Source organism: Prevotella merdae, from assembly GCF_900290275.1.
Taxonomy (GTDB): domain Bacteria; phylum Bacteroidota; class Bacteroidia; order Bacteroidales; family Bacteroidaceae; genus Prevotella; species Prevotella merdae.
The window spans coordinates 230,685-288,355 of record NZ_LT985323.1; the positions used below are offsets into that span (position 1 = coordinate 230,685).

Genomic DNA, 57,671 nt, shown 5'->3' on the forward strand with positions numbered 1-57,671 from the left:
CAGAGACCATGGACAATCGGTTGGAGGTTGTCGGTGGTTTCAACGCTGTCCACGAACTACTGCAGGAGGATGTCAATACTCACCGCATCGTCACCTTCAACGACTATCTTTGCATGGAGCGTCGCTATCAGCGGTTCATGCAGTCGCGCAATGAGGAGGATATTGACAACCTTGCTGCTCTTCTCTACCGCAAGCCCGACGGCTCGGTTCCGGATGAAATCAGCCTCACGCCTGGTGAGCGTCTTGCCACTCTCGCCTGGTATGGCCACATCAAGTTCGTCATGTCCAGGGCGTTTACTCACTTTTTCCGCAAGGTGTCTGCCGATGCCGACATGTCAGATCTCTCGATACTTGAGAGCATCAACGTCCAGCTTCGCGCCCTTACGGATGGCGATGTCACCAAGGAGCAGTCAGTCAAGCAGATTGACTGTTGGCGCGCCCTTACCGAACTCAACGCCAAGGCCAAGGAGGCCGAAGAGTTCCGCCGTAAATTCCCCAAATCCTAACATTCAACACTCCACATTCAACATTCCACATTATGAACTCCCTCTTTCCCGCACTAGACTACTTCACGCAGCTTGCCAAGTCCAACCGTCTTGCCAAGGAGTATGGCTTCCATCCCTGCCTGTGCAGCGGACCGGATTCCATCGATGGCATAATACAGGGCTTCCGAAAGTACCAGAATTTTGTCATGGTCGACGATACTACCTCGCAACAGACCTTCGGCAATGGTGTCGGCTTCTTCCGTCGCGATGTCTACACGGTGTTCATCTTGGCACATTACAGTCAGGACGATATGGCAGACCGTGAGCTTAAGCTTAACCTCTGCCGACAGATATTCCGACAGTTCCACTCGCGATTGCTCCACGACCGTGACACGCTCGGCGACGACCGTCTCACCTTCCTTAACCTTAACAACATATATTCCACCGAGCTGCCTCGCTATTCCTACAGCGGAACCACGGGTCTATATTTTATGATTCAGAATGAGCAGCCTATTGATATAAGCTATGAGCAATCAGAATGGACTTAAGCCCGGCATGACCGATGCCGAGCATCAGAAATGGATTCAAGGCTGGAGCGACTTCATGATCAAGATGTGGCGCGAGCGCATGATGCAGTTCGCTCCGCCTGTCTACCGTACTGGTGCTCTCGCCAGTTCGGTGCAGGGTATTGTGCATCCCGGACCCGTCACCACCATCGAGCACCATTTCCTTGAGTATGGCATCTATGTGGCGCGTGGCGTGGGCAATGGCTACAGCCGTGGCAATGGTGGCGACCTCAAGTTCCTCAAGGACTGGAAGACCAATCCCCACCACCGTCAGCCTCGCGACTGGTTCTCTAAGAAGTATCTCTATTCTATACATCGACTTAATGAGTTTGAGGCAAGCTTCTACGGCACAACCTACAATGGTCTTGTCTCCTCGTTCCTTTATCAGCTCTTTGGCGGCGGTTCCAACACCATCGACCGCACGGTCTCGCAGCTTTAGTCTGTATTTTCAATCTTCGTCACATATCTCTATCTTTGCCCTATGACTTTTGCACAAGAAATATCAGCCCTACGTGAGATGTTCACCACAATACGTGATGAGCGTCGCACCCATGCCAACACAGCTACGCGTGTAGGCTCGGCTTTCCTTGCCCTGCTCGACTATCTTGCCGACGCTCCGTTCATCCGCAAGGATATGGAGGATACCGACGGCTTTCTGCTCAAGCTCCTCAAGGGTGCTGTCATAGGCGAGAATGGCGACATCAAGCTCAATCCTGACGGCTCCATCACCTGCGGTTCTATCCGTGTCAATGGTTCGGCCATATTCGATGAGCTGGTTATCAACCATCAGAATGTGCTTGAGGGCGACACCTATTTCACCGACCGTGGCATCGTCGAGAGTGTTGAGCATACCGACATCAATCAGTACAGACTCACCTTCCGCAAGGAGTATGATGACGATCATGTCACTTTCCATGCTAACGACATCCTCCTCGGCAAGGTCAACAACCTCGACCAGGCCAAGACCTACCGCTCGTTCTGGCTCCGAGTGGAGTCTCTCGATACCGACTCCAACTCAGCTCTTTGCACCATGTATCCTGGTGCCGACTGTCCGGGTGGCATTAACTCGGCTCCCGTGTCTGCTGCTCGTGTCATCCGTTGGGGCAATACCGTCGACGAAACACGCCAGTCTGTGTGGTTCGTATCATCCAACGATGGACGCTGGCTCTTCCTGCAGGGTGTCAACAAGCCTATTGTTGAGGATAATGAGCATGGTTCCAACTATGCGGGATTCATCGGTCTGCCTCCCGACATCGAGGCGACTCGCGACCTCATCAATCGTGGTGTGTTATCCAAGTCTCAGCCTTACCTCTACTTCAAGGGTGTCCTTGCGCAGGACTTCATTCAGGTTGACTATCTCGGCAACCCAGTCTATCAGTTCCGCGACTGTGGCCAATGGTCAGCTTCACGCAAGTATATCAAGGGCTACGACGAGCTTAACAAGGGCTATTATGTCGACCGTGTCTGGTGGGGTGGCTGCTATTGGGAATGTGCCGTGCCGGAGTGTTCAGGTTCTGAGCCTCGCTTCAACAATACCGACTGGGTCTGCATCATCGGTGGAGGCAACATGTGGATTAGTCTTGTTTCCTCGGCTGGAAACTTCTTCAGGGCAGGTGAGGAGTGGACCACCGACCTTATCGCTACCGTCTACAATGCTGAGATGCAGCTGCGTGAGTCTGAGATAGGTCTTGCGTCCATCACCTGGCTACGTGAGAGTAATGATAAGGATGGAGATATGGCTTGGAACCTCACTCATCCCACGGGTTCCGTAGGTCTCACTCTTACCGTCTCTTCCACTACCGACCTGCCGTCAACTTGGCAGTCTGGTTCTAAGGTTGGTTTCCGTGTTATCGTCACCTTCCCCGACGGCGCGCAGTATGCCGCACAGTACTCAATATCCAATTAATAATAAATGATTTGAAATGAGAATCAATTCAACAGGCGGTAATGTGGTACATGAGCCGCTATCATTCAGTTTTACGATGCTTGAGCTTGGAGGTAGCAGCGTGCAGAAGTTCAATGCTGTTAGCGGTTCCTACGTTCCCAACCGCCAGCTCACGCCTTACATGCTTAAACCGCAGCTCATCATCGATGATCCTGAGCATCTTATTGCCAAGGGCGACTATGCGAGCAGCATGGTCAATGTCGTGTGGACTGTCTACTCTGCCAACAAGCTTGTCAAACGCAGGCTCACGGCTGGCACAGACTACACGGTTGGCTCGGACAACTCGCTCACGTTCTCGCGCAATGTCGCTTCAAACGAGGTTGTTGAAATCAATTTTAGCGCGGATTATCTTGACAAGACGCGTGGCAAGGTGCAGAATTTCAAATGGTCGAAAACTCTCACCACTCTTGAGGAGACCTCGCTAAGTCTCTCACTTGAGCTTAGGTCTACTTCCAAGGTGTATTTCTCGCCGTTCAAGCGTTACGGTCAGTTCCCCATCGAGGCTGTTCTTACTAACGGCTCTCTGCCGGTTAGTGCTGATAAGTGTGTCTACAAATGGCAACGCTTTGACTACGATGCCCGCAATTGGGTTGACATTGTTGATGCTACAGATGTGTGGTATGTCAAAGGCAAGGATTCTGGCACAATTGTCGTTGATGTCGATTTTGTGCAGAAGGTGCTGCTGCGTGTCACGGCGTACCCTAAGTCTAAAGTTGATATGCAGCTGTCTGAAGCTGTGGCTCTGCGTCGTTGGTACGGACAATGGGAGGATAAGCCTGAGTTTGCCTTCGCCCGATTTATAACCAAGGACTTGCGCAAGGCTAAAGTGGAGGTCAATGTCGCTAACCGACAGGGCATCATCTCGCAGCCTCAGAGATATTTCGATATTGAGTTGTATTATCGGCCGTCTGCTAAAGCTGCTTGGGAGTCGCTTGGCAACGGCACGGAGGCTGTTATAAGCCGTGACCAGATGACCGACAATCATGAGGTGGGCGACATCTGCCGTGAGCTGTCTGCCTTTGTCCCCATCACCATGCCTAACGGCGATTACATTGTGTCTCCCGATGGCACGCCCATTTGTGGCCAGTTCCCCACCTCCGACAAGGAGGGTGTCTAATTAATTTAATATTGATATATGAAATATTATCTCTTGCCATATCTGCTTGCCGTGCGTCTCGGTATTACCGATTTCCGTCATGGCAATTCCACCATCGGCTACATCGCCACAAGTGGCGACCTGGCTGCCGTGGGAATCGAGTCGGCATTGACTGAAGGAGCGCGTGAGCTTACCGAAGCCGAAGCAATGAACATTATGAATAAACTTAAAAATCACTAAGCACAATGAGTAGTACATTTACCGCGATTGACCACCTCTATGCCTTTGAGGATGGAGATGTGCTCACACCGGCTATGGGTGTCTCTTGGGTTAAACCGGAGGATGTTGGCTATGGTCTGCAGCAATACTGGAACCCTACCATCAACGCAGTTATTGAGACAGATTTTAAACAACATCCTGTCTTCCTCTTTCCGCAGCCTTATTCTTCGAAGATGGGTAGTATTGTTGTCCCAGAGTCTGAGGGTCAGCAATGGTACTATGGCAATATATCCGATGAGGGTGGCATCCTTCAGAATGGCAAGGTCAAAGAAAAATTCGTAGAGCTGTTCGAGGTTACTACTATAGAACTCAACAAAAAGGTGTTCCCTGCTCTCAAAATCAAGGGTAATCTCGCCACGGCTGCTGACCATACGGACAAGTATATATATTACAAGTCTTCTTGGCAGGGCAAGCAGTTCACATGTCAGCAGCTCATCCCGATTATGGAGGCTGTTGGCGAGTCATACAAGGTCAACATCAGCTATGTTGGTCAGGATGGCTCGGGTGACAATGTCCTCTCCAACAACAACGACTGGTGTAAAATGGTCCCCACTCTTCAGCGGTCTGGTGATCCTGTTAAGAGTGACGCCACTTACAAGTGGCAGCGTATTGTAAACAATGTGTGGCAGGACATTACTGCAGTAGCAAAGGTTTATGAATTCGAGGGCAACAATCTCAAGGTCTACAATGCCGCTGTTGAGGGTGTCGAAGTCTTCCGATGTGAGGTTACTTACTCGGGCAAGAAATACTATGGCGTTGCCGAGGTCACAGATGAACATGACCCGTACTACATCATCCACGGGCGTTCTCAGGCTTCTAATGCTGTTGCCGTGGGTTCTACTGTCACCTACAACCCACGTGTCATTGAACGTGCTACGGGCAATGTCGTTACTGGCTTTACCTTCTCCTTTACCTTCACCAATGAGCAGGGCGAGGTGCTCAAAGACGTTACCGAGCGCAATCTTACTTACGATGTCATCAGCAAGTATGGTGGTATCGCTGTCCGTATCGAGGCTAAAAAATCTTAGCTTATGGGTGGTATAGTTGCTTATGACCATCTCATCACAGCTCCTAAGGACGGGGCTGATGGTGAGCCTGCTGTGGGCTATTATTTTGTTGCAGAACCTTCCGTCGTGCATTTCAATTCCGAAGGTGAGCCGACTGTCAAGTCGGTCAAGGTGACGGCTTACAAGGCCGTCGGTGGTAAGGTGTCTCCTTATGGTGGCGCGTCAGTCATGATTTACTATGATACAGGAGGTTCTGTTGTCAAGAGTGTTCCAGTCCTCAATCCTGCCACACTCACGCCTTCAGCCGGCGACGCTGCCAAGTATTCGCGTGTTGATTTCCGTCTCATCATCAGTGGCAATGTGGTTGCCACCATCTCCATCCCTTATGTCAGCAATGGCTCTAATGGTACCAATGGCAAGGATGGCACTTCGTTCGTTGTCAAGGGCACAGCTAATGGGCATGCAGCTTCTGAAGAGGATGTGCCTGCCGGAGCTAAAGGTCTGTGGCTTCTTGATAGTGTTATTGCTGGTGGCCTGGCACTGTGGTATCCTGAAGAATTAGGTGGCTCTTCTGCTGCTGTAGGTGATGCCTATATCATTAATGGGGATATTTGGGTGGCTGGTGATAAGGCTTGGAATCCTCTCGGTCAGTTCCGTGGTCCTGAGGGTGCGCAAGGTCCACGGGGTGCGCAAGGCTCGCCAGGTCCTATGTCTTATCTTGCGGGTGAGTGGCAGAGTGGGGTCACCTACACACGTACTGAAGATTTAATTCCAGTTGTCTCACACAAAGGGTTCTATTGGCGACCTGATGGAGATATTAGTATTCTCAACATCGAGCCGTCGGCGGACAACGATGATTGGGAACTTGTTTCCAAGGATGACATGGTGTTCGCCCGGATTGTTATGTCTGACTTCGGCAAATTCGGTTCGGCCATTATGGTTGGTGACTATCTTTTCTCGCAGTTCGGCAAACTCAACGGCGAAACCATCGACGAGAATTCCTCAAAGAAGGATACCGCTTATACCCAGTTTAATGCCGACAATCCTGAGGATTCTACAAGGTTTGTTCCGTCGCTTTGGCTTAATTTTCGTACTGGTGAGCTGCATTGCAAGCAGGGCTTCTTCCATGGCGAGGTGAATGCCGAGTCTGGCACGTTCAACGGTACAGTCAATGCCAACGATGGCATCTTCAAAGGTATCTGCCGACAGCCGTTTGTCCTCTACGAGGGCACGGTTTTAAATGCAGACGGTTCTTCTTATTCTGCTCTTGATAAGTTTGACAACGTGTCGCTGCCTATGAGTTCGTCGGGGTGGAATATTGCGCTCGAGCTTCCTTGGGCTATGAGCTGCATCGGCCGTAAGTTGACTATAGCCAACTTCGAATGGTTGGGAGTGAGAGGTAGCGACAATTATGTGGCGACGGCTCCTCTGGGTTGTCAGTTCTATGAGGGTGGCCGTATATATAAAGATCTCTACATAAATCGTGAGATAGTGGAGTTGCTTGGCTATGGCGATACCAATCGTTTCTATGGCTGGATCGTCATTAATAGGGTGCCAATAAACAAGTATAAATACTCTAAACCGTCAATGGTCTTTTGCATGGGTTCTGTCACAGCAGTTCGTACAGGCAAGACTACTGGTACTGTTACTCTCTCTCGATGGAGTAGTAGCAACGGCGTTTCCAAGGATGATGTCACGGTTACAAGGGTTGAGACTGGTAAATACACCATTAAGTTCCCGGTGACGGCTGTGCCTAATGATGATTACATCCCTATAGTCACTGGCTCCATCGCCGGCACTACTACCGATGCTAAGGCAGTCTATGCTTGCGTAGCTGCCAAGTCCAAAGGCTCGTTCACCGTGCTCACAGCCGATGATGACTCTCTCAATGAGGGTGGATTCAACTTCGTTCTTCTCGACCCCAATGGCTGGGATCTATAATCCCCATTCAATTAATAATTACCAATTAATAATTAAATATTTCTCATGGGAAAGAAAATCTCTGAAATCGAGGAGTTCTCCAACCAGAACTCTTCCATCCGTCTTATTGGCTACGATCCGTCGTCCAACAAGGTTGGCGCTTTGCCACTCGGCGCTATCACTTCCAAGACTGCCTACTGTGGTTGCCGATGGAAGAAGGCTGAGTCTAAGCCCGAAGGTGAGCCGTTTGGCGACCTTACTATGTTGGCCAACCTACCCTCTATCCTTGGATTGGGCGGTTATCTTGTGCGCAATGACCATTCGCGACGCAAGCTCTCACCAAACAACCACAAGCAGTTTGCAAGTGGTGGGGTGGCTGCTCTTGATGGCTCTATGGGCCACTATCAGTGGGGTTGGAACATCCCCTGGTACTACGCGCATTGGGAGGATGACATCTATGAGTACGAAGCTATTTCCACGGCTCCTATCTCTGGACATTGGAACTGTAAGATTCCTGTCGCATCCATGTCTTGCTCAGGCGCAGCTGCTCTCGACCGTACTAACCTCATCCTCGTATCTTACTGCAAGCGCACAGCTCAGTATCGTGGTGGCGACAACAAGCCTGACAACGATGCAAAGTGGAACACTCTCCTTGGCAAGCCAGTCGTGAGTGTAGCTGAGGACAAGCTGCAGCAGTATGCCGAGAAGAATGGTGCGCGTTGGGGCGCGTCTATGTATATGATGATATTCGCGCTTGGTGCTCTCACTCGCATTATCTTCCACAACCGCAATATACAGGCTCCATACAAGGCTGCTCTTACTGCAGAGGGTCTGCGCCAAGGCGGTCTTGGTAATGGAATTGATTATGTCATTGACGATTTCGGTAAACAGTATGCTACTCTCGACATCGATGCTCTTGCAGAGCGTGGCGATGCTACGGGAGTATTCTCTGTTACTATCCCCAAAGGAGATGGCACTAACAAGACCATTAACAACATACCTATGTTCTTCGGTCTCAAGAACTGGTATCAGTATATCTATATGATGATGCACGGTTGTGCTGTGCAAGCAACATCAAGTAAGACTCTCGATGTGTACGCGCTTAAAAAATGGACTTCCTCTCCAGTCGACACGACTGGAGTCAGCAAGTTCACCAAGATTGGTTCTATACCGGCAACTTCAGCGTCGGAGGCTTCTTGGCTGTATAGCAAGCGTATGAATCTCGACAACATGATTGCATATCCGCTTGAGTTCGGAGGCTCGGGTTCTACTTACTATTGCGATGGTTTCTTTCATCCTGCTATCACGTCTGGCGTTCGTGGTCTCGCTGCGTTCTGCCATGCGAGCTATGGTTCCACTGCTGGCTCTTGTGCGCTCAATGCTAACAACGGTCTCACGGTTTCCAATGTGAACTACGGCGCGTTCCTCAACAATTTTGCGTAGGAGTGAGCCTCTCCCATCGGAGAAAAATATCGCATGATGTCGGCGAGTCTCGTAGCCTTAGGCGAGCGACATACCCGACGGTCTATAATTGCAGACCACTACCCACCGAAAGGCCCTTGCCTTTCCCTTACAGATCCCGACCATAATCCCGCAATATATAATTAATAACTGATAATTAATAATTTAAGCAGTGCATAGAATACGAGATTGTGGCGAAGCCGAACACCTTCCCAACATTCAGGCCGCTTTTTATAATTTCTCGCATGGCAAGCATAAGCGCATGATGATTCAGGAGTATGAGTCCAATCTTCAGCGCAACCTTCAGCGTGTTCTCCAGGAGCTTACAGACGAGGCTTGGTTTCCTTCTCCTTACCGTCCCAAGACGGTCATGGAGCGCAAGCGTCGTGAGTTAGCACGCGCACCCATTCATGACCATGTCCTTGAGGCAGCTGCCATCTTGCCCTACGAGACAACTCTGTATGATTACATTGCGTGGCAATGTCCTGCTGTTCGCCCTAACATGGGGCAGCACGCTCTTATGCGACACCTGCGCAACGAGTTGTATAGCTGCAGTCAGCAAGAGGTTGCCTACAATCTGTCAATGGATATTCATCATTACTTCCCTTTGATGGATCATGCTATACTCAAGCGTCAGATTCTGCGCAAGGTCAAGCCGGGTAAGTTGCAGCGTCTCCTGTTTAAGGTAGTTGATTCTTATCTTCAAGGTGCTCCCCTTGGTATCAAGGTATCTCAGATTTTTGGAATGCTATATCTTGCCGATTTCGACCGCCTTGCAATGCGGTTCTTCGACATTGGCCAAGACCCCGAAAAACTTGCTTACTGGACCCGCAAATATGTCGAGGGGCGCATCATCACGGCTCGCACGCCCGACGATTTTGCCGACCTCTGCCGTGGCCCTACTTATCTCGCAGACAAGTTCCGTGCTTATGTGGCAGCGGGTCTGCCACATTACTCGCGCTTTGTCGACAACATCATCTTTCGTCATGCCGACAAGACTGTGCTCGGCATTGTGCGCACTCTTGCGGTTGCTATCCTTTCGCGTGACTATCACGCTCAGATCAACCGCGATTATAATATTAGACCTACACACATGGGCATCCGCATCTGTGGCTATGTGTTTTACCATGACCGTGTCTTGCTTGGCAAACACAACAAGCAGGAGCTTGCGCGACATGTGACAAAGCTCAAGAAAAAAGGTCTCAGCGAAGAAGAAATACGTATTAGACAGTCGTCTCGCTTCGGTTACGCTAAGCATGCCGACTGCATAAATTTGATTAAAAAATTAGGAATGGAAAAATCGTTAGGTAAGATTATCAAGTCTCACCGCATTAAGTCACCTTTCGAAAACATGCGTGGCTCCCAGAAAATCAGCTTTTCAATGATATGCGATAACTTAACAAATGTTAACGGGGGGGGGTGAACCAGATACCTGGAATAAAAAGATTTTGTTAGAGGATTATAAAATAGAGGATTCAAAGATTGATAGGCGCAAGGTCACCGTTTCGGTGCCTGACTCGTCCGGTAATTATCAGGAGATTACTAAGGTGGTGACATCCAAGGTGCTTGCCATCAAGTTCAAGAAGATAGTGGATACGATTCGCATCGAGGCTCCAGACGGTTCTATGCAAGAATCTTATGTGTTTGAGAAGGCTCGTGACCGCGATGGCAATCCTACTCTGCTCGATGCTGAGTACTATGCCTATACAGGGTCTAAGGTGCTTATCGATCAGGCTCAAAAGGATTTCTCTCGCGAGGATCTTCCTGCACCTACGGTGATTAAACAATTCGAGGGCAAAAAAGGACAAACATTTTTCAAATTTACGTAATATGAATAAAATGTATTATACAGTTGCTTATACTGAACCGCGCACCTTCCTGCGCTATGACTCCAATCGTGTCATCATCTATCCTAACGAGAATGTTGTTGACAACTATCAGCCTACCCAGAAGAATGCTGATGAACCTACTCCTTCTCCATACAAGGCTTACGTCTACACTGGTGAGGAGGTCGATGGTGGTTTCATCGTCGAGTGTGCTGACCCTACCGATTATCATGAGCTTGCCAATGCCATCATCCGCACCAAGTATACAGTGTCTGATGAGCTTGCTCTACAGCGTCATCACCAGACTGACCATGATGCTTATGAGGCGGAATGGCAGTCTTATTGTGAGTTTGCCGATGCTGCTACAACTAAGGCAAAACAATGGCTCAGAGTGCCTCTATAATTTTATTTGTTATTAATGTTTTCAATACGGCATGCAGTTGCGTGCCGTATTTTATTTTTCGCCTATCCATATATATCTTTGCCACGTAATTAATAATTAATAACTGAAAAAATGATTGAACACATTCGTCACCTCTTAGCAGGCATCGCTATAGCATTGCTTGCCTTTCTTCGCCCAATCGGAGATGAGCTGCTCTCTCTCATTATTGTCTTCGTTCTTAACTTCTTCGTTGGTTTCATGGCTGGCATGATAGCTAATCATGAGGATTTCGATCTCAAGAAGGCGTTCAGATGTATAGCGGAAGCTACAGTTTTCTTCGTGCTCTGTTGTGCTATCTACGCGGTCGGCAACCTCAAGCAACAGCATGATGGTGCTCTCCAGTGTGTCAGCTGCATCACCTGGTTGGTGATATATTGCTATTCGCTCAACATCCTCAAAAATCTCAAGAAGGTATTCCGTCGAGACACTGCACCCTATATGATTGTCTCGTTCCTCTACTACGTTCTTAAGTTCAAGTTCGTTGAGCGCATTCCGTTTATGTCTGATTATCTTAATTTTACAAAACATGAAAGCGTCTGATACTCTTATCCGTTACATCAAGCAGTGCGAGAGTTACCGTTCTCGCGCTTACGTCTGTCCTGCAGGTAAGCTAACCTGTGGCTATGGCCATACACAAGGTGTTACCGCTAAGACCGTTTGCAACAAGGCTACAGCCGAAGCCTGGCTTCGTCAGGATCTCGCACCGTGCGAAACCTTCTGTTCTTCCATCAAGCAGCTCGACACTCAAGGCAAGTTCGATGCTTGCGTCGATTTTTGCTTTAATTGTGGCATCACCAATTTCCGCAAATCTACCTTGTACCGTCTAATCCTTGCGAAAGCCTCTCTCAAGCAAATCCAAGCAGAGTTCAAAAAATGGAAGTACAGCAACGGCAAGCCTCTCAAAGGTCTCCTTAATCGCCGTATCTGGGAAGCTAACCGCTTCGCCCAATAATTAATAACATATAATTAATAATTGTTCAAAGTGAAATCAACATTCTATTCTCGCGCCCTCGCGCTCCTCCTCTTTCTCTTCCTGCTGTTTGTCATGACATTAGTCTCTGCGTGTTCGTCGTCACGTCATACGTCGGTCGTCACATCATCTGCTATACCGACTATTCAGCACACCTCGACTATCAATCAGCATTCTGTGTCCATCGATACAGCGTCTGTCTCTCGATCTATCGCGTCCATCATACGTAACTTCCAGCGCAGCGTCTCCTCAGTTGTCGACTCAACCACTACGGTAGTCGACACCTCTGGCCGTGTAGTACGCACAGACCACAATCGCACAGTACACACAGCCACATCCTCAGACAGAGAGTCAGTTCTTCGTGACTCCATCCGCGACCTGCGTCTTCAATACCAGGCTCTTCTCGAACAGAAGGTCAAGCAGTCTGAGGTTCCGGTCCTCGTCGAGCGCAAGCAGGAAAAATGGGAGCAGTTCTTCATCCGCATCGGTATAATGTCTTCTATCCTCGTTGTTGTTGCAGTCATCGTAACTGTTGTTTGGCTCATCTATCGTCGACGCGATAGACACTCTTATATTTAACATTTAAAATTTCATAATCAGCAGATAATTTTATATCTTTGCGGTATAATAATTAAAATCGTCTGCTATATGATATACTTTATAATTTTCTGGTATTTAGTCTTTGTGGTTGCCATTGCCGTTACAAAAACCTTTAGTGGAGGTCCTTCACGTGGTAGTAAGTCTAAAGAGCAATTGCAAAGGGAATTCGATGAAATGCAAGAGAGGTATTTACGCAAGTTTGAGAAACTCATGGAAGAGCGTGAGAAGTTGAATAAAATTAAATAAGTTTTTCAATCGCTTATCTTGTTTTTTATACTAATGATATAAAGTGCTACTTTTGGTCTCATCAACCAAAAGTAGCATTTTTTTATGGCAACAACCCAAACGTTCGAGACCGTTGTAACCCTCAATGCCCAACAGGCAAAGAACGAGTTGACGGCTCTACAGAAAACTCTCGAAGATCTTAAGAAGAAAAAGGCTGATGCCTTGAGCGATTCTAAATCAACTGTCAAGGACATTAGAGAGATTAACAAGGAAATTAAGTCAGCGGAGGCTAATGTCAATGCCTACCGCTCTAATGTCAGTGATACAATAAAGACTCTCAATGATCTCTCTAACGCTTCAATCGGTGATATCGAGCGAGTGCAGCGTGCTTTAAGGCGCGAGATGAAGGCAGTAACGTCTCAAGAGGAATATAAGAATCTTGAGAAACATCTTGCTGATTGTACTGCTCGTCTTGACGAACTCAAACGCTCTGCTCATGCGACCTTGTCTCAGTATAACCGTGCCATTGAGGAAGCCAAACAGCGCACTGTAGATTGGGAACAAGAGAACAAACTTGTTAACGCCACTCTCAATAATATCAGCGGTTCTTCGCTTCGTCAATTAGAGACCTCGCTTAAGCTCGTTAACGAGCAACTTAAAGATACCGACCATAATTCTGAAGCATTCAAGAATCTTAGTCAGAAGGCTAAACTACTGAAGAAGGAGATAGCTGCTATCAGCCAGGAGCAGGATATTTCGTATAGTAAATGGAATAAGTTTGTCAATTTCTTCAACACGAATTGGGGCGCTATTACACAAGGATTAGCTTCGTTATCTGGTGTCTCTTTTGCAATACGTAAGTGTTCTGCAGATTTCGCAAAGATGGACGAAGAGATGGTCGATGTAATTAAATATACAGGTCTTACCAAAACTCAAGTTGAGGAGCTGAATGAGACTTTTAAACGGATGGAAACTCGTACATCGCGTGAGAAACTCAATCAACTTGCTGGCGATGCAGGTCGTCTTGGTATTACTTCTCAGGAGATGGCAGTTGAATTTGTCGATGCCGCTGATAAAATTAATGTGGCGCTTGGCGACGATCTCGGCGATGATGCTGTAAAGAACATTGGCAAATTGGCTCAGATGTTCGGTGACGACAAAACCAAGGGCTTGCGTGGTGCAATGCTTGCAACTGGTTCCGTTGTTAATGAGTTGGCTCAGAGCAGCAGCGCATCGGCTGGTTATCTTGTCGACTTCACAGCTCGCCTTGCTGGTGTAGGCAAACAGGCGGGTCTCACTCAACAGCAGATTATGGGCTTTGCTTCTGTCCTCGATCAGAATATGCAGCAGGATGAAGCTGCAGCTACAGCTATGCAGAATCTCATTGCTAAGATGTTCCAGGATCCTGCCAAGTTCGCTGCGCTTGCCGGTAAAAGCGTCAAGGAGTTCTCCTCTCTTATTAAAAATGATGCCAATGAGGCTCTGCTTCAGTTCTTTGGTGCTATGAAGCAGCGTGGTGGCTTTGATTCGCTTGCTCCTATGTTCGACCAGATGGGTATGGATGGCTCACGTTGTGCGGCTGTTTTTTCAGTAATGGCTGACAAGCTCGCTGACATCAAGACTGCGCAGGATATTGCTAATGACGCTTACGCTAAGGGTACTTCTGTCATCAATGAGTTTAATACTCAGATGACTTCAGAACAGGCTCAACTTGATATGGCTAAGAAGAAATTTAAAGATCTAAGCATAGAGCTTGGCAAAGAACTGCAACCTGTCGTAAAATATACTATTAGTAGTACGGCTCTTCTTGTGAAGACGCTATATCAGTTGATAGTCTTTACTAAAGGTCATGTTGGTACACTTGCAGCAGTCGCAGCTTCCATAGCTGCTGTCTCTCTTGTGTATGCTGCTAATACTGTTCAGATAAAAATTAATGCTGCAGCTATGAGTATGGCCAATTCTGTTATTAGTATAGGTAATAAACTAAAATTGGCAAGAATTGGTATTATGAAATCACTAAGTGCTGTGTATTATCTTCTTACTTTTCAAGTAAAGAAAGCTAAGATTGCCATGGACGAGATGAGAGCTGCATCGATATCAAATCCGTATGCTGTCTTATTGACAGTTGTTCTGGCTCTCGGTGCTGGCATCTATACTCTTATTAAGGCTGTTCGACAGCATAACAAGGCTGCTTATGAGAATTTGCTTGCAGTGAAGAAAATGCGCGCAGCACACAAGGATATGGTGGAAGTGCAGCAAGAGGCGAATCAGAGTATAGCTGAGGAGAAGACCCGTCTTATTCAGCTTACCAATATCGTCAATTCTAACGCCTACAGCTACGACGAGAAGAAGCGTGCCATGATTGCTCTTGAGAAGCTTGTTCCTGGTTATCATCGCAATCTGGCCAATGAGGCAGGGCTTATGGAATCCAACAACAAGGCTATCAAGCAATATATTGATAACCTCAACAATGCGGCCATGGCACAAGCTCTCTATAACAAAATGGTGGAACTGCAGGGCAAGAAGTTTGATCTCGACCAGGAGATTGCTCGCCATAAGCATTCTGCTAAAGCCGTGCAGGCTGAGATTGACCGCCATCCTGATTATTACAATGGCACTCAACAGCAGACTGTTTACACAAGTTTCGGCACAATGATGCCTACAGGGCAAAGGGTGGCGACACAGGCTAACATTGCCAAGCACAAGGAGCTTGACCAGTGGAACGCTGCTGTCAAGGAGTCTGAGCAGAGTGCCTCCATTGTGGAGGCACGTATCAAGAATATCAATAGGTATCTCAAGCAGAATGTAGGTGTGGCCAAGCAGTTTAATGCTATCGTCGCTAAGGGTGGTTCTGACTCTTCCACCGTCTCTCCCGACTGGAATCCTAACACTTCCAAAGTCGGCAATTATGTCGACTCCAAGGTGGCAAAGAAGCGTGAAGCTGCTGCCAAGAAAAAAGAGCGTGAGATGAAGGCTGCAACTAAGGCTGCATACCAGGCTGAGATTAAGGCTGCTAAGGATAAGACTGACCAAGAGCAAGCGTATAATATTATCGCTTATCGAGACCAAAAGAAATCTTACAAAGAGTTCCTTGATGCCCAGCATGACATCGCTATTCGTGGCTACGAGGCTCTTGAGTCTATCTACAAGAAATATGGTACGGAGTATGGGCAGTGGCAGGAGAAGATTGCTGATGAGCAACTACAACGAAGCAAGGATCATTCAAAGGGTCTGCTTAGCGACATCGAGCAGGAGCGTCAGCGTCATATTAATGCAGCATACAATGATTTTCATAATGTAGGCTCTGAAATATACCACAACGAAGATGCTCTCAATGAGCGTCTATACGAGATTGATATGACTGCGCTTGCTGACCGTGTAGCAGCCCTTCAGGAAGGCTCAGAAGAGTGGCTCGATACCCGTGCTGAGATGACTCAACGCGAAACTGAACATGATTTGTATCTTCGTCAGCATTACGATGAGCTTCTATCCCAGTACAAGGAGCAATGGGCTGCTAAGGATATTGCCGAGCAGCAGCGCATAACTCTCGCAGGTCTCGACCTTTTGCACTCCAAGGGCCTGCTGAAGGAGAAGGAGTACCAGGAAATGTTGCAGCAGATAAAGCTCCATTATGCCGAACAACAGTCTGCCGAGAATCTCCGTAATTCCAAGGGCGAGCAGTTCAATAGTAATGCTGCCTCTGCTTATAACACGGCTCATAACAATGCTAAAGCGTCTTGGTCCAACGATCATCCTGAAGGTTCTGGTGTCATGGACTTTATCACCTCAGATGTTGACATATACAAGTCAACTCTCGACAACATCAAGTCTATGGAGCAGGATGGTCTTGTCTCTCATCAGGAAGCTATGGCTGCCATGGGCGAGGCTACCGCTGATATGTGCAACGGTCTTGTCGCCAAGTTTCAGGCTGCTATGGATGCCATCTCACCGCTGATGAGCGCGATGTCCTCATACTACTCAGCCCAGTCTGACTACGAGGTGACCGTTACTGAGAAGAAGTATGAGAAGCTTATCAACGCTGCCGGCAACAACTCGGCTAAGACCAAGAAGCTTGAGGAACAGAAGGAGAAAGAGGTCGCCAAGATAAAGTCTAAATATGCTCGCAAGCAAGCTGCCATGCAGGTTGCCCAGGCTATTGCTCAGACTGCTCTATCTGCCATTGCTGCCTACAGCTCTGCCATGAAGGGAGTCCCTTACCCTGCTAACATGGTGCTTGCACCTATCGCTGCTGGCATTGCTGCAGCTGCGGGTGCCATCCAAATTGCCACAATCAAGAAGCAGCAGCAAGCTCAAGAGGCTGGCTACTACGAGGGTGGTTTTACTGGTGGCTCTCGCTATCGTCGTGAAGCTGGTGTTGTCCATGAGGGTGAGTTCGTCGCCAACCACAAGGCTGTCAACAATCCCCAGGTACTTCCTGCTCTACGTCTCATCGACGAGGCACAGCGCAACAATACAGTCTCTTCACTTACGGCTGCGGACATTTCTCGCTCTCTTGGCCAAGCAAACGCTACGGTGGTCTCAGCTCCCTCGGTTACTGTCAATACTGACAACTCTGAGCTTAGTGCTGCTCTCGGCGAGGCTCGCGATGTCATTGGCCGTCTGTCGGCTATTCTTGCCGATGGCATTCATGCAGATGTGTATATCGATGGTGATCGAGGTGTGGCCAAGAATCTCGACCGCTACAATCAACTTAATTCCCGTACTTAAATGATACAGTGCTCTATCAATGCTCAGGTGGCGTATCCGTCCACTGCCGATAAGATTAAGGTCACCTATGCCAATCAATTCATCGAGGATTCTGGTACTTATACCTATGAGATTTCCTTCCCGATGTCATTACATGCCAATCAAGTAGTGTTCGCTAATCTCAACCGATTTGACGTGCACAAGCGCACCGAAGCTTACGAGGATTGTAAGCTCTATGCCGACAACCGTCTCATCATCAGTGGCAAGGGTACTGTTACCGCTGTCTCTGAGTCAACTGTCAAGCTGCAGATTGTTGGAGGTAAGTCAAGGATTAAATATAATTCTCGTTTTGAGTCACATTATATCGATGAGATTGACTATCCGCCAGTGCAGATAGTCAGCGGCATCGATGCCAAACGATATGCACAATTGAGCATGTCTTATGTCGATGCGAGCAAAAATCCGTCTCTGCTGATGGTTGATCTCAGCAATAGTGTGCGAGTCGGTCAGCCAGGTGTGGCTTTGTTCTATCCGATATACGATGAGACTAACGATTGCGTGTCTAATTACTTGCAGGTCTCCACATGGTCCAAACTTAAGGTTGATGGTGTTGTCTATCCTAAGGGTACTATGGCATACATGCAGTGGTTGGCCGTGCAGCCTAATCTGCTATATGTTCTGGAGCGTGTATTGCTATCTGAGGGCTACAGCATCAAGCGCAACGACTTTGACGTTGAGCCGTGGTCGCGGCTCTATATCGCGTCAGCTCGGCGCTCATGCAGTATCAAGGATGCCTTGCCTCATTGGTCTGTCTATACCTTCATTGAGGAGTTCCGCAAGCTGTTCAACGCATCCTTTGTCTTCGACGAAGTGTCAAAGACAGTGAGTATTATAGCAACAAGCGAGCTTACAAGCAACGAGGCAGTCTCTTATGACTGCCTCGATGAGTACTCGAGTGAGTACGATGAGGATGGCTTGGCCAACCTTGCTACATCTAACGTGGAGTTTCAGTTCGACGATTCAACTGGCCGTGACTGGCGTGAGTGCATCCCTCTTTCTGTTCTCAAGAACTTCCCGGTCAAATCCTATGACAGAGTCGACTCTATGGCTACTGCAGCTCAATCTATGACCGCCAAGGAGCGTCGTACCACCATCTTCAAAGTTGACAATACTTATTATATATGGTATGTCAACGATGATGGCGGTTCTGAGCAGCGCACACTATGTGGTTTGTTCAATCCAATTGTGCGTGATAAAGAGAGTGACAATGTTGTTGACCTCAAGATGATTCCGGTGGCTATGGTGCAGCGTAAACGCTACACCGACAAGAGTGCTTTCCATTTCGCAGACAGCATGGACAACGCTGTTGTCATCATGCCATCTATGTCAAACACTAAGGACGCATCGCTTGATGCCATGACAAAGGACGACGACGGCAATTATTACATTTCCGTGCAGGATGCTATGCAAGGTTCTGAGCTTACATCTGATGAGGAGTCGGCTAACGAGACCATGCGTCTCTTCTTCAGCGGCAATTATGTGCGCAATGTAAATAGCAATATTACTATTGTTCGCACGTCTATGGGCAATGAGGATCCACTTTATCGCTATCCTATATGTCTGACAGACTACCGCATGTATCCTGCGTTTACAGGAGTGGGGGAGTCTGTGTCGCTATCGCTTGACAGTCTTCCACACAATAGAGGTGTGACTGTCGATATCGACTCTCACAACCTCTATTGCATCAAGTTCTTGACTGATGAGATACCTGACCCTACCAATATATTCATCTTCCGCAACCGTCGTTTCATCTGTCAAAAGTTGGAACTTAACGTTTCCGATAATGGCATAAGCCGTCTGAAGACAGGCTATTTCTTTGAGATTCTATAGCTCTCCCGTGAAATGTTTCGTCTTTTCGTTGACGACGTTGGTATGCTTAAGGTAATTGTTTGTGACTGATATGTCGCTGTGTCTTGCCTGGTCGCGTGCGGCAACAATGCCCTCTGCGTTAGCAAGGTCTCTGATTCCAGAGTCCTTCAGGCTGTAGAACTGATAAGAGTTAGGGAAGCTTAAGGCTTTCCTGACTTTTACCCACTCTTGTCTGAATCTGTTGATTGCTATCTGCTGACCGCCTGGTTTGAGGTCCTTGCCGAATAGATAGTCTTGTGATGTGTACTTGAATACATCCTGCTCTATCATCGTCTTGAGGATGGTGTCGTTAAGCGCAACCGTTTGCTGTCGTCGGTTTTTGGCTACTTCGGCTGGTATGGTGACAGTCTGGTCCTTGATGGATATGTAGCCTATTTTAATGTGCCGGAGCTCTTCAGGTCGGATAAATGTGTAGTACTCCATAAGGCAAGCAAGGTGGAATTCCGGGCAATTCTCCTTCGTGTACTCTCCCAGTGCTCTAAGGTGTTCGGGTGTCATCGGGTCTCTGAACTTCTCGTTCTCCTTAATCATCTTAATATTCTCCACAAAGTTCTCTTTGATGTACTGTCTGTCAACAAGCCATGCGGCGAATGTTGACAGCCAAGTCCTGTAGTTATTTCGCGTTTTGGGCGACCTTTCCTTATCGAGCAGAATATAGTCCAAAAAATCCACCACTAATATCTTGTCAAATTGGTTCACATACTTGATTCGGACATTTGCCTCTTCGATGTAGGATAACAGACCAGACATTCTGCTGCGGTAATCTACAGCAGTCTTGTTCTTGAGGATGCCTTTTTTCTCTGCGGCCTTGGTGTAATCGTTGTATCTCTCGACAACAACTTCCCATTCGGTGAAGCTACGTGATGTCTCGTTGTTTGCGAACGGGTTCCATCCGGCCATTAGCAGGTTGGAAATCTTGGTTATAAGTACTGTGGCAATCTTTTCTCGTTCACCTTTTTTGAGGTGATCGAGCATGAATTTTTTCCTCTTGAGTCCTTCTGTGAGAGGATCGTAGGCCCAGAAATCTACATAGCAACTTTTACCCTTATGTAATCTCGGAAGGGTATAACCTACTATTTCTCTTGTAGATAAAAGTTTTTTTGTTGAAGTGTACATTTTTTTACATTGTTCGCTTTTTAGGCAACCAATGTTATTAAACAACATGCGTCCGAGCTACTGTCCGAGTGAGTCTCCGCAACGCTATATAACTGATAATGGTCGAAATCCCTTTGTGTAAAGGAAATTCGACCATTCTTTGTTGCGGAGGCAAGACTCGAACATGCGACCTCCAGGTTATGAGCCTGGCGAGCTACCAACTGCTCCACTCCGCGATATTAACCATAAAATTTAATCTTTGTTGCGGAGGCAGGACTCGAACATGCGACCTCCAGGTTATGAGCCTGGCGAGCTACCAACTGCTCCACTCCGCGATATTAACCATAAAAACATACTCAGATTTACAAGACAAACGCCCTATCTCTGAATTGCGACTGCAAAGGTACGACTTTTTATTGAAACTACCAAACATTTCGTCTACCATTTAATAAATATTGATATTTTATTGGTATTTACTATAGATTTTAGCTACATTTAACTGAATTTGCTGTTTGTACCAGTTGGATTTAGCGGTATTTTGCTATCGTATGCAACAGTATATGAAATGCAGGATGACACATCGCCCCATGGTCATGACCGTCTATCTTGTATATAGATGTAGCAGTGTGTCCACACAGCTTCATCATACGCCACATATAAAGATTCTCCTCATAACGCCCTAAGAGCTCGGTCTCTGCATCACCTGTTATGAGGACAAGTGGTGGACAGTTTGGACGCACATGAAAGAGAGGGGCAAATTTGTCGACAAGTGGTTGCAGATTACCAATACCATTCATATCACGGTAAGCGAAATGACTTATCATCTGTCCGCTAAACGGAACAAGAGCCTTTATACTGTCGGCGTCAACCCCATACCGTGCAAGTAATGTCTTGTCAAGACCAAGCATCGCCGTTATATACCCACCGGCAGAATGACCAGACAAGTATATGCTACGTTTATTACCACCAAAACGCAAAACATTACCAAACACCCATGCTACAGCTGCTGCACAATCGTCAAGACACTCATCAATATTAACACGAGGCAACAGACGATAATTAACAGCAACAACCACTATACCCTTGTCTTTCAACTCATCGGGTATGTATTTAGAGCCACTTGTCAAACCTCCGCCGTGAAACCACACCACAACTGGAACATTCTTTAAGGTATCGCATGAGTAGACATCAAGCTTACAACGCTCTGATATATACGAGCTGGATAAGTTGTCGTTTTTGTAGCTAATATTTTCTACAACAGTATAGGCAGCACACTTACTCTGCGCCGTACAATTAACAGAGATAACAATGATTAATAGAACAAGCCCTGCAATTCGAGCAGACACTTTTGAGGAGAACAACGACATTTGCATAGTTAAATATTTATATTATTATTGTTTTTAGAGTTATGATTTTGTACATATACAAAAGTACGCAATATAGTTATAAGAACTATTATCATTATCAATATATTTATTGTAGTATCGAGCCATTTTGATATTTAATTGGTTCAATACTACAAAATAGCGCTTATTTAGTTCATTATTTCTATTTATATACCCATATCTTTCATTTCTATAAAAATGTAACATTTAACTTTGTAGCAGGAATTTAAAGGAAACCTATTAATTAAAACCAAAATACGTATGAATAAAGAGACAAAAATGTGGAAGGCACTTTTGTTGTCTGGTCTCATTTCGGTTCCGTTGTCGGCATCGGCACAGAGCGTTAAGGGCCAGGTAAAAGATGCCACTACGGGTGAACCTCTTATTGGAGTTACCATTCGTTCGCTTGGAAGCAAGAAAATGGCAGTAACCGACATCGACGGCAATTACACCATTGAGGCGTCAGGCAAGGAGCGTCTGCGTTTCTCTTATGTCGGATACGACGATACCGACATTACTGTTGACGGACGCAAAGTTGTCAACATCGGGATGAAAACAATGGAGAACGACCTTGGCGAAGTGGTTGTCATTGGTTATGGTACACAACGCAAAGCCGACCTAACTGGCGCTGTAGGTGTTGTTGACATGAAGGAGGCTAAGAAAACTGCAGCTACCAATATATATGAAATACTGCAAGGTCAGGTTCCTGTGTTTCGGTTTCAACAACAAGTCAGCCGATTGTCGCCATGGGACACCTCGGACAAAGCGGCAACACATGGCAGACCAACCGCAGCCAAGTGTGCATAGGCGACAATACCGGCCACAACTTCAAGTATCGCACCATGCCCTTCTCGTCGCTGCCTTACGGCGAAGGCGCCTACTACAGCTCTTTCTTCCTCAAGGATACCGACACTATATGGCTCGCCATATCGCACAGCTACTACTCGGGCAACGACTGTAAGAAGAATGTCGTTGAGTATATAGAAGGCAAGATTGTTGAAGACTGAATAATAACACGTCTCTAAACCTATAGAGACACAAAGCATACAGAATAATGAATAAATTTTTGATTAAGAGTTTGTTAGTCTCTACTCTGCTGTCATTGGCTGGTGTTGTAGCCGCCAATGCACAGTGGAGTGCGCAAGGCAACAAAATCAAGACACAATGGGCAGCCCAAGTGTCGCCCAACAATATATCAACCGAATATCCCCGTCCTATCATGCAGCGCAACCGCTGGCAGAGCTTGGACGGTCTGTGGAACTACTCTATACGCCAACGTGGAGCTGCCAACATGGGCAATGCTGACGGCAAGATACTTGTTCCGTTTGCTGTCGAGTCGAGTTTGTCTGGCGTTATGAAGACCGTTGGCAAAGACCAGGAGCTATGGTATAGCCGCACCTTCGACATCCCTGCCGACTGGCTGTCGGACCACATCCTGCTTCACTTTGGTGCTGTCGACTGGCAAGCCGATGTCTACATCAACGACATACGCATTGGTTCGCACCGCGGAGGCTACGCCCCGTTCAGTCTCGACATAACCCCATATATAGACAATGCCAAGCAACTACAGAACATAACCATACGTGTGTTCGACCCAACTACCGACGGCTATCAGCCCGTTGGCAAGCAGAAGTCTAAGCCTGAAGGTATATGGTACACACCTGTTACGGGCATCTGGCAAACCGTGTGGATTGAGCCGGTAGCCGCCAGCCACATCACAGCCCTTAACACTGTAAGCGATATCGACAACAACCGCCTTTGCATTACACCTCTTACCAGTACGCACGAGGGCATTGTGGAGGTTACAATATCAGACGGCAAGAAGATTATAGCCACTGGCAAGGCTGCCGCCGGACAGCCTGTCGACCTTACTATCGACAATCCGCACCTATGGAGTCCTGACGATCCGTACCTGTATACGGCTAATATAAGTCTGTTCAAGGACGGCAAGCAGGTGGACAAAGTGGAGAGCTATGCCGCTATGCGCAAGATTTCGACACGACGCGACGCCAACGGCATTATGCGCATACAGCTCAACAACCGCGACATCTTCCAGATGGGTCCGCTTGACCAGGGCTATTGGCCCGACGGACTGTACACCGCTCCCAACGACGAAGCCCTGCGCTACGACATCCAACTGGCAAAGCGTCTTGGCTTCAACATGATACGCAAGCACATGAAGACGGAGCCTGCCCGTTGGTACACATGGTGCGACCGTCTTGGCGTACTGGTATGGCAGGATATGCCGTGCGGCGACTCTTGGCCCGAGTGGCAGATGTACAACTTCTACAACGGAGCCGAGGTAAAGCACAGCGCCGAGTCGGAGAACAACTTCCGCAACGAATGGAAAGAGATTATCGACGCCTTGCAGCCTTATCCCTGCATCGTTACATGGACTCCCTTCAACGAGCGTTGGGGACAGTTCAAGACACAAGAAATTGTGGAATGGACTAAAGCCTACGACCCTACACGTCTTGTCAACCCCGCAAGCGGTGGCAACCACTATGCCGTGGGCGACATGCTCGACATACATCACTACCCCGACCCGTCCATTATGCTATACGATGCCAACCGCCCTACCGTTCTTGGCGAATACGGCGGACTCGGACTTCCCGTCAAGGGACATCTATGGCAAGACGACAAGAACTGGGGCTATGCCGAATTCAAGAACATTAAGGAGGTTACAAACCGATACGTCGAGTATACCGACAAGCTGCAACAGCTTGTCAAGACTGGTTTCTCGGCTGCCGTATATACCCAAACCACCGACGTGGAGGGCGAGGTCAACGGACTCGTAACCTACGACCGCAAGGTGCTTAAGGTCGACGCCAAACGTGTGGCTAAAGCCAACAATGCACTTTGCCATGCCTTAGACAACAACAACTAAAAACATATGCGTTCGCCCAAGGAGGCTCCCTCGTTTGCTACAAGCAGCAGCTGAAACTTCAGGGACGACCGTCTCTCCACCCCTCTTACCAGCGTGTACAGCACCACTACGGGCAGCGGCTGGAGCGTGCTGCGTGTAGAGAAGGACGCTGCCGACGTTCAGACCCAGCTAACGCAGGGCGAGATTATACTCCCCAGCAACACCACTATAGGCTACCTTGGCTTCGACAACGAGATGGGCAAGGCCAAGCTCACCTTTGGCTATCCCTATGTGGAGACACCTCGACGCTACATACGCAAGCTCACCCTCGCTCCGTCGGTTACGTCGTTTGTCAAGCTTAAAGCCGGCGAAGAGAAGACGTTGACGTGGCGCATACGCCAAACCAAGGCAGCATCGTATGGCGACTTTGTAAGCAGCATGTGGCAGTACAGCTTCGACAAGATGCAGCCAGAGCCTCTCAAGCAGCAGATGTCTGCCGAGGAGGTCAAGGCACAGTTGTGCAACTACTTCCGCGAGTCGTACGTTGCCGATTTTCCCCTGAAGTACAACTCTAGTCTTACGCTCCTTACCAACGACTGCAAACCGGCACGAGAGATGCAGATTGGTTTCTGCGGCAGAGTGTTGCTCAATGCCTTCAACGAGATAGAATGGGGCGAGGCTCACGGCGACAACAACCTCAAGCAGATGGGCGAGAGCATTATCGAGAGCTTCAAGCAGAACGGATTTACACCGGCTGGCTACTTCTACGACTTTGTCAACTTCAACGAGGGCATGCCCAAAAACGTTGTCCACTCTATCCGACAGCAGAGCGAAGCTGTATATGCCATACTGCATTATCTCAAGTACGAGCGCCAGCACGGACGCCAGCATAAGGATTGGGAGAAGAAGATGCGCACCCTGCTCGACAACCTTATAGCTATACAGAAGCCCGACGGCAGCTTTGCCCGCAAGTACAGCGACGACGGTACCGACATCGACGCCTCTGGCGGCAGCACACCATCGGCTACATCTACCCTTGTTATGGGTTGGAAGTACTTTGGCGACAAGCGCTACCTTGCAGCCGCAAAGCGCACTGTCGACTATGTGGAGAAGAACATCATTTCCAATAGCGACTACTTCTCGTCTACCCTCGACGCCAACTGTGAGGACAAGGAGGCTGCCATAGCTGCCGTTACCTCAACCTATTATTTGGCTATGGTGACCAAAGGTAAGGAGCGCGCCCACTACATCGACCTCTGCCGTCAGGCTGCCTACTTTGCCATGTCGTGGTACTATACATGGGACGTGCCGTTTGCCAAGGGTCAGATGCTCGGCGACGTTGGGTTCCGTTTGCGCGGTTGGAGCAACGTGTCGGTAGAGAACAACCATATCGACGTCTTTGTCTTCGAGCTGCCGCACATCGTCAAGTGGCTGTCAACCGTAACCGGCGAGAAGCGCTTTGCCAAGATGTACGACGTTATCTACTCGTCGCTGTGCCAGTTGATGCCTACCAACGAGCACCACTTCGACATTGCCAAGCCTGGCTACTATCCCGAGGTTGTGCAGCACACCACATGGGACTACGGCCGCAACGGCAAGGGCTTCTACAACAACCTCTTCGCTCCGGGCTGGACAGTGGCATCGCTTTGGGAGCTCTACACGCCCGAGCGCACGGTCAACTTCCTCAAGTAACGACAGCTGCGTGCATTTAAGCACGCAGCTAAAAAATAAGAACTGAATGATGATACGGATATTGTGATTTATTAGTAATTTTGAGTCGCAAATACAATACGAAACAATCTGTTTATGAACAAGAACAATATCATTACCTGCCTACTTACATTGCTTGCCTTGCTTTGCCCCATGCAAGGCAAGCTATATGTTTAAGCACTACGGCGTACAGAACGGACTCTCGCAGAGCACAGTCTACACCATTATGCAAGACCGTACCGGTTTTATATAGATTGGAACAAAGGAGGGACTAAACCGCTTCGACGGCACATCCTTCAAAATTTATCGTGCCTACAACGACGAGTTCGCTACGACATCAAGGAGCACTCGCTTACCAACAACCCTCTGCCTAGCTACAGCAATGTTGTGGGCATGAGCCTTGGCAAGGACAACCGTATATGGTTAGGACTCTTCGGCGATGGACTATACAGTGCCGACCTGTCGCTGCGCAACGTGCAGCCATTTACCGCTGCCGACGGCTCGCACCCCTTTGCCAACGACATTGTGTCGTCCATACTGCCCTACTCTGCCGACCGGCTATATATCGGTGCAGACCGACACGGCCTGTGCGAGGTAAACACAAGCACCAGACAATGCAACATTATTGCCGACAGATACGACGGCAAGAATATATTTGTGAGAATGGTGGCAAAGAAGCAGAACGAGATTTGGGCTGCGTCCGAAATGGGACTGTATATATATAATGTGGCGACACGCTCCGTGCAACACTTTATGTACAACCCTGCCGACCCCTTCTCGTTGTCCGACAATCCGCTCTACTGCCTGTTTCAGGACCGTGACGGTGGCATGTGGGCTGGCTCCTACTTCGGTGGCGTCAACTATCTGCCTAACACCAACCCTCTGTTTGAGCGCTTTGTACCGCAAGGCAATATGCACGGCAGACGTGTGCGAGAGATGGTGCCCGACCGCAACGGAAAGATGCAGGACGTTGTGCTTGGCTACGACAATATAGCACAGTATGCCGACCGCGAACACTTTGGCAGCGACTTTGGAGCAGCCATCGGCCGCTATGCCAACCGCATAAACCAGGGCCGCATAACCATTGACGGCAAGACCATACAGCTGCCGCAGAACAACTACGGCCATTGTCTGCACGGCGGTCCCACCGGTTGGCAATACAAGGTGTACGACGGACGCCAGCTCAACGACTCGACATTGCAGATGTGCATCTTCTCGCCCGACGGCGACAACGGATTCCCCGGCAACGTCAACGCTACCGTTACGTATACGCTTACGTCCGACAACTCGATAGACATACGCTACGAGGCGACGTCGTCTAAGAAGACCTTTATCAACATGACCAACCACTCTTACTTCAACCTTAATGGCGACCCGTCGCACGATGGAGAGAACCAGATGCTCTATATCAATGCCAACCGCTACACTCCTGCCGACACTACGTACATGACTACTGGCGAGGAGCTTAGCGTTGCGGGCACACCAATGGACTTCAGACGCCTTACTCCGCTAAGCCGCGACATCAACAACAAGCAGTTTGACATGACACGCAACGCCAGCGGATTCGACCACAACTGGTGTCTCAACACGTGGCGTAAGGGTAAGGGCAACGACAAGCTCATAGCAGCTTCCCTTTATAGTCCTGCCACAGGCATACGCATGGATGTCTACACCAACGAGCCGGGCATACAGGTATACACGGGCAACTTCCTCGACGCTTCCTTCACCGCCAAGCACGGCTACCGATATCCGCGCCACTCGGCTGTGTGCCTCGAAACCCAGCACTATCCCGACTCGCCCAATAAGCCTCAATGGCCGAGCGCATTGCTTGAGCCTGGCAAGAAGTATACCAGCCATTGCCGCTACCACTTCTCTATAGGCAAGTAGGAGGTGATAAAAACAACAACTCTACCACCCCTTAGAATGGATATCCTATAGCGAAGTGCAGACTCTGCGAGTCCTTAAAATGATCGAAGTTGTAGAATCCATTCTTGTAGGGCACGTGTATGCCGACGCCCCAGTCGAGACGCAGAACAAAGAAGTCCATGTCATAGCGTATGCCTATACCGGTACCAAGAGCTGTCTCCTTAAATATGTTCTTCAGGCGAAGCTGCGAGCCTGTGCGGTAGCCATCATTGCGCAAAGCCCACACGTTGCCTGCATCAAGGAAGATAGCACCATATAGATTGCCCATTATACGCGGACGATACTCAAGGTTGGCCAAGAGTTTGATGTCTCCAGTTTGGTCCATATACGACAACTTTGACTGATTGGTATAGTAGCTACCTGGACCAATGCTTCGAACATTAAAAGCACGTATACTATTAGCTCCACCTACATAAAACTGCTCGCTATACGGAGCCGACTTGGCATTGCCATAAGCCCATACCACACCCGTATTGATATGTCCCACTATCTGACTATGCTCTGTCACCTGCCACGTCTTGCGCAAGTCTGTCTCCACCTTCAGAAACTGTGCAAATGGATTCTTAAACATCTTCTTGCCCGTCTCCTTCCAGCGTTTACCCATTGCCAGATAGCCTAAGGACAGCACGTTGGACGCCTCGCTAACTGTGGTCTGCCAGTAGATTGGATTACGATAGGTAGATGGCGACTGATAGGTAAATGTGTATCGCATTTTAGGCACAAACTGGTCGGCCATCGAAACCATAAGGTACGGACTCTGTTGCAACACCTCGTTGAATGCAGCCGACTTGTCCTTCATAAACTCATACTGTAGTATAAGTGGCGAGAATTGATGCAGCCTTGTAGCCGAAGGCTGAATGGTATAAGTCAATTCGCCCGACACGATGTGGCGCTTGAAGTAGCCCGAGCGGTTAAGCACATTGCTTGCCGCCTTCAACAGTGTGTTTGGTGTAGTATAATAAGGTATAACACGCTTACCTTTCTGCCACTTCTTCAGGCGTCGCTTAGTAAGGTAGTTATCTATAAAGAGCAGGCGTGGAAACTCAAGCGACACATCGGCCCCATACTCATACGAGTTGAACTTTGAACTTGTGCCATCAGCTCTATGTCCTGTCTGCCATTCGTACGATCCATTAAGATTAACCGACAGTTTCTCACCTCCACGAAAGGCGTTACGTTTGGCAAAACCAAGTGTCATACCCGGACCAACACGCCCCGTTGTCTTTCCTACAAGGTTGCCCTCAAAATATATATCATAAGGTTTGTCAAACACACAGTTGAGCGTAATGTCAAGCACATTGCATGCCTCTGATGTGTCGCGCGGTGCAAACCCCAAGTCCACACGCGAGAAGAGTCCCTTTGAGGTTAGTGTGTTTATTGTCTGCACATAGTCGGCATAACTATATAGTTTATGCGGACGAAGCTTCATGTCGCGTATCAATACTAAGCTTCGTATAGGCTGACGTCTTCCCGAATATATCATTGTGTATATTTTATGGTTCACCGTATCGGTCAACTCTTGCGTGGCATTACGGCGCATCTCAAGGTTGATACATCCTATATACCATTGCTTGCCTACTCTCGACGGCAAGCTATCGGCATACTGCAGTCGCACCTGTGCCTTATCCATCATGGCCAAGGTATCGGCAAGATATGTTGCATACGAAGGTTGGTAATAGAAGAATCCGTTATTGCGCAACAATGTAGACACTCGTGTTCGCTCTGCATCAAGTGTTGCCACGTCGAATGGATCGCCACTCTTTACCACAGCCTCCGAACGTGTCGAATCTATTAGATGAGCAGCCGCTTCGGGGAAATTGTGGTAGGTAAGGGTGTCGATAGTGGTCAACGGACCAAGATTCACGGTATACTTTACCTTGGCACGCTTGGTACTGTCGTTGGTCAGCACGTCGTAGTTGACGTAATTACCAAAGTAGCCACGCGATCTCAACAACTCTTTCGTTACCTGTGCATGCAACGATGGATTGACAGCACTTAATAATACTGGTGCCTTGCCAAATGTCTTGCGCAGCCACTTGCCAGGTCCTTCTTCCGAGTCACGAAACCAGTTGTATATACACAAACGATACGACGGCCACGGCATACGTATATACGGACTACCGAGGAACGAACCGTTTGGTGCCGTAGCAAGTGCTGCCTCCACTTCTTCCTTAACAGTGGAGAAGTGTTCGCTGGGTGTATAGTTTTCGTATACAGTTGTGCGCAAACCAGTAAACAGTTTGTCGTCGGCTGGCACAGAGCTTGTCTCGGAGCAAGCCACGAGCAAGGCACACATTATTAATATATATATTATTCTTTTCATGTTTATTTCGTTCTTATCGTATCACCAACTTCAGGCTTCTCTTTTCCAAACCTGAAGATATCCTTGAAGTGTCGCAACTTACGCCTCCATATGAAACCACCGCCAAACTGTTCTACATAACCTTCGAGCCAATCGTACGAGTCGCGGTCGTAGAACAGCTTTAGATACTTGTTGGATGTTGGCGACAGTCTATACTCAAGCGTAACATTGTCGAAGAAGGTGTCATTCTGATTCTCCACCTCAGCGCCTGTCGATACCTTTCCACCTATAACTATACGCAGACGGTTGTTCCACAAACGTTTTGAGAACTTAAACGAATAGTCGGTGTGCACCTCGCCTGTTCCCAACGTTGTGTTGTCCATACCGAACGATAGGTCCAATGTACGCAAGGCACTACCCGATATGCTGTTGATTTGCGAACTAAGGAACGAGCTTAGAGCCGAGTTAACCGACAGCGATCCAAGATTGTTGTCCGACAGATACATGCCCGTAGTAAGCATAGTTACAGCAAGCTTGCCACGATTCTCCACCGACTGTGTCATTAGTTCATTGTGCATCTGCTGGTCGTCAGGAGCATCGATTATGAACTGCAGACCCATGTCTTGCAGTGTCTTCGTTATCTCCACACCACATTCAAACATTACGCTTCTGCCTGTTCCGCCATCGGTAGCCACCGTTGTCTTGTTCTCCTCAGTGGCTGTTATATTGAGTCGAGGATTCATTGGGTCGCCCGAGAATTCGGCATAACTGCCATCCTTTATAGTGAAGGTCTTAAGCGGTATCACTGGCAGCGAGTACTTCATCTCGCCCTCGGCTATAGTATATCTGCCATATAGCGACAGTCCGTCTGTGGCATTGTATAGCATTCGCAGATTGCCACCACCTATAAGGTCTACATAATTCGACTGGTCTGGATTGAGTGCACACAACACATGAGCGCCATCATCCACGTTCACAGTAAGGTCCATATTCAGTCCGTTGATAGGAGGCTTTACTACGGTTGCCGTCTCAGGATTGCGGAAGTTTACAAACTTAACCAATCCATCCAACTGACTCTCCGTAGACAATGGCGAGTCGCGCAATATATACGTCACATCGCTCGAGCCTAACACATCCAACTTTCCACGCATACGCAATGCATCAAGCGGACCATCCACCAAACCAAGGAAGTTTACATAAGCCTTGCCAAAAGCCTCCGAGCGTGCGTTCTCCTTGGCATCTATCAGCAGATAATTGTCAGCACGCATGCGCAGATAGGTATTCATGCGGTCGAAGTTGGCAAAGTCGAAGTAGCCATACAGCGTTAGCGCATTGCCGTTGCGTGCAAACATCTGGAAGTTCTCAAACTGCAACCTACTGTTGTTTATTGTCAACTGATCGTCGCATAGCCTCATCTGCACACCATATGGGTCGCTTGCCACATAGGCTGAGTCAAAGTATAGTTCGCCATTTACATCAGGACGCGACAGCGAACCCTTAACCTTCACCTCTCCTTGTGCATATCCCTTGAAATGTATCAGGCGATCGGGCACAAATCCATTGAGCAACAGCAGAGGCGTGCGCGACAGTGTCATGTCAGCATCTATGCTGCCCTCGCCTTCGGCATTATACATACCCGATAGCGCACATACCTCATAGTCGTCCATCGACAGTGTACCGTCCACATAATGCTCCTTACCCTTGTCCTTAGGCATGTACACAAACTCGCTCGACAAATTGCCTATAGGACATCCCTCATAAGCCATTCGGTCTACACTTACCGACGACGATACTGACATACTTCCTTCCTCTGACACTGTCCAGTGGAAGTCACCATTAAGCAGACCTGCTACTTGTGGCGCATATGGCACTACGGCAAGCACTTTTTGCAAGTCAAACTGGTTAAGACTCACACTCAAGTCTTGCTTTGTCTCTGTACTATCGTTCGAGTATATTTGCACACCCATGCCGTCATCGGCACGTAGGCGCATGTCGGCTGATATACGCTGATTCTCGGCAAAGAACACATAGTTATCCTTATTAACCTTAAACTTCTTGTAGCCCAACACTGGATCAATGCCGCCTAACGACATCTTCACACCGCCAGGCTGCATGTCGGCCTTCAAACCAAGGGCTATGCCGAGTCGGTCTCTGCCGTCGTACACACGCGTACCTAAATATATAGACTCCTTTGTTACGGCTCCACGCATCTGTGCATTAAACACAAACTGCGGATTAGAGCGGTTGTTGCGTATCTGTCCCTCAAAGTTTGTCTTTGCCGAATCGGATGTAAACGCCATGCGTATTGTGTCTATCTGCACTCCAGAAGCCACAAGCGAGTCAATACTCAAACGGCCATTAATACCCTCTTTGCGCGATACAGCAAGGTCGGCAAAGGCATTATGGAAGTCGTAACCAAAACGTTTTAGCATTCTACTGAACACATTCTGCTTGCCCACATTGGCATAAAGCGACACATCGGGCAGACTCGAGCGTATAAGCATATTGTCTATATAGCGCTCGTTGTGTTGCTTCTCTACCTCAGCGTTTGTAGCCTCAAGCCTACTTAGTATATGGTCGATAGACCCGGCACCGTCAAGACGCAACACAAAGTCGCCACAAGTAATAGCAGCATGTGTTGAGTCGCTACGTGTAAAGCAGTCCATAAATACATTCTCTGGTCGATAGGCATTTGCCGAATCGCGTATAACGATGTTGCCTACCGTACCGTGCACGCTATGGTTAGTCTTTAGATTGCTCTTCATCTTTACGTCTGCGGTGAGCGATGTCGAGCATGGACGCTTGGTTAAGCCCATGCGCATAAAGTCGGCATTTATAAGGTCGCACACCAAGTGGGCGTCTACCTGCTTTGGATTAAGTAGGGCTGTTAGGTCGATAGTACCGTCTATCAGTGGTGTATGGCTTTGCAATACGGCACGTCCTGTACCATTATTCACCTCGGCAGTTAGCTTCATGTCCGACAGATCGTAGCGATCGTAGCCAAACTGTTCTACCGCGCCATTGGCATTAAGTCTTGTTCTTGGCGACAGAAAGTCTACACCCACACCATTGGCAGTAAGTGTTCCGCTGAATGGATGCAACGGCATGTTGGGCAAGAAGTTGCGCAATTGCAGATTGCTGGCGTCAAGTTTCGCGTTATAAGCCATACGTCGTGAGTCGAATGTGGCATTGCCGCTAACTGTTCCTCCACCTTGCTCTGCCTTGAAACGTGCTGCATAACGTGTACCTTCGGCATTGAAGTTGCCTTTTAGGCTGATGTTGGATGGTATGTTGAAGGCATTGGCAACCGATTTTGGCAGCATTGTCTTTACAAAGTTCAGGTTGTATGCATGTGCATCGGCTGTAATGTCGGCACGCAGACGGTCGGTCGACATAAGGTTTTGAGCCTTACCATGCGCCTTCATAGCAAACACAGTTGGGTAAGTGATATCCATCTGTCGTATATTGAGCGCACGCATATTGCCGTCGATATCGGCATTAAGTGTTATCGGAGTGTCGGGCATACTGCGCAACAATGCGCTTGGCAAGGAGGCGAGCAATGGCACAAAGTCGCTCTTTACCACATATCCCTTTAGGTCCACCTTCATCTTGCCCGGGTTCTTATCGGCAAATGTAGAGAAGTCCATGTCTACATTTGCCGTGACCATCGACTTTGGTGTGCGCAATCTTAGGTCTGGCATGCTGACATGAGTTGTATCAAGCTTTACCTTGCAACTTAATTCTCTCAATACAAGTCCGCTGCTTTCCTTCATGGCACATTGGCGCAAGTGCATGGCAAGCCTTCCGTCGCCGTAGAGCAACGAGTCGATACCCAACTTTATATCTGATAATGCTATATGGTTGAAGTCAAACCCCTTCGGCAATGGTTTCTCGTAGCGGTTGTCGTAGCCAAGTGTTCCTCCTTGCCAATCGAGCATGTCCAGGCGATAAGTTCCACGCAATAGGTCGAAATTGCCACGTTCTGCCTTAAGCTGTTCAATGCCTGTGTTTATGCGCAGCGTGTCGCCTGGCATGTGCAATCTCACTTCAGAGCGTTCTATTTTTAGCTTGCCCACTGCTATCTGCCATCGTGTTGGCGTACTTGTAGTATCCTCGGGCACGGTGTCGCTTAATGCCACGTCTATGTGTGCATCGGCTATCGAGGCATTGTCTACGCTTACAGTCTCCTTGGCAATATTTATGCCGCGACTCCGCAATAGCAGTCTGCCAACATTGCCTTTTACACGTGCCGACGGCACAAACTGGGCTGTATTTAGGCGCACATCGTTAAAGTCGAGTTTGTCTACCACTACATTACTCTTCAGCAACGGCATCAGTCGCACGCTTACCGTAAGCTCACTGGCGTCTACAATGGTATCGGTAACATTATACAGCGAGTCGTTGGGTTGTGTGGCACGCAATCCGTATACGGCAAGATCAAGAGGAAAACGCAGTCTAACACGGTCAATGCCAACAGTCATACGTGTTGACGACGACACATAGTCGGCTACACGGTCTACTGCCCAGTTTTGCACAGTAGGCACATATAGCAACACCGCCACCAACATGACGATGACAACGGGTATGGCGACTACAGCCGCCACTATCTTGAGAGTTTTCTTTAGTACCGGTTTCATGCGGATTCCTATCCTTCCTTTTATATATGTTATAATTAATAAGGTGTATTATTCTACAAAGTTACTAAAAATCTCCACACAATGCCTATTGCCCCTCAAGCTTTTTTGCTTTGATGCACATTACTTATTATTTGTAGGGCTATAAACCGTTGTATATTTATACAATAGCTATTCGTATTTTATATAAATATACACATTATGTATAGATTTATGCATTTACCATATTGTTATTTAGCCAAATAAGCGCTATCTTTGCACGCCAATTGCAAGCCGTTGCATATTTATGCAGCATAAGATATATAATATATATAATGTATGGTTCAGAAATCATACCTCCTACCAAAACATTAATACACAATAAATGGAAAAAAGCTCAAAACAAGAACAACATCTCAAGAAACGCCCTTCGGCAATACTTTCGCTTATGCCTATCGTAATGCTCGTGGCAATGCTTACGTGCACCATACGCTCCTTTGGCAGCAATGCACTCGACGGAGCATCACAGATAACGTTGCTTGCGGTATCTGCCCTATGTGTACTGATAGGCATGGGTTGGCTCAATGTGCCATGGGCAAGCTTTGAGAAGGCTATTGTCAAGAATGTGTCGAGTGTGGCAAGTGCCTTGGTTATATTGCTTCTAATAGGTGCCCTTGGTGGCGCATGGATGGTTAGCGGTGTTGTACCATCGCTCATATATTATGGCTTACACATTATCCATCCCGGCGTGTTTCTTGCCTCGTCATGCCTTATATGCGCATTGGTAAGTGTTATGACGGGGTCGTCGTGGACCACTATTGCCACAATAGGCATAGCTCTTATGGGCATCGGACGCGCCCAGGGATTTGACGACGGATGGATAGCTGGTGCCATAATATCGGGTGCCTATTTTGGCGACAAGATATCGCCATTATCCGAAACCACCACACTTGCATCGGGCTCGCTTGGCGTACCGCTGTTCTCGCACATACGCTATATGCTCATAACCACCGTGCCGTCTATCACTATAGCGCTCATCATCTTTGCCGTGGCTGGATTCTTTTGCTCTACAAGTAGTTCGCAAGACATTGCCACCTTTGCATCGTCACTTGGCACACGCTTCAACATCACACCGTGGCTACTGCTTGTACCCGTGCTCACCGGACTGATGATAGCACGCAAGATACCGCCTGTCATCACCCTGTTCCTATCCATATTACTTGCCGTAGTATTCGGCTTGGTGTTCCAGACAGATGCTATGCGCGAAATAGACCCTTCATTATTCAAGGCTGCCATGAAGAGCGTATATGGCAGTACAGCTCTCCACTCCGACAATCCTATGCTTGCCGACCTTGTATCCACACGCGGCATGGCTGGCATGATGCCTACAATATGGCTCATCATCTGTGCCATGTGCTTTGGAGGATGCATGGCTGCAGGTGGCATGGTGGGGGGCATAACACGCCTGTTTATACATATGGTTAAGGGACGCACGTCGCTTGTGGGCTCTACAGCCGCTACTGGCGTTATGCTCAATGTGGCTATAGCCGACCAGTACCTTTGCATATTGCTTACAGGCAACATGTTCCGCGATATATACGACCGCGAGGGATACGAGCGCCGACTGCTTAGCCGCACTACCGAAGATGCCGTAACCGTTACCTCGGTACTTGTACCTTGGAACACGTGTGGTATGACACAGAGTACGGTATTGGGTGTGGCTACATTCACATACCTGCCATATTGCTTCTTCAACATCATATCTCCAGTGATGAGTGTGGTAGTGGCAGCGTTAGGCTACAAGATATGGAGAAAGCCGAATAAATAAAGGAAAAAGAAAAAATATTTGCACAAAGTTTTTTTATCTCATACTATTTTGTTACTTTTGTGGTTGATATAGATTAAGCACTATACCAAACCATGGATTTGTTTACATAAACTAACATAATAATAAAAGATTATGAAACCTACACTTTTCCTTCTTGCTGCCGGAATGGGCAGCCGTTACGGTGGACTTAAGCAGCTTGATACACTGGGTCCTCACGGCGAAACTATTATGGACTATTCTATTTACGACGCTATCAATGCCGGCTTCGGCAAGTTGGTGTTCGTAATACGTAAAGACTTCGAGGACGACTTCCGTCGTATCGTGCTTTCAAAATATGAGGGTCACATCCCTTGCGAACTCGTGTTCCAGTCGCTCGACGCTCTGCCAGAGGGCTTCACATGTCCAGAAGGCCGCACTAAGCCTTGGGGCACTAACCACGCATTGATGATGGGTGAAAGCGTAATCAATGAGCCATTCGCCGTGCTAAACTGCGACGACTTCTACGACCGCGACGCCTTCAAGGTGCTTGGCAAGTGGCTTAGCGAACTGCCCGAAGGCTCTACTGGCAAGTATGCTATGGTAGGCTTCCGCGTAGGCAACACTCTCTCCGACAGCGGTTCTGTTAGCCGTGGCGTATGCGAGAACGACGAGAACCACCACCTCACATCTGTAGTTGAGCGCACAAAGATTCAGCGCTTCGACGGTGTTGTTAAGTATCTTGCCGACGATGGCGAGACATGGGTAGCTATCCCCGACACAACTCCTGTATCTATGAACTTCTGGGGATTCACACCTGACTACTTCAAGCACAGCAACGAGTTCTTCAAGGAGTTCCTCTCTGACCCGAAGAACATGGAGAACCCGAAGAGCGAATTCTTCATTCCATTGATGGTAGACAAACTCATCCACGACGGCACAGCTACTTGCGAGGTGCTCGACACTACATCTAAGTGGTTCGGCGTAACTTATCCTGAGGATCGTCCAAGTGTTGTTGAGAAGTTCCAGAAGCTTCACGACGAGGGTGTATATCCTGACAAGATGTTCTAAACAGAACACTAAATAAAAAGCTCAAAAAAAATAAGTCCAGAACTTAAGGTCTATATTCTCACACCAACCTTAAGTGTCTGGACTTTCTTGTCTTAAATGAAAAAAAATTGATTTTTTCAAATTGTCAATACAAAAACTATTCTGCTGTTCCTTTCTATAATGAAAAAGTTGATTTTATGAGTCTATTCTCACGAACAGATTTGATTTATGTCATTGTAAATATGTTTCATTAGAATATGAAATCTAAACCAGTAGAGGGTTTATGGAAATTTTCCCCCCCCTACAAGATTTGTCTTTAGACTCGCCATCTTTCATAATCTTGGCAAGATCCTTAACAACACTGCGCGACACATGCACCGTCACGAATGTGTCTACATTATTGTACATTGTTACCGTTTCCTTAGCCACGCTAACATGTACCACCTTTTCAAAATTGAGCAAATGACTACGCCCTGCTCTGACGAAAGATTCACTACTATTGGTCTGGTTCTTTATAGCCTCCTCAAGCTGCGAGAGCCCGAATGGAAGAAACTGTTTTGTATCTTTAGCATAGTACACACTGGTATAATGGTCCTCTGCCTTAAAATATAATACGGTATCAAGATTTACCAGGAATAATTCGTCACGATTGTATAGCTTCAATTTCATATAATAGTCAGATTTTAGTTTGTCGTGGTAAAATTACGAATATATTTTTAAATAAAGCATATTTACCTGTTAAAATTACGTGAAAAAACGAAATTATTGCGTAAAACGTATAAATATTGTACTTTTTATTCATTTTTCCTCTTAGTATTATAGCTACACCTTATATATATAAGACGATAATCAACATAATTGAGCTATATCAAGCAAACGTTTACTTCGCGAAAAAAGGCATATATTTCACGAAATATGAACTTAAGGGTATATGTCAATTCAAAAAACTTAACGAATTTTGCAATACAGAAGGAGACAAAGAGCAAATTGACAAGGGTATATTTTCCACGTTCTCCAAAGAATGTGAAAACTAAATTGGCTCTTCTATCCTGCAAAACAAACTAAAGTAATAACAAATAAAAATTAAAGATTATGAAAAAAATCTTGACTTTGATGGCTGCCATGTCTGCTGTTGCAGGAACAGCTATGGCTAACGACTTCAACTTCGCAAACCCTGTTGCTAATGCAAAAGAAGAAGGTTCTTCACTTCAATTCAATGAGGAGAGCAAGGCATTCACCCTTCCTGTAACAAGCGGTGACGAAATTACCTTGACTGCAACGGGAGACATCACCGTAAGTTTGGGTGGTGTAGAACTGACAAAGAATGAAAATGGCAAGTATGCTGTTACATCTGACGGCAACTTGACTATTACTCTTGCAGAGAATGCTGCTGTGACAAAGATTTTTGTTGAGTCAAGCAACACTCGTGCTATTCAGGCAGAAATAGACAAAGCTTACGACGAGATGGGTAAGGCTATCGCTGCTGTTGCTAAGTACGTTACATATGAAGGCTTCTATACAAAGGTACAGGAGGCTATCAGTAAGGCAGGCGAGAAGGTTCAGGCTGTTAAGGCTGAACTCGCAGAAAAGAAGGAAGCAAATGGTGTAACAGACGACGTTAAGAATACGCTCATCGCTAAGCTGAACAGCACTACCTTAATTCCTGATTATGGATATGGTGCTATTAAGGATGCCCAGGACGCTGTAGCTAAAGCAAATAGCACATTCCAGTTATTTAAGGATATTACTACAACCGAAGCAAAGAAAGCTCTTAACAAACTTGATAAGGCTAACGGAACAGCTACTATTGCAGAATGGAATGCTAACGGTGGAAAGGCCATCAACAACAAGGCTTTGTTTACACATGACTTTACCGCAACTACAGACAAGAACGGTAATGTTACCAAGATAAACATTGGCGACTTTAAGACAACTTGGCTTAAAGGTGAGTGGGACAACCTCAAAAAGGAGGTTAATGAAACTATCAAGAACGAGGCTATTGCCGAGCTCAGCAAGTTCCCCAACGCTTTTGAGACCAACGATAATGATTACTTCGTTCAGTTGTACACAGAGGTAGGCGAGAAGCTTGACAATGTTATTGCCCGCGCTATTTTCGAGCGTGACAACTTGAAGTCTATCAACGATCTTTCTACTAAGGTAGAGAAGGTTGAGGCTGCTCTTAAGGCTGGTAAGCCATTCGACTTGGATCAGGACAATGACTACACCTTGCTTAAGGAGCAGATTGTAAGCATGCAGAACGAGGTTAAGCAGACTGACAATCGCTATATGTATAGCGAAGATCAATACACTACATTCGTTACAAATATTGCAGGTGTAAGCACTAAGCTTGATGGTTTCTACACAGAATTGGTAAATAAGGCAAAGGCTGATCTCACCGCTAAACTTGAAGAGGCTCAGAAGAACTTGACAAAGTATGCTTATGAGGTTTCTGCAAAGTATGAGAACGAGCCTGAAACAAAACTTGATTACCAGAAGAAGTTCTCGGCACAGCAGAATAATCTGGACAAGATCAAGAAGAGTTTCGAAAATTCACAATTCACTACCGTACAGACCGACTATGCTAACTTCGTTGATCAAATCAATAAGTTGAATGGTGAGGTTAAGAAGATTTGGGAAAAGACCCTTAATGCTCAGAAGACGGAAATCAACCAGCACAACCTCGAAGCCCAGAACCGTATCAATGGTGCTATAGAGGATGTTCGCAAGGATTACAACGATTATGTAGGTTGGATTAAGAACTGGATGGTTCTTGACGCAACAAAGAGTGCTTCTGACGACTTGAAGGCTAACCTCAATACCCTCTTCAGCGAAATCAATGGTCTTGATGAGATGATAGAGAAGGTTCAGAAGCTTGTTGACGAGAAGACAGCAAATATCCAAAAGGAGTCTGATGCTGAATTTGGCGCACACTACGAGGCTAACAAGAACCTCTATCGTATCACAGAGGACGTTGAGGCTGACTACCTGAACCAGGTTAAGGCTGTTGCTGATAAGGTATATGACGAAATAGTTGACGCGGCTCTTAAGGCAAATGCAGCAGCTAATACATACCTCACAGATGTTGACGTTGAGAACGCCAAGGACCTTATCTCTGAAGCTACGCGGAACGTTAAGCCAGGTGATAAGAACGAGAAGATGAGCAACGAGGCTGTTGCCGCATTCATCGAAGCTTACAACCTTATCCAGGCTAAGAAGCAAGTTACCAACGCGGATGGAACTCAGACTTGGGTAGGCGACGGCTTCATCAAGACTGCACAGGATGAGATTGCACGCCTTGCTGCATTTGACGGCACTGAGGAGAAGTTTAAGGAGAACATCCTTGCCAATAAGGTTGGAGCTATCCGCGAAATTCTTGCCAAGGTTAAGCCAGCTGTTGAAACTCTCGACGGTGAGTTGAAGTCATACACAACTCAGTATGCTACTATCTACGACAAGAAGGTAAATTGGAACTTCGCTAAGAAGGACGAGACTACTCTCCAGATGACAGTTAACGACTGGGAGAAGGAGAACAAGGTTGAGACTAAGGATCACTTCGACGTTAAGGATGCCCTCACTAAGGCTAACACTAAGCTCGCTGGTGCTCTTACAACTCTTGAAGAGTCTTGCCTCACTGCAAGCCAGAAGGAAGCTGAGATCAAGAAGGTTCTCGACGAATACGATGCAGACATGTTCAAGATCCAGAACTATCCTACATTCAAGGCTAACGAGGCTGCTGCTCCTATCGTAAGCGCTAAGGTTACTGAGGTAGAAAAGGTAATTGCTGACGCTCGTAAGACTATCGAGGCTTATGAGGCTGAAATTAAGGCAGAAGCAAGTGCATCACTTGACGATGTTGACAGCCAGTTAACTAACCTCAAGTCTTCTATTGACGTTGCAGTTAAGAACAATACTATCAGCGCTAATAAGGATGGCTTCATCGCAGGTCTTGACGAGTTGGCTGGTAAGGTTGCCGACATCCTCAAGAAGGCTGCCGAAGAGGCTAACGGTGGTAAGCTCGACCTTAACGGTGATGGCGCAATCGACGGTAAGGACTTCAAGCAGGCTGCTGATAACTTCGAAACAACTCTTGACAGCAAGACATTCGATGCATTCATGTCTAAGTATGCTGAGTACAAGAAAAATCACTAAAAAAATTCATATTGGGGAATGCTCATAAGAGCATCCCCATTATAGATGTTAAATAAATAAACTGATAAAATTATGAAACAAAAAAGACTATATAGCTGCCTTTTCGCTTTTGCAATGTTTCTTATAGCAAGCGCAAACGCTATGGCAGGAGGACTAACATTGAAGAATGTTACATTCTTGAAGCCGGGCGAAAAAGCGACTATGGCTATCGGATTCGATAACGATGAAGAGGTTGCTACTATCGAGACTAAGATTGTTCTTCCTGAGGGACTTTCTTTCGTAGCAAAAGAACCAGGTAGTGAGAACTTTGTTGTAAACACAACAGAACGCACAAAGTTGTACAATGTATCTCTTTCTCAGGATTACGTACATGCTAATGGTGCTTATCTGGCTGCTTACACAATTAAGAAGTATCTACCTGCAGGCAAGGGTGACATCTTTACTTTTGAGGTAAATGTTGCTCCTACATACACTGGTGCAAAGGAAATCCGCCTTACTTCTACAGACATTTCTATGGGCGACGACGACGCTCCTATTTTCAAGCCAGCTGACTTCGTTGCTAAGGTTGTTAGTGCAGACAACCAGATGTTTGTAACTGCCGAATTGCCAGCTATCAAGGTCGGCGAAGAGCAGACTCTTACCTTTAACCTTGATTTGCCAAAGGGTTATATCAACAATACTGGTTTAAGAGTTAAGTTGCCACAGGGTCTTAGCGTAGTAGAGGATTCAGAGCAGGCTGGTACTGCTTGTCCTAAGCACAACGTTATTTACAACCCAAAACGTCAGTCTATCATCATCTTCGGTGATCCATTGTCATTGGACAACAAGTTTGCATTGAACAAGGGTACTCTTTGCAGTGTAAAGGTTATTGCAGACAATACATTTGTTGATGGCTCTGAAATTACTGTTGGTGAGATTAACGGTACTGGTGATGATACCTACTATTCAGAGGACATCACACTCAAGGTAACTCTCGATAAGACAGCTACTGGTATCAATGGTATCAATGCTGACGAGTTTGGCGAGGGTGCTGACGGTATCTATCAGCTCAACGGTGTTCGCACTGACAAGTTGCAGAATGGCGTTAACATTGTTGTTAAGAACGGCAAGGCTGTTAAGGTTGTAAAGAAGTAATATGGTGAATACCATTTCCCTACTTTGCTCACAGCATAAAAGAGAAATATATCCTATCAATTTGTAGTTTTGTGATATTCAAATAAAAGCACAAGACATCTCCGGTCCGCCCAATCCTTACATCTGTAAGGGTTGGGTGGTTTTTTATTATTATAAAAATGTCGTGTAGGCAAGACTTTTCTTGAGAAAAGATTTAGTAAATCAATATTTTATATGTACTTTTGCATAAAATATCTCTATTGATATAATATGCAATATGAAATATAATATTGACAACGTAATAGATTTTCTTGCCGAACTGACAGGTAGTGAAATAAGGATGTTTACTCATGAAAAAAAGAATGATAGTAAACTTCCTTTGGCAATTGCTTGCTGCTATACTCTTTATGATATTGAGTTTATGGAGACGATAGTTACCATAGCGGTGCCCACCGAGTTTGATAACATTTCTCCGATGCAGCTATCCAAACACCAGACAAAGATGATGGAGGTATTCCACCATCCTGTTGTGTTTGCTCTTGAGTCAGTTGCATCATATAATCTATCTAGGCTAACTCATGCCAAAGTTAATTTCATTGTGCCAGATAAACTTGCTTTCGTTCCAAGTCTCCTCATTGTGCTGCGCAAAATGAGGAACAAGTCTAAGGTGATGCCTAATAAAATGCCCCCTGTTGCTCAGATGCTTGTACTCTATCATATAGAAAAGAGTACGATTGATGGCTTAAATACTTCAGAAATAGCAGAGCTTGTAGGTTTAGCGTACCCAACAATCAATGTCGCTCTAAGGTGGCTTGAAACCAATAATATAATTACACTTGTTGGAGGCAAACAGAAATCTGTCCAAATAATATTGAACAAGATGGAATTATGGAATAAATCCCTTCCACAGATGTCGTCTCCTATAGAGCGCATTCTTTTCACTGACATAAAACCTACAGGAAGTTTGATGTCTGGTGAAACAGCAATGGGACATTATACCATGCTTGCTGAGCCAACAACCCCAGTTGTTGCAATCGACAAAGTGACAGCCAAAGAGAATGCCGCTATAATGAGCAAACAATACGGGGATATAAAGGTAGAAGTATGGAAATATTCTCCAACGTTGTTGTCAGAAAACGGAATAGTAGACAAACTTTCGCTTTATCTGTGCATGAAAGAAAGCGATGATGAAAGAATACAATTAGAATGTGACACTTTAATTGAAGAAATGAAATGGTAACAGGAATTGAACGCTGGAAGGAATACTTCAATAATTATAAAGACAAATATGTGCTAATAGGTGGGGCTGCGTGCAATCTGCTTGAAGAAGAACTTGATATGAATCCTCGTGCAACAAAGGATCTTGACCTTGTACTTGTTGTTGAAGCTCTTACACCTGATTTCGGATTACGTTTGTGGGATTTCATCAAAGTTGCCAATTATGGTCACCGAAGTAAAGGTGAAAACGAATTCAAACACGAATATTATCGTTTTACCAATCCTCAAGACAAGACCTACCCGAAGCAAATAGAGCTTTTTGCAAGAAATACTGGCATTCTAAACCTTCCGCCAGATGCACATATAGAACCAATAAGTGTTGGAGAAGACCTCTCCAGTCTGTCTGCAATTCTAATGGATGACGACTACTATGCATTCACGATTGAACATAGTAGAAATATTGACGACATCCATGTTGCAAGTCCAGAAGCTCTAATTTGTTTGAAAGCTAAAGCATATACAGAGATGCTGGATAGAAAAGCAGAGGGTGAACAGGTAGATAGTCGAGACATTGAGAAGCATAAGAAAGATGTTTTCAGACTTATTGCTATGCTGCCACAGGATTCTCACTTTACACTCCCTGAAAAATTGAAAAACGATATGAATGACTTTTATCAAAGAGTAGGAGAACTTCCAAATTCCGATTTCTTCAAAAACGCAGGGCTTAGAGGCTTGGATGCCGAACGACTCCTTGAACTTATCAATACGGCTTTTCTGAGATGAATACTGATACATATCCCAATATTTATGATTTTACAAAGTGCCGCAATGTTGCCATATGTGGAGATATTCACGGGGACTTTAATCTCCTCGTGAATAAAGTGTGCATACAATATCAGATGAAAGACACTCTGATTATTGTAGCTGGAGATTGCGGATTCGGCTTTGAAAGAAAGGGGTATTATGAAAACATCGTTAAACGTAACGTCGAACGAGTAATCAAATCCAACAATTGGTTCCTTTTCATACGTGGCAATCATGACAATCCTGCATATTTTGATGGCAAGGCTTTCTGCCACAAACGATTCATCGCTATTCCTGACTATTCTGTAGTCAAGACCAATGGACACACAATTCTCTGTGTTGGTGGAGCAATCTCTATCGACCGTCAATCCAGGAAAGAGTCATGGGAGCATGGTAAAAGTAAGATGCATAGGTATGATGACAGAACTATAGCGGACAACTCTTTTACAACCAATAAATATTGGCAGGATGAAGCTCCTGTCTTTAATGAGAAGGTTTTATCAGAAATTACATCTCTGTACAAAATTGACACGGTCGTCACTCATACAGCACCAACGTTCTGCGAACTGCAAGATAAAAAAGAATTGCAGCTATGGGCATTAAGGGATGATTGTTTGTTGGCTGATGTACAGAATGAACGCGAGACAATGGATGCAATATACGAAGCCATAAAAACAGATTGCAATACGATTACTCATTGGTTTTATGGGCATTTTCATCAAAGCTGGCATTCTACCATCAATGGTGTTCTATTTAAAATGTTAGATATAATGGAGTTGATTGAGCTTACTCCTTAATTTTTCAGTCAAAGAAAAAAAAACTACAACATGTCCTCATGTATTTCAAAAAAAAACATGTCCTCATGTTCTCATGTCTTTCAAAAAAACATGTCCTCATGTTCCCATGTCTTTCAAAAAAAACATGTCCTCATGTTCTCATGTCTTTCAAAAAAAAACATGTTCTTCTGTTCTCATGTCTTTTCAAAAAAACCATGTTCTAATGTCTCAACCTGTCCCCATTCCAAAATTAAAGATACCTTTATACAATTAAAATTCTCTTTTTGCGTTATAATATAAGAACCGAATATAATAGAATGAAAAGACTTATAGATTTTATAGCCTCAGCAATAGCTCTGGTCGTCTTCGCCCCTTTATTTCTCGTATGCTATGTGGCAATACGTCTTGAGGACGGAGAACCTGTCATCTATCGTCAGGAGCGTATTGGGCTGCATGGCAAACCCTTTTATATCTATAAGTTTCGCAGCATGACCCACGATGCCGAGAAAGACGGTCCGCAGCTGTTGCTCGACGGAGCCTTATGCGACCCGCGCCTTACTAAGACAGGCAAATGGATGCGTGCCCATCATCTCGACGAATTGCCACAGTTGTGGAACGTGTTCAAGGGCGACATGGCTTTCATTGGCTACCGACCAGAACGCAAGTTCTATATCGACCAAATTATGCAGCACAATCCACGCTATGCCGAATTGTATGCCATACGTCCTGGTGTTACATCATACGCCACCCTACACAACGGCTATACCGACACTATGGAGAAGATGTTGCGACGCCTCGACTACGACCTCTACTACCTCGAACACCAGAGTCTGTGGACCGACATCAAGATTCTCGCCACCACCTTCTTCCACATCATCTTCGGAAAGAGATTCTGAAGCTAAAAAGTAATACTAATATACTTTGCCATTTATATTTATATACTTTGCCATTTATATCAATATACTTTGCCATTTATATCAATATACTTTGCCAAGTATATAAAACTACTACAATACAAAGACAGTCTCGTCACCGCAAATATTGCGCACCTTTAGGCGCAAAGGCTTATCTTCCGCTATGCCAAGGCGCATCTTTTTGTGCCGAGGTGCAGTCTACAGAAAGCCACTCTATACATTCCAGTCCATCATCGCTTATCTCGATAGGCTTGAATGTGGATTTCTTGCCGTCAGCCACTTTCTTGGTGTGCTGTTGGTTGGCTTTTAGGTTGAAAAGTGTAGTTTTAGCCTACCATTTTCATAGGAAAAGTGTAGTTTTAGCTTGTGCATTTCATAGGAAAAGTGTATTTTTGCAATAGTTATATAACAAGAAAAGTGTAATTATGCTATACCGTAAAATAGAAAACGACATTATAAGTCACTTACAATCAAGAACTGACAAGATTCTTATTATTGATGGTGCACGCCAGATTGGAAAGTCGTATATAATTAGAGAAGTTGGAAAGAAACTCTTTTCTAACTATATCGAGATAAATATGGAGACAGACAAGTTGGGCGACCGTATTTTTGCTGATGCAAGAACCAAGGACGATTTCTATCTTGCGTTAAGTTCTGTTGCAGGCGACAGAATGGGAAGCAAGCAAGACACGCTTATCTTCATTGACGAAATACAGGCTTACGACCATCTCCTGACATTGTTGAAGTTTTTGCGCGAAGACGACAAGTTCACTTATATAGCCAGTGGCTCTCTTCTTGGCGTAACTCTTAAAATTACATCGTCAATTCCATTAGGCAGCATCATCATCAAACACATGTATCCTATGGATTTCGAGGAATTTCTTATTGCCAATGGTGTAGGACAGTTGGTATTGGACACTATGCACCGAAATTTTGCCGAACGCAAACAAATGCCGGATGCTATTCACAACAAATTGCTCGACCTATTCAAGAAATATCTACTTGTGGGAGGTTTGCCGGATGCTGTTAAAGAGTTTGTCAACACTAAAAACATCACTACCGTAAGGAACATACAGAACAACATACACCATTTGTATGGTGTGGACGCAGCAAGATATGAGGAGACGCATAACCGCTTGAAAATACAACGTATCTACAGTATGATTCCATCAAACTTGGAGAACAAGAAGAAACGGGTGATTGCCAAGGACATAGAAGACAAGAAAGGCAAACGTATGAGCGATTATGTTGAGGAGTTTGACTATCTCATATCATCAGGCATTGCCTTGGAAGTGAAAGCTATAAGCAAGCCGAGTTTCCCATTAATAGAAAATAGTGGAAAAAATCTTCTTAAGCTGTACATGAACGACGTGGGCATTCTGACAGGCATTTTCTTTGGCACAAACATAAAGGCCATTATGGACGACATGGCAAGCATCAATCTTGGCTCTGTCTATGAGACGGTTGTGGCGCAAGAATTACGCGCACACGGATTCAACCTTTATTATTACGACAACAAGAAAACAGGCGAGGTGGACTATCTCATAGACGACATGGTCAATCTGTCTGTCCTTCCACTGGAGATAAAGTCAGGCAAAGATTATCAAGTGCATAGCGCATTGGATAAGTTCCTGCAGATTAAGGAATATAACATTCATCAGGCTTTTGTATTGTCGAATGCCAAGAATGTGGAAGTTAAGGACGGAGTGACTTATCTACCTATTTACTACATTGCGTGCATTATGCCAGAAGGAAGTGTATAAGTACCAAAACGAAGACTGAAAAGAAAATGAAAAACAAGGGATGATGAAGGGCTATAGAATGTTTTATAGCATGAAGATAGTTAAAGAAATACATAAAAGTCAAGTTTATGACGTAAAAAACAAGACTTTTTATTAACTTTGCACTCGTCAGAGAAAAGGAGATTAACATGGTTATAGCAAGACTGATAAAGGAAAAATTGTCATCGACCCCTGCTGGGGTTGTATTAACAACAAGAGACTTTGGTGTGGAGATGCGGTATCAGCCGGCACTTGCCAAAGCTCTCAATCGTCTTGTGCTCCAAGGCGAGCTCCAAAAGATAGCTAAAGGGAAATACTATATTCCAAAGAAGACCATTTTTGGTAATCTAAAACCTGCAGATTCTGAACTTGTAAAGGACTTTCTGGAACAAAATGGTAAGATTGTAGGCTACATTACAGGAACGACAGCATTTGCATCCATGGGCTTGACAACACAGATAAGCTCATCCATCCTTGTCGGAACAAATAAATACCGTAGACCAATCACAAGGAATGGCGTAAAAATCTCTTTCTTGCTACAAGAGAACACCATAACATCAAGCAACATTCCACTACTTAGATTATTGGATGCTCTGCGTCTTATAAAGGATATTCCGGCCACTTCACCAGATGAATGTGTGACGAATATTTGCAAAACAATCAATGCTCTTTCAAAGGAACAGAAGCAAGAGTTGGCAAAATTATCCTTGGCATATACACCTTATGTAAGAGCTTTGCTTGGAGCCATCTACGAGAACATAGAACTTGAAACTGAAACAATCAGTAAAACATTGAATGGAGTGACAAGTTACAAGTTGCCAATCTCCGACAAAGTATTGTCAAACAAAAGAAACTGGAACATCATATGAGATTACATGAAGACAGGGAGTTGTTCTCTGATGCCTTACAAGCTGCATCACAACCAGTAGAGGATGGAGGACTTGGCATCAAGAGCATTTTCATCGAGAAGGACTATTGGATTTGTCGGTCGCTGTCATTGATGGCTTCGAACGACAAGGATAACCGTGCCATATTCAAAGGAGGAACAAGTCTTACAAAAGCATACGGTATCGGAAGTCGATTCTCTGAAGACATAGACATTGCTATCTCTGAGGCATGGACGCTCAGCGGCAACCAATTGAAGATGCTGATCAAGAGAACTGCCAAAAACATGACAGAAGGTTTGCAGGAAATGGATTTGCCTGGTTTTACAAGCAAAGGTTCTCATTATCACAAGGCATACTATACTTATCCAAGAGCTATTGATACATTACAAGTAGGTGCTGTCAAGGCAGGACAGTTGCTTGTCGAAATCAACTCATTTGCCAATCCATATCCATTTCAGAAATGTAAACTGCAAAGTTTCTTGACCGAGTTCCTGCAAAAGACAGGCAATGAGAAATTGATAGAAGAATTCGATATGCAACCTTTCAATGTGAATGTTCTCGATAGGCGCAGAACTTTGACAGAAAAGTTGGTGTCACTGCTGCGTTGTTCCTTGGCCAACAACTACATGACAGAGTTGACAGCCAAGATACGACATTTCTATGATTTGCATTTCCTCTTGAATGATATTGAAACACAGGACTATCTGAAAAGTGACGCTTTCAAGTCAGACTTCAGCAACTTGTTTGCACAAGACAAACAGAGATTTGACAAGCCCGAAGGATGGCAAAACAAAGACATCATGGATTCTCCAATCATCAATGACCTACATAATGTATGGTCGGCATTGAGCAATGTATATTCACGAGAATTGCCTGACCTTGCCTACAAAGAGATACCGAATTTTAAGAGTATCGAAAATAGCATGGAGCAGTTGATTTCGTATATGACAAAATAAGTAGAACAATTTAAGACGTATGACACCAAAAGAATATGAGCAATATATAGCAAATATATTCCAAAAGCAAGGATATAAAACTATTGTAACTCCATACTCCAATGATTGGGGAATAGATGTTATTGCTATAAAAGGTAAAGAAAAAATAGCAATTCAAGCTAAAATGTATGGAAATAAAAGAAAAGTCAACAGGGCATAAGTTTCATAAAGCGGAAAGGTTTTTTATTTAAAATCAATACTCTGTTTATTACTATCCCTCCGTTTATGGATGGAATCAAAGAATGAGTTAGCAAACTCGTGCCGAAAATGTGATGAAGCTAATAAAAACTCGTGCCGAAAATGTGATAAAACCAATAAAAAGTCGTGCCATAAATGTGATAAATGTAGTTAAAAGTCGTGCCAAAAATGTGATAAATACTATATAATCCATTGATAATTAGTATCTTTGCAAAAACACCTATAGATATGGAAAGAATACTGATAAACGAGCTACAGAAATGGAAGGAAAAATCCGACCGTAAACCACTTATCCTTCGAGGTGCAAGACAGGTAGGCAAGACATGGTTGCTTAAAGACTTTGGCAAAAAGTCGTTCAAAGACGTATGCTATATTAACTTTGAGCAAAAGGATGTTTTAGGTGCAATATTTGAAGGAACATTGTCACCAAAACGAATCATCGAACAGTTGTCGGTCTACTCAGGAAAAAAGATTCTGCCTGAGGATACTCTGATAATATTTGACGAAGTGCAAGAGATGCCACGCGCCTTGACATCATTGAAGTATTTTGCAGAAGAAGCACCCGAATATGCTATATGCTGTGCAGGCTCGCTGTTGGGTGTGGCTTTGCACGAAGGCACTTCGTTTCCCGTAGGCAAGGTGGAATTTCTTGATTTATACCCACTCTCTTTCCGTGAGTTTCTTCTTGCTAATGGCGAGGAAATGCTGTTAGACTATATATTGAAGGATGGCAACCGCGACCTTGCTGCATTCACAGAGAAACTTACTGACTATCTGAAGAAATACTTCGTCATTGGCGGAATGCCGTCTGCTATACTAAAATGGTTGAACACTCACGACTTCTTCGAGGTTGACGACGTGCAGAAACAATTAGTTGCAGCCTACGAGAACGACTTCTCCAAACATGCCCCAAGACAAATGATAGAGAAAATAAGATATGTGTGGGACAGTATACCGTCACAACTCGCCAAAGAAAACAAGAAATTTGTTTATGGCCTTGTGCGCGAGGGTGCTAGAGCAAGAGAATATGAAGACTCTCTTATGTGGCTCAGTGATGCAGGAGAGATTATACGTACATATAATATTACCAAACCAGATATCCCACTCAAGGCTTACGCCGACTTGAAGAGTTTCAAAGTATTTCTGTTGGATGTAGGTTTGCTTAGATGTATGAGTGGTGTTTCTCCTAAGGTGATACTCGAAGGCAGCAGAATATTTGAGGAGTTCAAGGGTGCACTGACAGAACAATACGTATGTCAGGAGCTTCAACTCTTCAAACGACTTCAAACCAACTATTACTGGACTTCATCTTCAGCAGCCGAAGTAGACTTCCTTATCTCTGACGGTATGGAGGTATTCCCCTTGGAATGTAAAGCAGGGCTTACAATGAACGCTAAGAGTCTTAAAGTGTACAGACAAAAATACATGCCCAGACTATCCTTGCGTACAAGCTTGCTGCCCTACTCCAAAAATAAGGAAGAGGGAATTGTCAACATCCCCTTGTATATGCTTTTCGCCTTGCATGAAGAGTTGGCTGAGGCATGAACGACTACTTATTTCGCATTTTTACATTTATTGCCTTGCGTCCATCTACTTGCAGCGACTCGTCTATGAGTCCGCTTCTTCTGAATATCAGCACATCATCTGATGCAACCTCGGCTGTATACTTGCCCGACTTGGCTGTAAGTGCAACCACTCGTTTGGTTCCTGCAGAATAAACCTCAACGCCTTCGATAGGTGTTGCCTGCACATCACGCACCACTCCAGTAATCTTAATAATGCGTCCCTTTGTCTTAACAGCTACAGTCTGAACCATTTGCTCGGTCTTATCAACCGACATGCCTCCGATATTTATTGTATCGCGAAGCAATATGCTGTCGGATGACTCGCCTACTTGCAACTCAAAGTCGCCTGGCTCTACCCTACTATCACCTTTCTCATCGGTAAAGGCAAGGTCGGCAACAGCAAAATGCAAAGCCACTCTTGCACGCTCGCCTGGTTGTAGGTATACCTTGTTAAATGCCTTCAACTGCTTGACGGGCGTTGCCACCGAACTATACATATCGCGCACATAAAGCTGCGGCACAGCCTTGCCGGCAACATTTCCGGTATTGGCAACATCAACATACACCTTAACCGAATCAGCCTGTGCGTCTACTCTCATATTAGAGTAAGCATATGTGGTATACGACATTCCGTGACCAAACGACCATAAGGCATCGGGCGAAGAAAAGACATAGTCGCGTCCTGGGCTTGTATAGCTGCCATGCTTATGATAGAAACCACGATCGCTCGGCAAATAGTTGTAGTAAGCTGGCAGATGACCTGCACTCTGCGGGAACGATACTGTAAGATGCCCTGAAGGATTGACCTTGCCAAATAGAATGTCGGCAATGGCATTACCTTCCTGTTCACCAGCATACCATTGCACAATGATAGACTCTACATTAGCCTTCTCCCAAGCAATAGCAAAAGGCTTACCCGTAACAAGCACAAGCACAACTGGTTTGCCTGTGGCTTTAACCGCACGTATCAAATCACTCTGAGCACCCGTAAGCGAGAGAGAAGACAAATCAAATCCCTCACCACAATTGGCTCCACCATAATCGCGTGCAAGCGAAGCACTGGCACTACCGCAAAACACTATTGCCACATCGCTCATCTTGGCAGCCGACACAGCCTCTGCAATATGCGATGTATCTGTTGTCATAAGATTGCATCCACGGGCATAGCGCACCTTCACCCCATGCTTATCGGCCATACTACGTATAGCCGAAAGAGGTGTTATGCCGTCTTTATTAGATCGGCTCCACGAATAGTCGCCAAACTGCACTTGGTCAGCATTAGGTCCTATTACGGCAACCGAACCAAGTTGTGAAAGGTTTAGAGGCAACAAATGATTGTCGTTCTTAAGAAGTACTGCCGACTCCTCGGCTATCTCGCGTGCAAGACTTGCATTGGCTACAGAACGTAGTTGTGCTGAAGAGGCATAACGTTTGCCATAAGGATCCTCAAATAGTCCGGCACGAAACTTGGCAAGCAACACACGGCGTACAGCCTTGTCAATAAGCCTAACATCAAACTTTCCTTCCTTGACAAGACCTATAAGCTTAGGATAACACTCGCTGGAAGCCTCAACATCCAATCCTGCCGATAGAGCCTGCACAGCAGCCTCGGCCTGGCTTGAAGCCGTGCGCTGGAAAGTGTAAAGCATATCTATCGCTCCCCAATCAGAATATACATAACCCTTAAATCCCCACTTGTCGCGCAACACATCTGTAAGCAGATAGCGTGAAGACGAATTAGGCACACGGTTCCAAGAATTGTATGTCGACATAACAGCCTGTACGGGCAACGTTGTTATAACCTTGCGGAAAGGATACAAATAGACATCGTGCAACTCGCCAACACCACAGTTTACCGATGCAAGGTTAAGGCCTCCCATCGGATTGCCGTGTGCACCAAAATGCTTTAGCATTGGCGATATGCCATTGTCGAGATATCCTCTCACTTCCTCGCATGCAAACGCAGCATTAAGGAAAGGGTCCTCGCCGAAGGTTTCCTCAACACGTCCCCATCTAATATCGCGCACAACGTCTATGCAAGGCGCAAGTATCTGGCGTATACCTTCATAATGAAGTTCGCCAGCAATAGCCTGTGCACGTCTGTAGGCAAGGTTAGGATTGAAGGTAGATGCCAAGGCAATGTTCTGTGGAAATATGGTAGAACCCTCGTGCACCGAGCCATGCAAGGCTTCGGCCACGGTAAAAACGGGTATGCCAAGTCGGGTGCTGTCTACCATATACTTCTGTATACGGTTCATATTGTTGTGACAACTCTCGCCCGTCAACGGAAATCCCTCAACAAAACCCCAGCAACAATCGCCCACGAAGCTACGCATACGCTCTGTATCAAGCCGTTGCCCGTCAAAGACATCCCATGAATGTATATGGCGTATCTGCGCTATCTTCTCCTCAAGAGTCATACGCTTAAGCAAATCTGCAGCACGTTCCTCGGCCGTGCGCGACGAATCCTTATAGAGTTGTGCCTGCACTGGTTGCACAAAACCCCATGTACAGGCACAAAAGCATAAAACTAACGAATAAGCAAATTTCTTCATATAATATATAGTATAACTATGTGTGTGCGCTTTTTACTCGACAAAGGCGTGACTGTAACCCTTTATCCTATTCCAAGCTCCGCGGGTAAAGTCGGGCACTTCTACAGGCATAGACCCATTCTCAAGCGACAACTTAGTTAGCGGTATAAGCGAACACCATTCGGCAAGGTCGTATACGTCCATATCGAGAGGAAGTCCGTTGCGCAGACAATATATCAGACGCGAGTCCATAATAAAGTCCATACCGCCATGTCCACCCACTTCCTTAGCTTTCTGTTCCATATCCTTCACAATAGGATCCTTGTACATCTGCATAAGTTTGAGCATTGATTCTTCGGGCATATACTCGTGTGCCGTGAACTGCTTGCCACCAGTAACCTCGACAGGCAGGTCCTTGCTTTCGAGCGCATATCCCTCAACAGGATACTTATTGGCAAATCCCCTTGTGCCAGAAAGCTGATACATGCGACTATAAGGACGAGGCGATGCAACATTGTGCTCGATGTGTATAAGCTTGCCATTGACAGTGCGAATGAGTGTAAGCGTCTGCTCGCCATTCTTCACAGCCTTAGCTTCGGCATCCTTGCCATGCATACTAAGGTAGGCTGGCAGCGATACGGGGTTGCTGTCCATAGCAACAAGTGTCTGCATGCGGTCGCCACGATGAATGTTCAGCAACTGGCATGCTGGACCTAAGCCATGTGTTGGATAAACATCACCACGGTTGGCAATATTGTACAGCATACGCCAGTTGTCATTGTAATCGCCCCAATAGTCCCAAAGACAATGATTGTATGCACCCTTGACATGAGTTATGTCGCCAAAGACACCCTTACGTGCCATATTAAGAGTTGTTATCTCAAAGAAGTCGTACACACAATTCTCGAGCATCATGCAATGACGACGTGTACGTTCGGCAGTATCTACCACCTTCCATATCTCGTCGAGCGTTAGGGCAGCAGGCACTTCGCATGCCACATGTTTGCCGTTCTCCATAGCATAGAGCATTATAGGTGCATGGTTAACCCAATCGGTAGCTATATACACAAGGTCGATATTCTTGCGCTGACATAGCTTTTTCCAAGAATCCTCTGCTCCATAATATCTGGCAGCACGCGGCATACCTGCCCGCTGTAGCATACGCTGACAACTATCCACACGCCACTGGTGCAAGTCGCACAATGCTACAACCTCGATGTTTTTCTGATATGTAAAGCGACGCACAGCTTCGGTTCCACGTGCACCAAGTCCTACAAAACCTATGCGCACAGTCTTTATCGGGTCACACCGCAGTGCAAGTACATCCTTCTGTCCAGCAGGACGCTGCGGTGCAACAACTTTTATTGTCTTGTCTATTTGGTTGCTGTTGTCTGCCTGATTGCCACAAAAGCCAGTAGTGCTTAAAAGCAACATGCCCACAAGTAGCAACATTCTTGTTATCTTCATACGCCTTGATAATTTATATAAAAACTGATAGTCAAACACTTATTATACTATTAATACCTTGGTATCATACCATTAATATCCTGGATTCTGAACAACAAGTCCCTTTCCGTCGTTAATAGCCGATAGCGGCAACGGATATAATTCCTTGTCATTATTGGCATAAGTTGTGCCCTTATACTTCACAGCATGCTCCACAAACTTGTTAAGACGAATGAGGTCGGCACGATACTGTCCGTTCTCACACCACAGCTCGTGGCTACGCTCTGTAAGGATGACATCGACAAACTTGGCTTCGGTATCGATATCAGCCTCAGCAAGGTTGCCAATTCCTGCACGATGACGTATCTGGTTGATATAACCTAAAGCTTCGCTCTTATCGGCAGCTGTAGCATTTGGCTTCATATACAGAGCCTCAGCCAATGACAGATAAACGTCGGCAAGACGGTAGATAATGAGGTCGATAGAACTCTTGCCACCACTTCCGGCAATACCAGTATCATAACCCAACTTCATAGGTATAGGACCAAGCTCCATATGTGTGCCAGGATGTGTGCGGTCTACGGTGCTGCCGTCCTTAGCAGTATAAGATGCAACAAGATAGGTCTTGCGCACATCGCCCGGCTCGAAACTGTCGTAGAAAGCCCATGTGCTATTGGCACACTCGTAGCCGGTAGGCATACCATTGCTTGCAAAGTCGGTAGGAAGTACAAACATATGCCAGTCGTTCCAGCTAACCATTTCGGTGTTCACTGGTACTGCCCATATAATCTCGCTATTCTCCTTACCCTGTCCGCCAACCTCAAACATCTTTGTATAGCTTGGAGCCAGAGAGTATCCATTAGAGCTACTCATAAGGTCGCGGGCAAGCTGCTCCACCTTAGTGTAATAGGTACGATCGGCACGCGACTCGTGCAGATATAGACGTATAAGAAGCATCTTAGCCAGACCTGTACTGAAGCGTCCATATTCGGCCTCCTGTGGTGATGGCAGATTATCGGCGGCATATTTAAGGTCGTCCTCTATAAACTTAACCATCTCTTCCTTGCTAAGACGAGGCAAAG

General features: G+C 46.1%; 43 protein-coding genes, 2 tRNA genes and 3 pseudogenes (2 of these 48 cut by a window edge). 36 read left to right on the forward strand and 12 right to left on the reverse strand.

Annotation, left to right across the window (positions count from 1 at the left end; translation table 11 throughout):
- From C9991_RS00955 to C9991_RS01010, 12 genes are all read left to right on the forward strand, one after another.
- A protein-coding gene (locus tag C9991_RS00955) for a hypothetical protein (protein WP_106810779.1) crosses the window boundary here: on the forward strand, positions 1-506 show its 3' portion. It extends 247 nt beyond the left edge of the window; the window shows 506 of its 753 coding nt (coding positions 248-753); its start codon lies off the left edge, out of view; the stop codon is at positions 504-506.
- A gap of 32 nt (positions 507-538) precedes the next feature.
- Entirely contained in the window at positions 539-1,033 is a 495-nt protein-coding gene (locus C9991_RS00960) for a hypothetical protein (RefSeq protein WP_106810780.1), read from the forward strand.
- Positions 1,011-1,490, forward strand: a complete 480-nt coding sequence (locus tag C9991_RS00965; RefSeq protein ID WP_232823212.1) for a hypothetical protein — start codon at positions 1,011-1,013, stop codon at positions 1,488-1,490. The genes C9991_RS00960 and C9991_RS00965 overlap by 23 nt, the downstream gene beginning before the upstream one ends.
- A gap of 42 nt (positions 1,491-1,532) precedes the next feature.
- The gene (locus C9991_RS00970; protein ID WP_157949324.1) at positions 1,533-2,957 is read left to right on the forward strand and encodes a hypothetical protein; all 1,425 of its coding nucleotides are present in this window, start codon (positions 1,533-1,535) and stop codon (positions 2,955-2,957) included.
- Positions 2,958-2,973: 16 nt separating this feature from the next.
- A complete protein-coding gene (locus tag C9991_RS00975) occupies positions 2,974-4,113 on the forward strand; it encodes a hypothetical protein (protein ID WP_157949325.1) in 1,140 nt (379 codons plus the stop codon).
- Positions 4,114-4,131: 18 nt separating this feature from the next.
- Positions 4,132-4,332, forward strand: coding sequence for a hypothetical protein (locus tag C9991_RS00980; protein WP_106810783.1), 201 nt, complete (start codon positions 4,132-4,134; stop codon positions 4,330-4,332).
- A gap of 5 nt (positions 4,333-4,337) precedes the next feature.
- Positions 4,338-5,399 (forward strand): hypothetical protein, encoded by a 1,062-nt coding sequence (locus C9991_RS00985; RefSeq protein ID WP_106810784.1) that lies wholly within the window; start codon positions 4,338-4,340, stop codon positions 5,397-5,399.
- Positions 5,400-5,402: 3 nt separating this feature from the next.
- A complete protein-coding gene (locus C9991_RS00990) occupies positions 5,403-7,319 on the forward strand; it encodes a hypothetical protein (protein WP_106810785.1) in 1,917 nt (638 codons plus the stop codon).
- A gap of 45 nt (positions 7,320-7,364) precedes the next feature.
- On the forward strand, positions 7,365-8,741 hold the full coding sequence (locus C9991_RS00995; RefSeq protein ID WP_106810786.1) for a hypothetical protein: 1,377 nt from the start codon (positions 7,365-7,367) through the stop codon (positions 8,739-8,741).
- 190 nt (positions 8,742-8,931) lie between these two features.
- On the forward strand, positions 8,932-10,182 hold the full coding sequence (locus C9991_RS01000; protein WP_157949326.1) for an RNA-dependent RNA polymerase family protein: 1,251 nt from the start codon (positions 8,932-8,934) through the stop codon (positions 10,180-10,182).
- Positions 10,183-10,207: 25 nt separating this feature from the next.
- The gene (locus tag C9991_RS01005; RefSeq protein ID WP_157949327.1) at positions 10,208-10,588 is read left to right on the forward strand and encodes a hypothetical protein; all 381 of its coding nucleotides are present in this window, start codon (positions 10,208-10,210) and stop codon (positions 10,586-10,588) included.
- 1 nt (position 10,589) lies between these two features.
- Complete coding sequence (locus C9991_RS01010) at positions 10,590-10,988, forward strand: hypothetical protein (protein WP_106810789.1); 399 nt, start codon at positions 10,590-10,592, stop codon at positions 10,986-10,988.
- Between the two features lie 135 nt (positions 10,989-11,123).
- Here C9991_RS01010 and C9991_RS16570 read toward each other — a convergent pair whose 3' ends face one another.
- Positions 11,124-11,555 carry a hypothetical protein gene (locus tag C9991_RS16570; RefSeq protein WP_157949328.1) on the reverse strand — a complete coding sequence of 144 codons (432 nt, stop codon included), beginning with the start codon at positions 11,553-11,555 and terminating at the stop codon, positions 11,124-11,126.
- Between C9991_RS16570 and C9991_RS01020 the strand changes: the two genes are divergently transcribed.
- The 5 genes from C9991_RS01020 to C9991_RS01040 all read left to right on the forward strand — a co-directional run bounded on the left by C9991_RS01020 (position 11,554) and on the right by C9991_RS01040 (position 19,419).
- The gene (locus C9991_RS01020; RefSeq protein ID WP_106810791.1) at positions 11,554-11,979 is read left to right on the forward strand and encodes a lysozyme; all 426 of its coding nucleotides are present in this window, start codon (positions 11,554-11,556) and stop codon (positions 11,977-11,979) included. The genes C9991_RS16570 and C9991_RS01020 overlap by 2 nt on opposite strands.
- Positions 11,980-12,072: 93 nt before the next feature.
- The gene (locus C9991_RS16575; RefSeq protein WP_157949329.1) at positions 12,073-12,576 is read left to right on the forward strand and encodes a hypothetical protein; all 504 of its coding nucleotides are present in this window, start codon (positions 12,073-12,075) and stop codon (positions 12,574-12,576) included.
- 69 nt (positions 12,577-12,645) lie between these two features.
- Positions 12,646-12,843, forward strand: a complete 198-nt coding sequence (locus C9991_RS01030) for a hypothetical protein (RefSeq protein ID WP_106810793.1) — start codon at positions 12,646-12,648, stop codon at positions 12,841-12,843.
- 84 nt (positions 12,844-12,927) lie between these two features.
- Positions 12,928-17,550, forward strand: coding sequence for a phage tail tape measure protein (locus C9991_RS01035; RefSeq protein ID WP_106810794.1), 4,623 nt, complete (start codon positions 12,928-12,930; stop codon positions 17,548-17,550).
- Entirely contained in the window at positions 17,551-19,419 is a 1,869-nt protein-coding gene (locus tag C9991_RS01040; RefSeq protein WP_106810795.1) for a hypothetical protein, read from the forward strand. It abuts the gene before it with no gap.
- Here C9991_RS01040 and C9991_RS01045 read toward each other — a convergent pair.
- The 4 genes from C9991_RS01045 to C9991_RS01060 all read right to left on the reverse strand — a co-directional run bounded on the left by C9991_RS01045 (position 19,414) and on the right by C9991_RS01060 (position 21,926).
- Positions 19,414-20,433: a tyrosine-type recombinase/integrase gene (locus tag C9991_RS01045; RefSeq protein ID WP_232823213.1), complete on the reverse strand. Its 1,020-nt coding sequence runs from the start codon at positions 20,431-20,433 to the stop codon at positions 19,414-19,416. The genes C9991_RS01040 and C9991_RS01045 overlap by 6 nt on opposite strands.
- A 283-nt stretch (positions 20,434-20,716) precedes the next feature.
- Positions 20,717-20,789 (reverse strand) — tRNA-Met (locus tag C9991_RS01050).
- A 26-nt stretch (positions 20,790-20,815) separates the two neighbouring features.
- Positions 20,816-20,888, reverse strand: a tRNA-Met gene (locus C9991_RS01055).
- Between the two features lie 192 nt (positions 20,889-21,080).
- On the reverse strand, positions 21,081-21,926 hold the full coding sequence (locus tag C9991_RS01060; protein WP_232823214.1) for an alpha/beta hydrolase: 846 nt from the start codon (positions 21,924-21,926) through the stop codon (positions 21,081-21,083).
- Positions 21,927-22,199: 273 nt separating this feature from the next.
- On the opposite strand from C9991_RS01060, the gene C9991_RS01065 reads away from it, so the two are divergent.
- From C9991_RS01065 to C9991_RS17225, 6 genes and pseudogenes are all read left to right on the forward strand, one after another.
- Positions 22,200-22,745 carry a carboxypeptidase-like regulatory domain-containing protein gene (locus C9991_RS01065; RefSeq protein ID WP_232823215.1) on the forward strand — a complete coding sequence of 182 codons (546 nt, stop codon included), beginning with the start codon at positions 22,200-22,202 and terminating at the stop codon, positions 22,743-22,745.
- Complete coding sequence (locus tag C9991_RS01070) at positions 22,685-22,945, forward strand: hypothetical protein (RefSeq protein ID WP_232823216.1); 261 nt, start codon at positions 22,685-22,687, stop codon at positions 22,943-22,945. The genes C9991_RS01065 and C9991_RS01070 overlap by 61 nt, the downstream gene beginning before the upstream one ends.
- 47 nt (positions 22,946-22,992) lie before the next feature.
- Positions 22,993-24,825: a glycoside hydrolase family 2 protein gene (locus C9991_RS01075; RefSeq protein ID WP_106810797.1), complete on the forward strand. Its 1,833-nt coding sequence runs from the start codon at positions 22,993-22,995 to the stop codon at positions 24,823-24,825.
- Positions 24,826-26,496 (forward strand): annotated as a pseudogene (locus C9991_RS01080) (hypothetical protein); the annotation flags it as partial.
- A gap of 771 nt (positions 26,497-27,267) precedes the next feature.
- Positions 27,268-27,354, forward strand: a pseudogene (locus C9991_RS17220) (two-component regulator propeller domain-containing protein); the annotation flags it as partial.
- Positions 27,355-27,441: 87 nt separating this feature from the next.
- Positions 27,442-28,401 (forward strand): annotated as a pseudogene (locus C9991_RS17225) (aldose epimerase family protein); the annotation flags it as partial.
- A 31-nt stretch (positions 28,402-28,432) separates the two neighbouring features.
- On the opposite strand, the gene tamL reads toward C9991_RS17225, so the two are convergent.
- Together tamL and C9991_RS01095 are read right to left on the reverse strand one after the other, a co-directional pair.
- Entirely contained in the window at positions 28,433-30,763 is a 2,331-nt protein-coding gene (gene tamL, locus C9991_RS01090) for a translocation and assembly module lipoprotein TamL (protein WP_106810799.1), read from the reverse strand.
- Between the two features lie 2 nt (positions 30,764-30,765).
- Positions 30,766-35,379, reverse strand: a complete 4,614-nt coding sequence (locus C9991_RS01095) for a translocation/assembly module TamB domain-containing protein (protein WP_106810800.1) — start codon at positions 35,377-35,379, stop codon at positions 30,766-30,768.
- 361 nt (positions 35,380-35,740) lie between these two features.
- Between C9991_RS01095 and C9991_RS01100 the strand changes: the two genes are divergently transcribed.
- Together C9991_RS01100 and C9991_RS01105 are read left to right on the forward strand one after the other, a co-directional pair.
- Positions 35,741-37,183 carry a Na+/H+ antiporter NhaC family protein gene (locus C9991_RS01100; RefSeq protein WP_106810801.1) on the forward strand — a complete coding sequence of 481 codons (1,443 nt, stop codon included), beginning with the start codon at positions 35,741-35,743 and terminating at the stop codon, positions 37,181-37,183.
- 132 nt (positions 37,184-37,315) lie between these two features.
- Entirely contained in the window at positions 37,316-38,230 is a 915-nt protein-coding gene (locus C9991_RS01105) for a glycosyltransferase family protein (RefSeq protein WP_106810802.1), read from the forward strand.
- A gap of 243 nt (positions 38,231-38,473) precedes the next feature.
- Here C9991_RS01105 and C9991_RS01110 read toward each other — a convergent pair whose 3' ends face one another.
- Positions 38,474-38,878: a LytTR family DNA-binding domain-containing protein gene (locus tag C9991_RS01110; protein ID WP_106810803.1), complete on the reverse strand. Its 405-nt coding sequence runs from the start codon at positions 38,876-38,878 to the stop codon at positions 38,474-38,476.
- Positions 38,879-39,301: 423 nt separating this feature from the next.
- On the opposite strand from C9991_RS01110, the gene C9991_RS01120 reads away from it, so the two are divergent.
- The 6 genes from C9991_RS01120 to C9991_RS01145 all read left to right on the forward strand — a co-directional run bounded on the left by C9991_RS01120 (position 39,302) and on the right by C9991_RS01145 (position 47,165).
- Positions 39,302-42,358 (forward strand): hypothetical protein, encoded by a 3,057-nt coding sequence (locus tag C9991_RS01120; RefSeq protein ID WP_157949330.1) that lies wholly within the window; start codon positions 39,302-39,304, stop codon positions 42,356-42,358.
- A 72-nt stretch (positions 42,359-42,430) separates the two neighbouring features.
- Positions 42,431-43,492, forward strand: coding sequence for a hypothetical protein (locus tag C9991_RS01125; protein ID WP_157949331.1), 1,062 nt, complete (start codon positions 42,431-42,433; stop codon positions 43,490-43,492).
- Positions 43,493-43,748: 256 nt separating this feature from the next.
- Positions 43,749-44,711, forward strand: coding sequence for a hypothetical protein (locus C9991_RS01130; RefSeq protein ID WP_106810807.1), 963 nt, complete (start codon positions 43,749-43,751; stop codon positions 44,709-44,711).
- A complete protein-coding gene (locus C9991_RS01135; protein ID WP_106810808.1) occupies positions 44,705-45,472 on the forward strand; it encodes a hypothetical protein in 768 nt (255 codons plus the stop codon). Before C9991_RS01130 ends, C9991_RS01135 begins: the two co-directional genes overlap by 7 nt.
- Positions 45,469-46,290, forward strand: coding sequence for a metallophosphoesterase family protein (locus tag C9991_RS01140; protein ID WP_106810809.1), 822 nt, complete (start codon positions 45,469-45,471; stop codon positions 46,288-46,290). Before C9991_RS01135 ends, C9991_RS01140 begins: the two co-directional genes overlap by 4 nt.
- Positions 46,291-46,586: 296 nt before the next feature.
- The gene (locus C9991_RS01145) at positions 46,587-47,165 is read left to right on the forward strand and encodes a sugar transferase (protein ID WP_106810810.1); all 579 of its coding nucleotides are present in this window, start codon (positions 46,587-46,589) and stop codon (positions 47,163-47,165) included.
- A gap of 169 nt (positions 47,166-47,334) precedes the next feature.
- On the opposite strand, the gene C9991_RS17145 is transcribed toward C9991_RS01145, so the two are convergent.
- Positions 47,335-47,463 carry a hypothetical protein gene (locus C9991_RS17145; RefSeq protein ID WP_255414786.1) on the reverse strand — a complete coding sequence of 43 codons (129 nt, stop codon included), beginning with the start codon at positions 47,461-47,463 and terminating at the stop codon, positions 47,335-47,337.
- 145 nt (positions 47,464-47,608) lie between these two features.
- Here C9991_RS17145 and C9991_RS01150 point away from each other — a divergent pair, with 145 nt between their 5' ends.
- From C9991_RS01150 to C9991_RS01170, 5 genes are all read left to right on the forward strand, one after another.
- Positions 47,609-48,946, forward strand: a complete 1,338-nt coding sequence (locus C9991_RS01150; RefSeq protein ID WP_106810811.1) for an ATP-binding protein — start codon at positions 47,609-47,611, stop codon at positions 48,944-48,946.
- A gap of 167 nt (positions 48,947-49,113) precedes the next feature.
- Positions 49,114-49,833: a DUF6088 family protein gene (locus C9991_RS01155; protein ID WP_106810812.1), complete on the forward strand. Its 720-nt coding sequence runs from the start codon at positions 49,114-49,116 to the stop codon at positions 49,831-49,833.
- Entirely contained in the window at positions 49,830-50,807 is a 978-nt protein-coding gene (locus C9991_RS01160) for a nucleotidyl transferase AbiEii/AbiGii toxin family protein (protein ID WP_106810813.1), read from the forward strand. Before C9991_RS01155 ends, C9991_RS01160 begins: the two co-directional genes overlap by 4 nt.
- Before the next feature lie 19 nt (positions 50,808-50,826).
- A complete protein-coding gene (locus C9991_RS01165) occupies positions 50,827-51,006 on the forward strand; it encodes a restriction endonuclease (protein ID WP_106810814.1) in 180 nt (59 codons plus the stop codon).
- Between the two features lie 266 nt (positions 51,007-51,272).
- Positions 51,273-52,589, forward strand: coding sequence for an ATP-binding protein (locus tag C9991_RS01170; protein WP_106810815.1), 1,317 nt, complete (start codon positions 51,273-51,275; stop codon positions 52,587-52,589).
- A gap of 4 nt (positions 52,590-52,593) precedes the next feature.
- On the opposite strand, the gene C9991_RS01175 is transcribed toward C9991_RS01170, so the two are convergent.
- The 3 genes from C9991_RS01175 to C9991_RS01185 all read right to left on the reverse strand — a co-directional run.
- On the reverse strand, positions 52,594-55,164 hold the full coding sequence (locus C9991_RS01175) for a glycoside hydrolase family 3 N-terminal domain-containing protein (protein ID WP_106810816.1): 2,571 nt from the start codon (positions 55,162-55,164) through the stop codon (positions 52,594-52,596).
- 33 nt (positions 55,165-55,197) lie between these two features.
- Positions 55,198-56,610, reverse strand: coding sequence for a Gfo/Idh/MocA family protein (locus C9991_RS01180; RefSeq protein WP_106810817.1), 1,413 nt, complete (start codon positions 56,608-56,610; stop codon positions 55,198-55,200).
- Positions 56,611-56,682: 72 nt separating this feature from the next.
- A protein-coding gene (locus C9991_RS01185; RefSeq protein ID WP_106811711.1) for a RagB/SusD family nutrient uptake outer membrane protein crosses the window boundary here: on the reverse strand, positions 56,683-57,671 show its 3' portion. It continues 559 nt past the right edge of the window; 989 of the gene's 1,548 nt are visible here — the last part of the coding sequence; its start codon lies beyond the right edge, outside the window; it ends in the stop codon at positions 56,683-56,685.

Coding starts and splice junctions, on each gene's coding strand:
- C9991_RS01045 (WP_232823213.1), bottom strand. CDS start 20,433: ATGCTCGATCACCTCAAAAAAGGTGAACGAGAAAAGATTGCCACAGTA.
- C9991_RS00985 (WP_106810784.1), top strand. CDS start 4,338: ATGAGTAGTACATTTACCGCGATTGACCACCTCTATGCCTTTGAGGAT.
- C9991_RS01020 (WP_106810791.1), top strand. CDS start 11,554: ATGAAAGCGTCTGATACTCTTATCCGTTACATCAAGCAGTGCGAGAGT.
- C9991_RS00995 (WP_106810786.1), top strand. CDS start 7,365: ATGGGAAAGAAAATCTCTGAAATCGAGGAGTTCTCCAACCAGAACTCT.
- C9991_RS01100 (WP_106810801.1), top strand. CDS start 35,741: ATGGAAAAAAGCTCAAAACAAGAACAACATCTCAAGAAACGCCCTTCG.
- C9991_RS01130 (WP_106810807.1), top strand. CDS start 43,749: ATGAAATATAATATTGACAACGTAATAGATTTTCTTGCCGAACTGACA.
- C9991_RS01035 (WP_106810794.1), top strand. CDS start 12,928: ATGGCAACAACCCAAACGTTCGAGACCGTTGTAACCCTCAATGCCCAA.
- C9991_RS01135 (WP_106810808.1), top strand. CDS start 44,705: ATGGTAACAGGAATTGAACGCTGGAAGGAATACTTCAATAATTATAAA.
- C9991_RS00980 (WP_106810783.1), top strand. CDS start 4,132: ATGAAATATTATCTCTTGCCATATCTGCTTGCCGTGCGTCTCGGTATT.
- C9991_RS01075 (WP_106810797.1), top strand. CDS start 22,993: ATGAATAAATTTTTGATTAAGAGTTTGTTAGTCTCTACTCTGCTGTCA.
- C9991_RS01105 (WP_106810802.1), top strand. CDS start 37,316: ATGAAACCTACACTTTTCCTTCTTGCTGCCGGAATGGGCAGCCGTTAC.
- C9991_RS00960 (WP_106810780.1), top strand. CDS start 539: ATGAACTCCCTCTTTCCCGCACTAGACTACTTCACGCAGCTTGCCAAG.
- C9991_RS01140 (WP_106810809.1), top strand. CDS start 45,469: ATGAATACTGATACATATCCCAATATTTATGATTTTACAAAGTGCCGC.
- C9991_RS01165 (WP_106810814.1), top strand. CDS start 50,827: ATGACACCAAAAGAATATGAGCAATATATAGCAAATATATTCCAAAAG.
- C9991_RS01155 (WP_106810812.1), top strand. CDS start 49,114: ATGGTTATAGCAAGACTGATAAAGGAAAAATTGTCATCGACCCCTGCT.
- C9991_RS01125 (WP_157949331.1), top strand. CDS start 42,431: ATGAAACAAAAAAGACTATATAGCTGCCTTTTCGCTTTTGCAATGTTT.
- C9991_RS01040 (WP_106810795.1), top strand. CDS start 17,551: ATGATACAGTGCTCTATCAATGCTCAGGTGGCGTATCCGTCCACTGCC.
- C9991_RS01120 (WP_157949330.1), top strand. CDS start 39,302: ATGAAAAAAATCTTGACTTTGATGGCTGCCATGTCTGCTGTTGCAGGA.
- C9991_RS01030 (WP_106810793.1), top strand. CDS start 12,646: ATGATATACTTTATAATTTTCTGGTATTTAGTCTTTGTGGTTGCCATT.
- C9991_RS01010 (WP_106810789.1), top strand. CDS start 10,590: ATGAATAAAATGTATTATACAGTTGCTTATACTGAACCGCGCACCTTC.
- C9991_RS01150 (WP_106810811.1), top strand. CDS start 47,609: ATGCTATACCGTAAAATAGAAAACGACATTATAAGTCACTTACAATCA.
- C9991_RS01070 (WP_232823216.1), top strand. CDS start 22,685: ATGGGACACCTCGGACAAAGCGGCAACACATGGCAGACCAACCGCAGC.
- C9991_RS01175 (WP_106810816.1), bottom strand. CDS start 55,164: ATGAAGAAATTTGCTTATTCGTTAGTTTTATGCTTTTGTGCCTGTACA.
- C9991_RS01095 (WP_106810800.1), bottom strand. CDS start 35,379: ATGAAACCGGTACTAAAGAAAACTCTCAAGATAGTGGCGGCTGTAGTC.
- C9991_RS01060 (WP_232823214.1), bottom strand. CDS start 21,926: ATGCAAATGTCGTTGTTCTCCTCAAAAGTGTCTGCTCGAATTGCAGGG.
- C9991_RS00990 (WP_106810785.1), top strand. CDS start 5,403: ATGGGTGGTATAGTTGCTTATGACCATCTCATCACAGCTCCTAAGGAC.
- C9991_RS16575 (WP_157949329.1), top strand. CDS start 12,073: ATGACATTAGTCTCTGCGTGTTCGTCGTCACGTCATACGTCGGTCGTC.
- C9991_RS00975 (WP_157949325.1), top strand. CDS start 2,974: ATGAGAATCAATTCAACAGGCGGTAATGTGGTACATGAGCCGCTATCA.
- C9991_RS01065 (WP_232823215.1), top strand. CDS start 22,200: ATGAATAAAGAGACAAAAATGTGGAAGGCACTTTTGTTGTCTGGTCTC.
- C9991_RS00970 (WP_157949324.1), top strand. CDS start 1,533: ATGACTTTTGCACAAGAAATATCAGCCCTACGTGAGATGTTCACCACA.
- C9991_RS01170 (WP_106810815.1), top strand. CDS start 51,273: ATGGAAAGAATACTGATAAACGAGCTACAGAAATGGAAGGAAAAATCC.
- C9991_RS01110 (WP_106810803.1), bottom strand. CDS start 38,878: ATGAAATTGAAGCTATACAATCGTGACGAATTATTCCTGGTAAATCTT.
- C9991_RS16570 (WP_157949328.1), bottom strand. CDS start 11,555: ATGTTTTGTAAAATTAAGATAATCAGACATAAACGGAATGCGCTCAAC.
- C9991_RS01180 (WP_106810817.1), bottom strand. CDS start 56,610: ATGAAGATAACAAGAATGTTGCTACTTGTGGGCATGTTGCTTTTAAGC.
- C9991_RS01160 (WP_106810813.1), top strand. CDS start 49,830: ATGAGATTACATGAAGACAGGGAGTTGTTCTCTGATGCCTTACAAGCT.
- C9991_RS01145 (WP_106810810.1), top strand. CDS start 46,587: ATGAAAAGACTTATAGATTTTATAGCCTCAGCAATAGCTCTGGTCGTC.
- C9991_RS00965 (WP_232823212.1), top strand. CDS start 1,011: ATGAGCAATCAGAATGGACTTAAGCCCGGCATGACCGATGCCGAGCAT.
- tamL (WP_106810799.1), bottom strand. CDS start 30,763: ATGAAAAGAATAATATATATATTAATAATGTGTGCCTTGCTCGTGGCT.